Source organism: Hymenobacter sp. DG25B (assembly GCF_000801315.1).
In the GTDB taxonomy this organism is placed as follows: Bacteria; Bacteroidota; Bacteroidia; order Cytophagales; family Hymenobacteraceae; genus Hymenobacter.
The window spans coordinates 1,665,206-1,722,876 of sequence record NZ_CP010054.1 but is presented as its reverse complement, the minus strand read 5'-3'; the positions used below and the strand labels follow the sequence as shown (position 1 = coordinate 1,722,876).

At 58.2% G+C, this 57,671-nt stretch carries 49 protein-coding genes, 1 tRNA gene and 1 pseudogene (2 of these 51 running past the window's edge); 40 read left to right on the top strand and 11 right to left on the bottom strand.

Annotated elements, in window-relative coordinates; translation table 11 throughout:
• The 11 genes from PK28_RS07385 to PK28_RS07335 all read left to right on the top strand — a co-directional run.
• Window positions 1–1,688, top strand: the 3' portion of a protein-coding gene (locus PK28_RS07385) for a D-alanine--D-alanine ligase family protein (RefSeq protein ID WP_044512949.1). 1,084 nt of this gene lie to the left of the window's left edge; 1,688 of the gene's 2,772 nt are visible here — the last part of the coding sequence; its start codon lies beyond the left edge, outside the window; it ends in the stop codon at window positions 1,686–1,688.
• A gap of 213 nt (window positions 1,689–1,901) precedes the next feature.
• On the top strand, window positions 1,902–2,687 hold the full coding sequence (locus tag PK28_RS07380; protein WP_044512947.1) for a PASTA domain-containing protein: 786 nt from the start codon (window positions 1,902–1,904) through the stop codon (window positions 2,685–2,687).
• A gap of 462 nt (window positions 2,688–3,149) precedes the next feature.
• Window positions 3,150–4,964 (top strand): T9SS type A sorting domain-containing protein, encoded by a 1,815-nt coding sequence (locus PK28_RS07375; protein ID WP_044512945.1) that lies wholly within the window; start codon window positions 3,150–3,152, stop codon window positions 4,962–4,964.
• A gap of 78 nt (window positions 4,965–5,042) precedes the next feature.
• On the top strand, window positions 5,043–5,345 hold the full coding sequence (locus PK28_RS07370; RefSeq protein ID WP_044512942.1) for a rhodanese-like domain-containing protein: 303 nt from the start codon (window positions 5,043–5,045) through the stop codon (window positions 5,343–5,345).
• Between the two features lie 203 nt (window positions 5,346–5,548).
• Window positions 5,549–6,004 carry a MarR family winged helix-turn-helix transcriptional regulator gene (locus PK28_RS07365; protein WP_044512940.1) on the top strand — a complete coding sequence of 152 codons (456 nt, stop codon included), beginning with the start codon at window positions 5,549–5,551 and terminating at the stop codon, window positions 6,002–6,004.
• Between the two features lie 29 nt (window positions 6,005–6,033).
• Complete coding sequence (locus PK28_RS07360) at window positions 6,034–6,468, top strand: organic hydroperoxide resistance protein (protein ID WP_044512938.1); 435 nt, start codon at window positions 6,034–6,036, stop codon at window positions 6,466–6,468.
• A gap of 95 nt (window positions 6,469–6,563) precedes the next feature.
• Entirely contained in the window at window positions 6,564–7,556 is a 993-nt protein-coding gene (locus tag PK28_RS07355; protein WP_044512935.1) for an NADP-dependent oxidoreductase, read from the top strand.
• A gap of 206 nt (window positions 7,557–7,762) precedes the next feature.
• On the top strand, window positions 7,763–8,920 hold the full coding sequence (locus tag PK28_RS07350; RefSeq protein ID WP_044512933.1) for an iron-containing alcohol dehydrogenase: 1,158 nt from the start codon (window positions 7,763–7,765) through the stop codon (window positions 8,918–8,920).
• 4 nt (window positions 8,921–8,924) lie between these two features.
• Window positions 8,925–9,233 (top strand): putative quinol monooxygenase, encoded by a 309-nt coding sequence (locus PK28_RS07345; RefSeq protein WP_052430537.1) that lies wholly within the window; start codon window positions 8,925–8,927, stop codon window positions 9,231–9,233.
• 57 nt (window positions 9,234–9,290) lie between these two features.
• Window positions 9,291–9,971: a type 1 glutamine amidotransferase domain-containing protein gene (locus PK28_RS07340; protein ID WP_044512930.1), complete on the top strand. Its 681-nt coding sequence runs from the start codon at window positions 9,291–9,293 to the stop codon at window positions 9,969–9,971.
• 198 nt (window positions 9,972–10,169) lie between these two features.
• On the top strand, window positions 10,170–10,568 hold the full coding sequence (locus tag PK28_RS07335) for a hypothetical protein (protein WP_044512928.1): 399 nt from the start codon (window positions 10,170–10,172) through the stop codon (window positions 10,566–10,568).
• On the opposite strand, the gene PK28_RS07330 is transcribed toward PK28_RS07335, so the two are convergent.
• The 8 genes from PK28_RS07330 to PK28_RS07295 form a co-directional block, all read right to left on the bottom strand.
• Window positions 10,565–12,484, bottom strand: a complete 1,920-nt coding sequence (locus PK28_RS07330; protein ID WP_044512926.1) for a RecQ family ATP-dependent DNA helicase — start codon at window positions 12,482–12,484, stop codon at window positions 10,565–10,567. The two genes, PK28_RS07335 and PK28_RS07330, sit on opposite strands and share 4 nt — an antisense overlap.
• Window positions 12,485–12,729: 245 nt before the next feature.
• Window positions 12,730–15,288, bottom strand: a complete 2,559-nt coding sequence (locus tag PK28_RS07325; protein WP_044512923.1) for a cation-translocating P-type ATPase — start codon at window positions 15,286–15,288, stop codon at window positions 12,730–12,732.
• A gap of 147 nt (window positions 15,289–15,435) precedes the next feature.
• Window positions 15,436–16,230, bottom strand: coding sequence for a hypothetical protein (locus PK28_RS07320; RefSeq protein WP_044512920.1), 795 nt, complete (start codon window positions 16,228–16,230; stop codon window positions 15,436–15,438).
• Between the two features lie 286 nt (window positions 16,231–16,516).
• Window positions 16,517–17,170 (bottom strand): ABC transporter ATP-binding protein, encoded by a 654-nt coding sequence (locus PK28_RS07315; protein ID WP_082017007.1) that lies wholly within the window; start codon window positions 17,168–17,170, stop codon window positions 16,517–16,519.
• Window positions 17,171–17,444: 274 nt separating this feature from the next.
• The gene (locus PK28_RS07310) at window positions 17,445–18,572 is read right to left on the bottom strand and encodes an MBOAT family O-acyltransferase (protein ID WP_044512915.1); all 1,128 of its coding nucleotides are present in this window, start codon (window positions 18,570–18,572) and stop codon (window positions 17,445–17,447) included.
• Window positions 18,573–18,582: 10 nt separating this feature from the next.
• Window positions 18,583–19,551, bottom strand: coding sequence for a hypothetical protein (locus PK28_RS07305; protein ID WP_156126289.1), 969 nt, complete (start codon window positions 19,549–19,551; stop codon window positions 18,583–18,585).
• A complete protein-coding gene (locus PK28_RS07300; protein WP_044512909.1) occupies window positions 19,523–21,388 on the bottom strand; it encodes an AMP-binding protein in 1,866 nt (621 codons plus the stop codon). Before PK28_RS07300 ends, PK28_RS07305 begins: the two co-directional genes overlap by 29 nt.
• 92 nt (window positions 21,389–21,480) lie before the next feature.
• On the bottom strand, window positions 21,481–24,354 hold the full coding sequence (locus tag PK28_RS07295) for an AMP-binding protein (protein WP_044512907.1): 2,874 nt from the start codon (window positions 24,352–24,354) through the stop codon (window positions 21,481–21,483).
• A gap of 421 nt (window positions 24,355–24,775) precedes the next feature.
• Between PK28_RS07295 and sucC the strand changes: the two genes are divergently transcribed.
• Entirely contained in the window at window positions 24,776–25,981 is a 1,206-nt protein-coding gene (gene sucC, locus PK28_RS07290) for an ADP-forming succinate--CoA ligase subunit beta (protein ID WP_044512904.1), read from the top strand.
• A 67-nt stretch (window positions 25,982–26,048) separates the two neighbouring features.
• On the opposite strand, the gene PK28_RS07285 is transcribed toward sucC, so the two are convergent.
• A complete protein-coding gene (locus PK28_RS07285) occupies window positions 26,049–26,495 on the bottom strand; it encodes an organic hydroperoxide resistance protein (protein ID WP_044512901.1) in 447 nt (148 codons plus the stop codon).
• A gap of 166 nt (window positions 26,496–26,661) precedes the next feature.
• Here PK28_RS07285 and PK28_RS07280 point away from each other — a divergent pair.
• The 15 genes and pseudogenes from PK28_RS07280 to PK28_RS18935 all read left to right on the top strand — a co-directional run bounded on the left by PK28_RS07280 (window position 26,662) and on the right by PK28_RS18935 (window position 45,895).
• Window positions 26,662–26,736, top strand: a tRNA-Arg gene (locus tag PK28_RS07280).
• A 286-nt stretch (window positions 26,737–27,022) separates the two neighbouring features.
• Entirely contained in the window at window positions 27,023–27,646 is a 624-nt protein-coding gene (locus PK28_RS07275) for a TetR/AcrR family transcriptional regulator (RefSeq protein WP_044512899.1), read from the top strand.
• Between the two features lie 58 nt (window positions 27,647–27,704).
• A complete protein-coding gene (locus PK28_RS07270; protein ID WP_044512896.1) occupies window positions 27,705–28,673 on the top strand; it encodes an HlyD family secretion protein in 969 nt (322 codons plus the stop codon).
• Window positions 28,674–28,723: 50 nt separating this feature from the next.
• Window positions 28,724–29,668, top strand: coding sequence for an ABC transporter ATP-binding protein (locus tag PK28_RS07265; RefSeq protein WP_044512894.1), 945 nt, complete (start codon window positions 28,724–28,726; stop codon window positions 29,666–29,668).
• Window positions 29,649–30,398 carry an ABC transporter ATP-binding protein gene (locus PK28_RS07260; RefSeq protein WP_082017006.1) on the top strand — a complete coding sequence of 250 codons (750 nt, stop codon included), beginning with the start codon at window positions 29,649–29,651 and terminating at the stop codon, window positions 30,396–30,398. Before PK28_RS07265 ends, PK28_RS07260 begins: the two co-directional genes overlap by 20 nt.
• Before the next feature lie 15 nt (window positions 30,399–30,413).
• Window positions 30,414–31,523, top strand: a complete 1,110-nt coding sequence (locus tag PK28_RS07255) for an ABC transporter permease (protein WP_044512892.1) — start codon at window positions 30,414–30,416, stop codon at window positions 31,521–31,523.
• Entirely contained in the window at window positions 31,520–32,638 is a 1,119-nt protein-coding gene (locus tag PK28_RS07250) for an ABC transporter permease (protein WP_044512889.1), read from the top strand. The genes PK28_RS07255 and PK28_RS07250 overlap by 4 nt, the downstream gene beginning before the upstream one ends.
• A 78-nt stretch (window positions 32,639–32,716) precedes the next feature.
• Complete coding sequence (locus PK28_RS07245; RefSeq protein ID WP_048825719.1) at window positions 32,717–35,548, top strand: substrate-binding domain-containing protein; 2,832 nt, start codon at window positions 32,717–32,719, stop codon at window positions 35,546–35,548.
• 180 nt (window positions 35,549–35,728) lie between these two features.
• Window positions 35,729–36,628: a carbohydrate kinase family protein gene (locus PK28_RS07240; protein WP_231576234.1), complete on the top strand. Its 900-nt coding sequence runs from the start codon at window positions 35,729–35,731 to the stop codon at window positions 36,626–36,628.
• 97 nt (window positions 36,629–36,725) lie between these two features.
• Window positions 36,726–39,944 (top strand): SusC/RagA family TonB-linked outer membrane protein, encoded by a 3,219-nt coding sequence (locus PK28_RS07235; RefSeq protein ID WP_048825717.1) that lies wholly within the window; start codon window positions 36,726–36,728, stop codon window positions 39,942–39,944.
• A 12-nt stretch (window positions 39,945–39,956) separates the two neighbouring features.
• Complete coding sequence (locus PK28_RS07230; RefSeq protein ID WP_044512884.1) at window positions 39,957–41,414, top strand: RagB/SusD family nutrient uptake outer membrane protein; 1,458 nt, start codon at window positions 39,957–39,959, stop codon at window positions 41,412–41,414.
• 167 nt (window positions 41,415–41,581) lie between these two features.
• Window positions 41,582–43,026 (top strand): annotated as a pseudogene (locus PK28_RS07225) (glycoside hydrolase family 30 protein).
• A gap of 27 nt (window positions 43,027–43,053) precedes the next feature.
• Window positions 43,054–44,571, top strand: a complete 1,518-nt coding sequence (locus PK28_RS07220; RefSeq protein ID WP_044516519.1) for a glycoside hydrolase family 30 protein — start codon at window positions 43,054–43,056, stop codon at window positions 44,569–44,571.
• 21 nt (window positions 44,572–44,592) lie between these two features.
• Complete coding sequence (locus PK28_RS07215) at window positions 44,593–45,372, top strand: SGNH/GDSL hydrolase family protein (protein ID WP_044512881.1); 780 nt, start codon at window positions 44,593–44,595, stop codon at window positions 45,370–45,372.
• A gap of 112 nt (window positions 45,373–45,484) precedes the next feature.
• Window positions 45,485–45,895 carry a hypothetical protein gene (locus PK28_RS18935; protein ID WP_048825716.1) on the top strand — a complete coding sequence of 137 codons (411 nt, stop codon included), beginning with the start codon at window positions 45,485–45,487 and terminating at the stop codon, window positions 45,893–45,895.
• An 8-nt stretch (window positions 45,896–45,903) separates the two neighbouring features.
• On the opposite strand, the gene PK28_RS07205 is transcribed toward PK28_RS18935, so the two are convergent.
• Window positions 45,904–46,356 carry a hypothetical protein gene (locus tag PK28_RS07205; RefSeq protein WP_052430535.1) on the bottom strand — a complete coding sequence of 151 codons (453 nt, stop codon included), beginning with the start codon at window positions 46,354–46,356 and terminating at the stop codon, window positions 45,904–45,906.
• Window positions 46,357–46,580: 224 nt separating this feature from the next.
• Between PK28_RS07205 and PK28_RS07200 the strand changes: the two genes are divergently transcribed.
• Entirely contained in the window at window positions 46,581–47,357 is a 777-nt protein-coding gene (locus PK28_RS07200) for a fasciclin domain-containing protein (protein ID WP_082017005.1), read from the top strand.
• 73 nt (window positions 47,358–47,430) lie between these two features.
• On the opposite strand, the gene PK28_RS07195 is transcribed toward PK28_RS07200, so the two are convergent.
• On the bottom strand, window positions 47,431–47,721 hold the full coding sequence (locus PK28_RS07195; RefSeq protein ID WP_044512878.1) for a GNAT family N-acetyltransferase: 291 nt from the start codon (window positions 47,719–47,721) through the stop codon (window positions 47,431–47,433).
• Between the two features lie 168 nt (window positions 47,722–47,889).
• Between PK28_RS07195 and PK28_RS07190 the strand changes: the two genes are divergently transcribed.
• The 12 genes from PK28_RS07190 to PK28_RS07140 form a co-directional block, all read left to right on the top strand.
• Complete coding sequence (locus PK28_RS07190) at window positions 47,890–48,351, top strand: hypothetical protein (protein ID WP_044512876.1); 462 nt, start codon at window positions 47,890–47,892, stop codon at window positions 48,349–48,351.
• A gap of 25 nt (window positions 48,352–48,376) precedes the next feature.
• Window positions 48,377–48,634, top strand: coding sequence for a hypothetical protein (locus tag PK28_RS07185; RefSeq protein ID WP_044512874.1), 258 nt, complete (start codon window positions 48,377–48,379; stop codon window positions 48,632–48,634).
• Between the two features lie 141 nt (window positions 48,635–48,775).
• Window positions 48,776–49,126, top strand: coding sequence for an ArsR/SmtB family transcription factor (locus PK28_RS07180; RefSeq protein ID WP_044512871.1), 351 nt, complete (start codon window positions 48,776–48,778; stop codon window positions 49,124–49,126).
• A gap of 65 nt (window positions 49,127–49,191) precedes the next feature.
• Window positions 49,192–49,758: an ArsI/CadI family heavy metal resistance metalloenzyme gene (locus PK28_RS07175; RefSeq protein ID WP_048825714.1), complete on the top strand. Its 567-nt coding sequence runs from the start codon at window positions 49,192–49,194 to the stop codon at window positions 49,756–49,758.
• A gap of 83 nt (window positions 49,759–49,841) precedes the next feature.
• Window positions 49,842–50,366: a GNAT family N-acetyltransferase gene (locus tag PK28_RS07170; protein WP_044512869.1), complete on the top strand. Its 525-nt coding sequence runs from the start codon at window positions 49,842–49,844 to the stop codon at window positions 50,364–50,366.
• Between the two features lie 32 nt (window positions 50,367–50,398).
• Window positions 50,399–50,797, top strand: a complete 399-nt coding sequence (locus tag PK28_RS07165) for a DUF2255 family protein (RefSeq protein ID WP_044512866.1) — start codon at window positions 50,399–50,401, stop codon at window positions 50,795–50,797.
• 45 nt (window positions 50,798–50,842) lie between these two features.
• Window positions 50,843–51,949, top strand: a complete 1,107-nt coding sequence (arsB, locus tag PK28_RS07160) for an ACR3 family arsenite efflux transporter (protein ID WP_044512864.1) — start codon at window positions 50,843–50,845, stop codon at window positions 51,947–51,949.
• 25 nt (window positions 51,950–51,974) lie between these two features.
• Window positions 51,975–52,184 carry a GDCCVxC domain-containing (seleno)protein gene (locus tag PK28_RS20890; protein ID WP_071885101.1) on the top strand — a complete coding sequence of 70 codons (210 nt, stop codon included), beginning with the start codon at window positions 51,975–51,977 and terminating at the stop codon, window positions 52,182–52,184.
• 23 nt (window positions 52,185–52,207) lie between these two features.
• Entirely contained in the window at window positions 52,208–52,648 is a 441-nt protein-coding gene (locus tag PK28_RS07155) for an arsenate reductase ArsC (protein WP_044512862.1), read from the top strand.
• Between the two features lie 58 nt (window positions 52,649–52,706).
• Window positions 52,707–53,525, top strand: coding sequence for a universal stress protein (locus PK28_RS07150; RefSeq protein ID WP_044512859.1), 819 nt, complete (start codon window positions 52,707–52,709; stop codon window positions 53,523–53,525).
• A gap of 799 nt (window positions 53,526–54,324) precedes the next feature.
• A complete protein-coding gene (locus PK28_RS07145; protein ID WP_044512855.1) occupies window positions 54,325–56,967 on the top strand; it encodes a T9SS type A sorting domain-containing protein in 2,643 nt (880 codons plus the stop codon).
• A gap of 609 nt (window positions 56,968–57,576) precedes the next feature.
• On the top strand, window positions 57,577–57,671 hold the beginning of the coding sequence (locus PK28_RS07140; RefSeq protein ID WP_044512853.1) for a T9SS type A sorting domain-containing protein. The gene runs 1,603 nt beyond the window's last position; 95 of the gene's 1,698 nt are visible here — the first part of the coding sequence; its start codon is at window positions 57,577–57,579; its stop codon lies beyond the right edge, outside the window.

The following is a 57,671-nucleotide window of genomic DNA, read 5'->3' as shown; positions in this document are numbered from 1 at the left end:
TCGATTTACCGGAAGACGAAATTCAGCGCATCCGGGAAGCCTGTGAGGAGATGTTCCGCACGTTCGGCTTCCAGGTGTACGCGCGGCTGGATGGGTTTATCAGTTCCCAGTTACCAGTTGCCGGTTCCCAGATTTCAGGTGAAGAAACTGGCAACTCGCAACCGGCAACTGAAAACTCCATTTTCCTCAACGACCCGAACACCACGTCGGGCATGTTGCCGGCCTCGTTCTTCTTCCACCAGGCGGCGGAAATCGGGCTCAATCCTTCGCAGTTTCTGACCTATCTGATTCGCACTTCTCTGGCAGCACGCCGCCGGGCGGGTATGCGGCCCGTACAGCTGCAGCGCCTGCTGCGTGGGCTGGATGCGGCCGTAGCTGCCCGCGGGCACGAGGAGCGTCAGCGCATTAAAGTGGCCGTCATTATGGGCGGCTATTCTTCGGAGCGCCACATTTCGGTGGAAAGCGGCCGCAACATCTACGAGAAGCTCAGCTCCTCTATTAAGTATGAGCCGGTGCCCGTATTCCTGACCGGCAACAACCAGGATTTCCGCCTGTACGTGCTGCCTATCAACGTCATGCTGAAGGACAACGCCGACGACATCAAGGAGAAAGTGGAGCACATGGAGGCGGGCCACAGCCTGCACCCTATTCTGGAGCGCATCCGCCGCGAAGCAGAAGCCATTACCAGCACCTATGCCGGTCAGCCTACCGCGCAGCCGCGCCGGGTATCGTTTGAGGAACTGGCCAAGATGGTAGATGAGGTGTTTATTGCCCTGCACGGTCGTCCCGGCGAGGACGGTGCTTTGCAGCAGCAACTGGAAAAGTTCGGCCTGCCCTACAACGGCTCGGGCGTGGGCAGCAGCAGTATCACCATCAATAAGTTTGAAACCAACCGCCGCCTGCGCGAAGCCGGCATGCGTGTGGCCGAGCACCGCATGGCCAACCGCCTGGAATGGCAGGCCGATGCCGAGGGCTTCTACCGCTCCCTGGAAACGCAGTTTCCCTACCCCTTCATTGCCAAGCCCGCCGACGACGGCTGCTCTTCGGCGGTGAAAAAAGTAAAGAACCGCCCTGAGCTGGAGGCTTTCACCCGCCTCATCTTCCGGGAGCAGGAAGACCTGATGATACCCGATGCCGAAACGCTGCACTTAGGCTTCAAGGAGGAATTCCCCCGCAAGGACGCCTTCTTGGTAGAAACCTTGATTGAGCGCGACGGCGCGGCTCACTTCCTCGAAATTACGGGCGGTCTGCTCACCCACTGGCGCTCCGATGGGCAGCTGGACATTGAGGTTTTTGAGGCTTCCGAAGCGCTGGCTACCGGTGAGGTATTGAGCCTGGAGGAGAAGTTCCTGGCCGGCGAAGGCCAGAACATCACCCCGGCCCGCTACGCCGCCGATGCCATTGAGCGCCAGCGCATTTCCGACGAGGTGAAGGAAGAGCTACGCCGCGTGGCCGAAATCCTGAACATTCAGGGCTACGCCCGCATCGACGCGTTTGTGCGGGTGCGCGACAACGGCGCAGTGGAGGTCATCATCATCGAGGTAAACTCCCTGCCCGGCATGACGCCCGCCACCTGCATCTTCCATCAAACCGCGCTGGCCGGCTACACGCCCTACGATTTCATCGACCAGATTCTGGAGTTCGGCAAAGAGCGCACCCGTAAAGAAAAGCTGGCGGTGAACAGCTAAGAACTAGTTCCCCTCCTTTTTTCAAGGAGGGGTTAGGGGTGGTCAGCTAAAGCTAGATATTGATGATCGTGCACCGATTGGTCAACCACCCCTAGCCCCTCCTCAGCTGAGGAGGGGAACTAGCTTCTAATTTTTAGCTTTTTTAGCTTCTAACTTCGGCCAGCTATTTTCGCCTCTCTACTCCTAACTTCCTGCTCCTAGCTCCTGTAAATAATGTCCTTTTTCAAATCAGATACGCCGCTTGATGTGCTGAAGCATTTGCTGGCTATGGCAGCGGTGGTAGCCATCATGGTACTCGGGTTTTTCTACGTGTATCTGCCCATGACCACCAACCACGGCGAAACCATTGTAGTACCTAAAATCACGGGGATGCAGCAGACCGATCTGGAGGATTATCTGGATGAGCGCAACCTGCTTTTCTTCGTGGACGACAGCAGCTACAACCCCGGCACCCGCCCCGGCACCGTGCTCACCCAGGACCCCGCCCCGGGCGAAAAGGTGAAGGAAGACCGCAAAATCTACATCTCCGTGTCGATGAAAAATCCGCCGGTGATTAAGATGCCCCGCCTCACGGATGGCTCGGTGAAAAACGCCCAGATGATTCTGAAAAGCTACGACCTGGTAGTAGGCCAGATTCAGCTGGTGCCCGACCTGGCCCAGAACGCCGTGCTGAAACAGCTGGTGAACGGTAAAGAAATTGCGCCCGGCGCCCCCATTGCCAAAGGCACCAAAGTAGACCTGGTAGTTGGCGACGGCCAGGGCAACCAGGAATTCCCGGTACCCAACGTAGTAAATATGCCCGCCGACGAAGCCGCTACCCTACTGGCCGGCCAGGGCCTGCAGGTAGGCGAAATCTTCTACCAGGCCGCCGAAGAAGGCCAGGAAGATGGCAATGTGGTGAAACAGCGCCCCGTTTCCTCGCCCGGCGCCACCATCCGCACCGGCCAGCTGGTGGATTTGTGGGTAGCTGGTCAGGCGCCCCTAAAGCCTGTTGAGTAAGTTATTACTAGAAGGATCAAAAGGCCCGTTGCGCAAGCAGTGGGCCTTTTTTATTGATAATTGGTCATTTTTAACATCTCTAAATACCTATTCGCCCGTCATGCTAAGCTTGGAGAAGCCGCTCGCCTCTCTACCTGTCATCCTGAGCTTGCGAAGGACCTTATCAAGCTAGAACGACCATCGTAACAACGACTCGTTCAGTTGGGAGAAGGTCCTTCGCAAGCTCAGGATGACAGGCAGGGTAGTATAGCATTGCAACGGCAGCACGCGGGATGCCTCGGTTCCTGGCTTGCTGCGCCACATTCTCGGAATGACGTTCATAGGTATCACCCTTTGTTTCCATACTAACCTATCAATATTTCCTACCCGCAAACGTTGTTCCGCAACGCGCTGTACCTCTACCCGCCTGGCTTACGTAACTTGCCCCTGATGATGCGTTCCAGCTTTCTCCTCTGTTTGCTTTTGACGTGGGCCACGCAGCTGCGGGCGCAAAACGTACAGCCGCTTTCCGCTGACCCAGGCCGGGCGTCACCGGTTGGCAACGCTTCCCATTCAGCGGCCCGGGGCACCAGTATAGCATTACCCTTTTTCGATGATTTTGCCCAGCAGCCCGAAGGCACGCCTAATGCCGAGCATTGGGAACCGCGCGGTGGAACATTAGTGAATAACCGGTTTCCGGTGGCGCCGCCCTCCCGCAACGTTGTCACGTTTGATGGCCTGAAAGCAAATGGCCAGCCCTACGGCAGCTCTTCCTTTTACAGTGATACCGATACGCTCACCTCGTTGCCCATTGACTTAAGTGGGCTTACCGCTGGCTCCAACGTGTATCTGAGCTTTTTCTGGCAGGCGGGCAGTATTGTAGGCTCGCCGTCGGCGGCCAGCTCTACGCGGCAGGTGGCTTTCACCCTGGAATTTCTGAACGACGCTGGCCAGTGGCAGTCCATCTGGAGCCAGCGCAGCACGGGCCGCCGCACCGATTTTGCCCAGGAAATTGTGGCCGTAACCGAGCCGCAATACCTGCACGCCAACTTCCGCTTCCGCTTTCACAGTATCGGCAACCAGGCCAACACCCGCGACGCCTGGAGCCTGGATTACCTGAAGCTGGACCGCAACCGCTCCGCCGCCGACACCACCTACCGCGACATTGCCACCAGCGCCCCGCTCACTTCCTTGCTAAAGCGCTACGCCAGCATGCCCGCCGTGCAGCTGGCGGCCGCGCCCACCCCCGCCGATGAGCTGAACGACCAGACCGGCACCACCATCAACAACTTCGACATTGGCCCTGCCCCTACGCCCATTACCTGGCGCGGCACGGCCCAGAACCTGCCCAGGGGTCCGGAGCTGCAGTTCCTTACCGGCAACCGCTCCATTGATGCCAGCGCCCGGCAGGTGCCCATTATGGGCGACGTACGCACCGTGGCCGCGTCCCTACTCACGGGCGGGCCGCAGCGCATCCGGCACCGCATTTTGCTGGGCACCAACGAAACCGACTCGCGCATCCAGCCCAACGACTCCATTTCCCGTGTAACGGAGCTCTCCGACTATTATGCCTACGATGATGGCACGGCCGAAGCAGCCGTCAGCCTGCCGGCCCTGACGGGCGGAGCCTCCACCTTTTTCGCCTACCGCATCGACCTGAACCAGCCCGACCAGGTGCGCAGCGTACGCTTGTACCCGGTGCTGCCCAATGCCGCCGGCCGGGCCATTACGCTCTCCGTTTGGGCCGATGAAAACGGGAAGCCCGCCGAAAAACCCTTGGCTTCCGTTCCGTACACCGTCCCCGCTACGGCCCCGGCGGGCGGGTTTCTGGATGTTCCCTTTTCGCAGCCAGTGGGGGTAAGCGGCACGTTTTACGTGGGCTACGGGCAGGCTTCCCTGGGGCAGTTTGTGCAGTTTGGGCTGGATTTAAACAGCTCACCGCCCGCCAATTACTTCTTCTATCAGGTCCGGAACGAGTGGTCGGCGGTGACGGACTTTTCCGGGGCCCTGATGCTACGCCCCGTGATGACGGGTACGGTAACGGCCGCCACGCCTTCCCGGGCTGCGGCCCTGCTTACGCTCTATCCTAATCCCTCTACCGGCATAGTACAGGTGAAAGGTCGCTATACGCACGCCACCGTGCTGGATGCGCTGGGCCGCACCGTGTGGCAGCAAACCGGCCTGGCCCAGGGCCAGCCTGCGCTGGACTTATCCAGGCTGCCGGCCGGGGTGTACTTCATGCGGCTGGCCCTGCCCGATGGCAGCCTGGCCACCAAGCGGCTGGTGCTGACGCGCTAGCTGTTTGCAACTTCTTGTAGCTTTGTAGGGCGTTGCCGGCGCAACTTCTCCTCCCTTTTCCACCTTTCTCTTTTACTCATGCCCGATATCACCCCCGCTGAACTGAAACAACGCCAGGCCGAAGGCACCGCTCCCATCATCATTGACGTGCGCGAAACCTGGGAAAATGAGGAAGGCCACATTGAAGGCAGCCGCAACATTCCCATGGGCGAGCTGCCCGGCAAGCTGGATGAGCTGGAAGGCCTGAAAAACCAGGAAGTGGTAGTACATTGCAAAGGCGGCGGCCGCTCGGCTTCGGCCAAGGCCTATCTCACCCAGCAAGGCTTTACCAACGTGCGCAACCTGCTCGGCGGCTTTCAGGCGTATCAGCAGGCCCAATAAAGTAGCCTTTGTTTTACAGGGAACTACCTAGCCTGCGTACGTTTTCTTTCCCTTGATTTGTAGTGGCACAGCATTCCGGCCGGGGTGCTGTGCTTTTTTATGGCAAATATTTCACCTGATAATCAGACCCTTATGTCTTTCTGAAAATATTTCAATTGCACACAATCAAACATTAGACAACCTAAGCGGCTTTATACCCCACAATGAGCAACTCTGACCCTACCCCTACGCCTGATCCTTCCTGGCTGAAGCTGGAAAACCAACTGTGTTTTCCGCTGTATGCCGTTTCCCGCATGCTAACCAAAGCCTACCAACCCCTGCTGCAGGAGTTGGACCTCACCTATCCGCAATACCTGGTGCTGCTGCTGCTCTGGGAGCATGAGCAGCTGACGGTGAAAGCTCTGGGCGATAATCTACTGCTGGACTCGGGCACGCTGACGCCTTTGCTGAAGCGCATGGAGCAAAAGCAATGGATAAGCCGCCACCGCGACCCGCAGGATGAGCGCTCCGTGATTATCAGCCTGTTGCCGGCCGGCCGCACCCTGCAGAATAGCGCCTGCCGCATTCCCGAAAAGATGCTGGAGAAACTGCATCTCTCGCCTGCCGAGGTAGACAACTTGCGTCAGCAGTTGAATACGCTTCTGGCGCGCCTTACTTAAGAATCCTTCTTTCCTTAAACTTTCCTTTGATGAAACTCGAGAAAAAACTTTTCACGGCCCAGGCCAAAGCCAAAGGTGGCCGGGATGGCCACGTTTCTTCTAATGATGAAGTGCTGAACATTGCCCTGAGCACGCCCAAAGCTATGGGTGGCCCCGGCAAAACCGGCGCTACCAACCCCGAGCAGCTGTTTGCGGCCGGTTATGCGGCTTGCTTTGAAGGTGCCCTGGGCGTAGCTGCCCGCCAGGCCGGCGTACGGCTGGAAGGCGTTACCGTAGAAGGCCTCATCGGTTTTGGCCAGGCCGAGGATGGCGGCTACGGCATCTCCGCCGACCTGCACGTGAACATTCCCGGGCTGGCACAATCCCAGGCGGAAGAGTTGGTAGAAGCCGCGCATCAGATTTGCCCCTACTCCCGCGCTACCCGCGGCAACATTGAGGTAAACCTGCACACTACCACTAACTAGTCTGGCCGAAACAAAAGAGCCCGCGGAGGTCAGAATTTTCTGGTTTCTGCGGGCTCTCGCTTTCGTATTACCTCATTCCTGCAACGCATTATCCTATGAAAACCATACTGCTGGCCAGTCGCCCACAGGGCGCGCCTACCCTCGCTAATTTTCGATTTGAAGAACAGGAAATTCCGCAGCCCCAGGCCGGGCAGGTGCTCCTGAAAATGCGCTACGCCTCCGTAGACCCCTATATGCGGGGCCGTATGAGCGACGCCAAGTCCTACGTGGCCCCGTTTGAAGTAGGGCAGCCCATTAATGGGGGCGTAGTGGCCGAAGTGGTGGAAAGCCATAACGAGCAGCTGCCCGTAGGCAGCATAGTAGTAGGCAACCTGCCCTGGCAGGAATACTGCGTGTCCGGCGGGCAGGGCCTCACGCGGGTGCCTGCCAATCAGGCGCCGTTGAGCTACTATCTGGGTTTGCTGGGCATGACGGGCCTCACGGCTTATTTCGGGCTGCTGGATATCTGCCAGCCCAAGCCCGGCGAAACGGTAGTAGTGTCCGGGGCAGCCGGCGCCGTAGGCATGGTGGTGGGCCAGCTGGCTAAAATTAAAGGCGCCCGCGTTATCGGCACAGCCGGCTCCGATGAGAAAGTGGCCGAATTGAAGAAGCTGGGGTTTGATGAAGCCATCAACTACAAAACCACCCCGGACATAGCCCAAGCTCTGGCCGCGGCCGCCCCAAGGGGCGTAGACTGCTACTTTGATAACGTGGGCGGCGCCATTACCGATGCCGTGTACGACCTGCTGAACAAGCACGCCCGCATTGCCCTGTGCGGCCAGATTTCGATGTATAACGCCACTTCGGTGCCCATGGGCCCGCGCCCGGAGCCCAAGCTTCTGAAAACCAGCGCCCTGCTAAAGGGTTTTATAGTGAGCGACTACCTGGAGCGCTGGCCCGAGGGCATTCAGCACCTGGCCGAGTGGTATCAGCAAGGCAAGCTGCAGGCCGAAGAAACCATTACCGAAGGCTTCGACCAGCTGCCGGCCGCATTTCTGGGCTTATTCCAGGGCGAAAACACCGGCAAGGCCATTGTGAAAGTCGCTTAACAAAGTAGCGCGAAAAAGTAGCGCGAAGCTCCGGCTTCGCGCACGAGCAACGCGAGTAACAGGCGTATGCTCACCGCGTAGGAACTCGCTTCGCTCGTACGCGAAGCCGGAGCTTCGCGCTACTCTCACTGCCAGGTATTTTCTACCACTCGGTGCGTTACTCCGCGAAGCCGGAGCTTCGCGCTACATACATTTAATACGAATCCATGAAAAACTTCCAGTTCTATAACCCCGTCCGCATTTTGTTTGGCAAAGGCCAGATTGCCAGTGTGGCCCAGCAGGTGCCCGCCGGCGCCAAAGTGCTTATCACTTATGGTGGAGGCAGCATCAAGCAAAACGGCGTTTACGAGCAGGTGACAGCCGCGCTGCAGGGCTTTGATACCGTGGAGTTTGGCGGCATTGAAGCCAACCCGCACTACGAAACCCTGATGCAGGCCGTGGAGCTGGCTCGCACGGAAAAGGTGGACTTTATTCTGGCCGTTGGGGGTGGCTCCGTGGTAGATGGCACCAAGTTTATTGCCGCCGCCGTGCCATTTCAGGGCGAAGACCCGTGGGATATTCTCAGCAAGCGCGCCAAGGTAACCAGCGCCCTGCCCTTTGGCGCAGTGCTCACGCTGCCCGCTACGGGCTCAGAAATGAATTCCGGCTCTGTTGTTACCCGCGTATCGACCAAAGAAAAGCTGGCGTTCAGCTCGCCGCTCACCTTCCCCAAATTCTCCATCCTCGACCCCGAAACCTGCTTCACGCTGCCCAAGCGCCAGATTGCCAATGGCATTGCGGATGCGTTTACGCACGTGCTGGAGCAGTACCTCACCTACCCCGTCAACACGCCCCTGCAGGACCGGCAGGCCGAAGCGGTGCTGCTCACGCTGATTGAGGAAGCGCCCAAAGTGCTCGAAAACCCACGGGGCTACGATGCCATGGCCAACTTTATGTGGGCCGCCACCAATGCCCTGAACGGCACCCTGGCGGCCGGCGTGGTTACCGACTGGAGCACGCACTACGTGGCCCACGAGTTGACCGCCCTGCACGGCATCGACCATGCCCGCACCCTGGCCATTGTGCTGCCCGCCATGCTGCGCTACCGCCGTGCCGGCAAGCTGCAGAAGCTGGTGCAATACGGTCAGCGCGTCTGGAACATTACCGCGGGTACCGATGAGGAGCGCGCCGAAGCCGCCGTTCAGGCCACCGTACGCTTTTTTGAATCCCTGGAAATCAAAACCCGCCTTTCCGATTATGAAGTGGGCGAGGAAACCATTAGGCACATTGTGCAGCGCTTCACGGAGCGCGGCGTGAAAAACCTGGGCGAGCGGGCCGATGTGCAGATTGCCGACGTAGAGCAGATTCTCACCCTCAGCCTGTAAACCCATGCCCAAGCCAGAAGATATTTATTGCGTAGCCGCCGAATGGCTGGTGCAGCCGGGCCAGGCCGAAACGGTGCGGCGCCTGCTGAAGGAAGCTGCGGCAGCCGTACGGCAGCATGAGCCGGGTAACCTGGTCTACACGGCGCATCAGTCGGCTGAGGAGCCGGAGCGCTTCTTTATTTACGAGCAGTACGTGGACCAAAACGCGCAGCTAACGCACCGGGCCGCGCCACATTTTCAGGACCTGGTACTAGGACAGATTGTGCCCTTGCTGGCAGAGCGCAAAACCACGTTTTACCGCCTGCTGCTGTAAGGGCTCAGTGCCCTATTTTTCATCCCACACTTTTCTATCACTTAAATACAAGCCACCATGAACATACTAATGGTATTGACCTCCCACGACCAGCTGGGAAATACGGGCCACAAAACCGGCTTCTGGCTGGAAGAATTTGCCGCGCCCTATTACGTGTTCAAAGATGCCGGCGCCACCCTCACGCTGGCCTCACCGGCCGGCGGCCAGCCCCCGCTGGACCCCAAAAGCGACGACCCCAGCGCCCAGACCGAAGCCACGGAGCGCTTCAAAAAAGACTCCGAAGCGCAAAAAGCCCTGGCCAGCACCGTGAAGCTCGACAGCGTGTCGGCAGCTGATTTTGACGCCGTGTTCTACCCCGGCGGCCACGGCCCGCTGTGGGATTTGGCCGAAGACAAAAAGTCGATTGAGCTGATTGAAACGATGTACGCCGCCGGTAAGCCCGTTGCGGCCGTATGCCACGCTCCCGGCGTGCTGCGCCACGTGAAAGCCCCCGATGGCAGCTCCATTGTGAAAGGCAAATCAGTGGCCGGCTTCACCAATACCGAGGAAGAAGCGGTGCAGCTGACTAACGTAGTGCCTTTCCTGGTGGAAGATATGCTGAAGCAGAACGGCGGCAACTACTCCAAAGGCGCCGACTGGCAGCCCTACATCGTAACCGCCGGCAACCTGATTACTGGCCAGAACCCGGCCTCCTCCGAGCCCGCCGCCAAAGAGCTGCTGAAGCAGCTGGCGAAGTAGGTTTAATCTTTTCTAATAAAATGCCGCCCCGGCTGTTCCTGCTACAGGAGTAACCGGGGCGGCATTTTGGTGTTAGATTCGTAAGTGCAATAACACTCTATAACTAGTGTATACCTTCTGATGCCCAGACGCAGGATCTTGAATGGATTTCCCCATAATCTAGCTCAACTGTATTTCTATTCGCCCGTTGGTAGTGACTTGGCTGATTTATTATACCATACAGCTCGGAAACATAATATCTCCGAAATCACGCTGAATGTCTTGACCGGGCAAATAGAACCGGTTGCCCTTCAAACGGCACCATTTGAATCCAACTTAATAAGGATCAAAACATTACTAGATACACGTTTGCAAGACCTTGGATTTAACTCGGGGTTTATTAAGGAAGTTAAATTTAGGATTGAGGTTCCAGCCAACAAACTCCTTTTGTTCTGCTGGCCTTCTATGCAAGACCTTATAGGGCGCAGCTATGAAACAAAACGCATGGCCATAAATGTGTATGCAACGCATATGAATGAGGTGTATCCTAAACCAGAGCTGCCTCATTTCTCTTTGTGGAAAGCAATAAAGTACCTTTTTCAGCAGAATTATTCTTAACCCAGCCTTCCATCCGGCGCGTATTTCAGCTCGCCTCGCTCCACCAGTTCCCGCAGCAACTCCGTTACGGCCGGAGCCTGCCCAGGCACGAAATGCGCCAGCACTTCCCGTGGGGTTTGCGGGGTGGTGCGGAGCAGCTTTAGCAGCTGCTCCCGCAGCGCGGGTGTGGGCGCGGCGTCCTGTCTGGCTTTCTTTTTGGCGAGGCAGAAGTCGCACACGCCGCAGGCCGGCGCATCCAGCTCACCAAAATATTCCAGCAACAATTGCTGACGGCAGCGCCCGCCGGCCGTGTAGCGAATGACGGACTCCGTTTTGTGTACCGCCAGCTCCTGCGCCTGCAGCAGGCGCTTCTGGTCCAGGGGGAGCTTATCGGCATCAAAGCGCGGGGTGGTAAACAGCGCCTGCGGCGACTCGTGCTTGGGCTGGTACTGAATGATGCCCGACCGGTGCAGAAACAATAGCATCTTGCGCACATCCACCACGCTTAGCTTCAGGTGCTGGGCCAGGCTGTTTTCCGAAATCCGCTGGAAGCCTGCGAACAGCTCGCCCCCATTAAAGCGCAGCAGACTCTTAATCAGCTGGTCGTGCTGCTGGTTGGCTACCTGGAAGCGGTACAGGTCGGTGTGGTTGATGGGGATGTGCACGCGGGCGGGGTTGTTCACGGCCTCGTTCAGCTGCACGAAGCCCTCCCGGGCCAGCGTGCGCAGGCTATTATGCGCATCCAGGGCCTTGAGGCGGTAGGTTTCGGCGAACTGCTGCAGGTCAAAATCGAAGGCTACCAGCTCGCCGCCACCTACGGCAGTGCGGGAAAAATTGGCCAGGGCCTGGTACACGCGGCGCACCACATCCAGCGGCGGGTAGGCCTGCCGGGTGCGGCGGCGCAGCTCGTCGGCATCGTTGGGGCCGGAGAGTAGCACGGCAAAAGCGTACTTTTCGTCGCGACCCGCGCGGCCGGCTTCCTGGTAGTAGGCCTCCAGGTTGTCGGGCGCATCCAGGTGCACCACCAGGCGCACATCGGGCTTATCGATGCCCATCCCGAAGGCATTGGTGGCCACGATGCAGCGCGTTTTGTTGCCCATCCAGTCCTGCTGGGTGCGGGTGCGCTGCTCGGCGGGCAGGCCGGCGTGGTAGGCGGCCGCAACTACGTTGTGCTGTTGGAGAAAAGCAGCCGTATCCTCGGTCTGGCGGCGTGTGCGGGCATACACAATGCTGGTTTTTTCGGCCCCTACCCCACGCACTACTTCCAGCAGCCGCTTGAGTTTATCTTCCGTGCTCAAAACCGAATACGAGAGATTAGGTCGGGCAAAGCTCTGCTGAAACAACCGATGCGTGGCCCCGAAATGCAGCTTTTCTACTATATCCTGCCGCACCTGCTCGGTGGCGGTGGCCGTGAGGGCAATGCAGGGCACGCCGGGCAGCAGCTCGCGCAGCTCCGCAATTTTCAGGTAGGGCGGGCGAAAATCGTAGCCCCATTGGGAAAGGCAGTGGGCTTCGTCTACGGCCAGTAGGCTTACTTTCATCTTGCCCACGCGGGCCCGGAACATATCGGTCAGCAGGCGCTCGGGACTCACGTACAGGAACTTCACCGGGCCATACACGCAGTTGTCCAGCGTCTGGTCGATTTCGGTGTGGGTCATGCCGGAGAAAACGGCCTCGGCCTTGATGCCACGCTTGCGCAGGTTTTCCACCTGGTCCTTCATCAGGGCAATGAGCGGCGAAACTACCAGGCACAAGCCCGGCCGGGCCAGCGCCGGCACCTGAAAGCAGATACTTTTGCCGCCGCCCGTGGGCAGCAAAGCCAGCGTATCCTGCCCCGCCAGCACCGAGCGGATAATATCCTCCTGCAGCGGCCGGAACTGCGTGTGCCCCCACGTCTGGCGCAATACATGCAGAATGTCGTCGGTGGGGTGCGGCATAGACCACGAAGGTAACACCGATTGCACGGCGGCTCAAATGCTGGGAGTGTCATGTCGAGGGAAGTCGAGACATCTCGCGTGCTGATGTTGTAATAGTAATTGTCATCCTGAGCTTTGCGAAGGACCTTCTCACGCAAGCACAAGTCGTTGTTCCGATTGTCGTTCTGCCGTGAGAAGGTCCTTCGCAAAGCTCAGGATGACAGGCGAAGCAGTAGAGATGCTTCGCCTGCGCTCAGCATGACGCTCTATTTTGATGCTGTTCTTTCAATTGCAGCCGCTCGCCTATACCGCACCGCCTTATACACCTCAAACCAGCCCACGCTAACCAGCGCCACGGCCGCGCAGATGGCTAGCTGTATGAGGGAAAGGGGCTGCAGCTGAAACAGATGCTGCATAGGCGCAAAGGTGAGGCACAGAGCCAGCAGCGCCAGCGTGATACCCAGCGCCAGGGGCACCAGCGGGTTGGGGTAGCGTAGGGTGGTGAGCACGGTAAGGTGGCGGGAGCGGCTGACCAGCGTTAGCACCACGTTGGCCAGCACCAGCGTAGTGAAGACCAGGGTGCGCGTCAGGATTTCGGAATGGGCTACCTGCAGGGAGTAGAAGTACACACCCAGCACGCCGGCCGCCGCCACACTCCCCTGCACCAGGCTCAGGCCCAGCTCCCGAAACGAGAGAAACGTATCCGAAGCCGGGCGGGGTTTTTCGTGCATGGTGCCGGCTTCCATGGGCTCGTTCTCAAACACAATAGAGCAGGTGGGCCCCATCAGAAGCTCCAGGAAAATTACGTGCACCGGCCCGAACAGCGCCGGGTATTTCCAGGCCAGCAGGGAAGGTACCAGCACCGTGAGAATAAGCGGAATATGAATGGAAATGATGTACTGCACCGCCTTTTTGAGGTTGTCGTAAATACGGCGCCCAAACCCTATGGCCGTTACCATGCGGCTCAGGTCGTCATCCAGCAACACCAGGGAGGCTGCCTGCCGGGCCAGCTCGGTGCCGCGGTGGCCCATGGCAATGCCAATGTGGGCGGCTTTCAGCGCGGGGCCGTCGTTCACTCCATCGCCGGTCATGGCGGTTACTTCGCCGTTGGCTTTCAGGGCGTTGATGACGCGCAGCTTGGCTTCCGGGAACATGCGGGCGTACAGGCCTACCTCCTGCACCCGCTGGTTTAAGGCAGCTTCGTCCAGGGCCATGATTTCGGCGCCGGTGAGCACGGGCGCGGGGTGGCGGAAACCGATTTGGCGGGCAATGGCGGCGGCCGTCACGGCATTGTCGCCGGTAATGATTTTCACCTCGATGCCGGCTTGGTAGAACTGTTCCAGCACCTGTGGAATATTCGCCTTGGGCGGGTCGCTGAAGCCCACCAGGCCCGCAAACTGCCAGTTAAAATCCTGCTGCCGTTCCGGATATTCAGTACTGGTCCACTCGCTCCAGGCCACGCCTAATACTCGCAGACCCACGGATGTGAGGGATTCCAGTGCCTGTTGGGCGGCCTGCTGCTCGGCTGCGGAAAGATGACTAAGCGCCATAATACCTTCGGGCGCCCCTTTGCAAGCAATTATCCGGCGGCCATCGGCAGCGGCGAAAACGTGCGTCATCATGGGCGGGTGCCCACCCAGCGGGTACTCGTGCACCAGCTGAAACCGGGGCCGCTCATCAACCGAAGAAAACTGCGCATACGCCTCGTGCAGGGCCCTTTCCATGGGGTCGAAGGGCTGCGGCTCGCTGGCCCACATGGCCGTGGCCAACAGGCGGGCCTGAGCAGGAGCCAGCACCAGCTCCGGCCGTATTTCCCAGGGCACAGTATCATCCGGGCAGTAGGCGCGGGTAAGCGTCATACGGTTTTGGGTGAGGGTGCCGGTTTTATCCACCCCTATAACGGTGGCCGAGCCCAGCGCTTCTACGGTTTGCGGCTGCTTGGTCAAGATTCCCTGCTTCATCAGGCGCCAGGCGCCCAGGGCCATGAAAGTGGAAAGGGCCACCGGTATTTCTTCCGGCAGCACCGCCATGGCCAGCGCCAGCCCATGGAGCAGCCCGTGCACCAAACTGCCCGATTCCCACCAGTTATACCCGAACACCAGCACAAACGCCACAATGCCCACCAGCGCCATGCGGCGCACAAACACGGCAATTTGCCGCTGCAGGGGCGTTTGTTCCGGTTTCACCGCCTGCATCAGGCCCCCAATTTTGCCCAGCCGGGTCTGGCTGCCCACGGCCGTGACGCGGGCCCACACGGCCCCGCTGGTGAGCGTGGAGCCCAGGTACACGGCCTGCGCACCATCGGCCACCTTGTCTACCGGCAAAGATTCCCCGGTCAGGAAAGATTCATCGGCCTGCGCGTCGTGGGCCTCCAGCAGCAGGCCATCGGCCACCACCTGCTCCCCTTCTGATACCAGGAGCACATCCCCTACTACCACGTCTTCGGCCGGCACATCTAACTGCTCACCCGCGCGGCGCACGTGGGCCAGGGGCTGCGAGAGCTGCTGCAGAGCGCGCAGAGCCTTGTCGCTGCGGGCTTCCTGGTAGAGCGAAATGCCCGCCACCAGCACAATGGCCCCCAGCATAGTAAAGCCCTCCTGGTAGCTGCCAATGACCATATACACCCCCGCCGTAACCACCAGCAGCACAAACATGGGCTCCGTAACCACGCCCCGCAGAATCTGCCAGGTGCGGTTACCGGCGTTGTCCGTGAGCTTATTGGGGCCGAAGCGCTGACGCTGCTGTTCTACCTCAGCGGGCGTGAGGCCGGGCGGCAGGGTTGCGGGCGTGGCATCAAGGATGGCCGTTTCGGATGCAGTAGCCATGCAGCAGGGTTGGTGGGCGTTTTTTAAAGTTGGTGAAAAGACGGAGTAAAACCGATGACCTTTGTCATTCAACCGCAATCAGAAAGGCACAAAAAAGCCCGACGCTGAAACAGCATCGGGCTTTCGATATAAGAAGCTACTGGAAGCTTACGCAGCGGCCGTTTCGCCGTTTTCACGGTCTTCAATGGCTTTTTTCAGCTTGGCAATGGCCTGTACGGCCCGCTCTTCATCCAGACGGTTGATGTTCAGGAGCATTTTGGTTTTCTCCTGACGCGTAATCACCGGATGGTTCAGCAGACGGATGATTTCCTCCTTCTGCGCAGCAGTAGCATAGGCTACGGCAGGAGCAGGTTCCGCAACGGGGGCTACAGGCTCAGCGGGCACGGCTTTCATGGCCGTGGGGGCGGCCGGAGCTGGCGCAGCGGAGGGGGCCGGAGCGGCTTTCACCTCGGGCGTGTTGCCGTGGTACTCCATTTCCTCCGCTGGGGTAGGCTCATAGCCGGCGGCGCGGATAATCCAGGCCAGAATGTTCCGGTAAGCCTTACCGATGGCGCGCGTTTGCGCCATGCTCATGATGGCAAACTCCTGGTAAAACTTCTTGCCCTGCTCTTTATTGGAGCAGATGGCAAAGCCAGCCCCTACCGTATGCCCGGAGCGCAGATCAAACAGCGTTACCTTGGCCTGATATTTAATTTCTGACTCAGTCGAGACATTGATGACGTGGTCAACGATGGGCACAATGCCCAGGCGCGAGCCGGCATACTGCCAGCCTTCCACGTTCACGAACTCCTTGCCCTGCACCGAAGTGGTGAGCTTGTTGTCCTTGATGAACTTGGCCAAGTCCGTGGCCAAGTGCAGCGTTTCGTCGGAGCGTGCAATATCGTAGCTCTCGACTTTCATCTTCCGAGCTGGCTCTTTGGTGTTCTTGGTTACTTCGTTCATGATGTCTTCCCTTTAATACGTTTTGTTGTTCTAGTGTATAACCCATCGGGCACCTGATAAGTGCAAAATACAGACCGTTTTTTAGTAAATTTTCCCGTTGATTATCAGTAAGTTACAAATTATTTTTCAAGCGACTTAGCCAACGAGGTTAGTTAAACTCTTCTTCTTTCCGGCCGGTGCCGCAAACGCACGAAAAAACGGGCCTTACTGCGCCGATAACCTGTTGGTTTCTACGCAATAAGACCCGTTGCTGTTTCTGGCACACCCGGGGGTGCGGCGGCAGAGGTTATTCGGAAATGTACCCGTCTTTCATGGTGATGGTGCGGTCGGCCATGGCGGCCAGCTGGTCGTTGTGCGTCACGATGACGAACGTCTGGCCCAGCTCCTTGCGCAGCAGGAAGAAAATCTGGTGCAGCTCCTGGGCGTTCTGGGAGTCCAGGTTGCCGGAGGGCTCATCGGCGAAGATGATTTCCGGGGAGTTGATGAGGGCGCGGGCCACGGCGGTGCGCTGCTGCTCGCCGCCGCTCATTTCGGAGGGCTTGTGGTCGGCGCGGCGCTCCAGGTTCAGCATGCCAAGTAATTCGCGGGCCCGCACGCGGGTTTCCTTCTCGGAGCGGCCGGCCAGATAAGCCGGCAGGCACACATTTTCCAGGGCCGTGAACTCGGGCAGCAGGTTATGAAACTGGAAGATGAAGCCAATGTGGCGGTTGCGGAACCGGGCCAGGCTGGAGCGGCCCAGCGCACTTACGTTTTCGCCATCAAACAGCACCTCGCCGGAATCCGGCGTATCTAGGGTGCCCAGAATGTGCAGCAGCGTGCTTTTGCCCGCGCCCGATGACCCCACTATCGACACGATTTCTGACTTCTTGATGGTCAGGTCGATGCCCTTGAGCACTTCCAGCGTGTTGTAACTCTTGCGGATGTTAATGGCTTGCAGCAAAGCGGGGTAATGAGAAATGAGCGAGGTTAAGAAGCAAATCTACGCAATGTCAGGCGTAGCATTCGATTCTGAGCTGCGAAAGGTTGCGGCATGCCCTTTTCCTGCGTCTGCCACGAATATTGACACAATGCTTTACCAGTGCGCGTAACGAAATTGCCCACTCGGCAAAAAGGCATAATACAGCACCATAAGTGCCAAAAACACATACCAAAAAGCGGTGAGAGTACCGGCAACGCGCCCAGGCAGGTAACGGGATAAGATGGAATACATGGGTTTAGCTCAGCAAACGGTAAAAGGTATGGGCCACAGCCTGCCAGGATGGCTCGCGGATAATCACGCAACTAAAGCAGTAGAAATGCAGGGTGAGAAAAACGCCCAGCCATACGGGCAGCACCGGGACAACATTCGGCCGCTTTTCCGCAAACTTTTGATACTGGTGCCAGAACAGAATGCCCAGTCCCTGCAAAGCGCCCCACACCAGATACCGCCCCGACCACTCATGCCAGAGCCCCAGCACCAGCATGGAGGCCGCAATGGCCAGCATGGGCCGGCGGGTCAGGCTCAGCAACGGAGAAAATACGTAGTCGCGGCACCACTGAGAAAGGGAAATATGGTAGCGCTTCCAGAAGTCATTTAGATTGGGAGCCAGAAAGGGCGCGGCAAAATTTTCCCCGGTTCGGAAGCCCAGCAGCAAGCTTAACCCAATAGCTATATCCGAATACCCGGCAAACTGCACGTAGGCGTTGCCGGCAAACCGCAGGATGCCCAGATACGTAGCCAGCGCCGGATGTTGCGGCTCCAAAGCCGTAAGCAGGTGCCCCAGCTTGTTGGTGAGCAGCGCATTGCCCAGTACCACCACCTTCACATAGCCATACAACACCCGCTCCAGCCCTACCGATGCCAGCGCGGCATCCCAGCGGCGGCGGCGTACATCCCGCAGAAAATCGGGGAAGCGGTTGATGGGGCCTACCAGCATGGTAGGCAGAAAGAATAGGTAGCGCAAATAATCGGCCCAGGTGTGGCGTGGCAGGGTTTGCTTATAACGCTCAATAGCGTAGTGAATTTGCCGGAAGGTATAGTAGGACAAGCCCAGCGGCACCCCCACCTGTGTCCACCAACCCGCCTGCGTCGGCCACTCTGATTTAAATACCATCCAGACAGCCACCGCCTGCCCGATGGCCAGTAAAACTGCTCCCGTAGGGCGTAGCCAGGAGCTTTTAAATACCCAATAGCTGGCTGCCGCCGTCAGCAGCAGCATCAGCGCGGATATGGGAGCTACATACAGAAGAAATGCCGCTGTCAGCAGGCTAACGGCACTTATCTGCCAGCGTTCCGGCAACAGCCAAGCGGCCGGCACTAACAGTAACAGGCTAAAAAACACGATAGTATGGAGGACAAGCATGTCGTGCTGGTTAGCGGGCAGTCAAGAGAGTAGGATTTGTTTCCTGGCGCAGCTTTTTGGCCAGCCAGGTAGAGTATAGGGCGCGGCCCTGGAAATTCATGTGTGCTTTATCGTAGAAATACCGGAAGTGATAAGGGCCGGGCTCATGCCAGTAGCTGGCCTGGTAGGCCCGCTGGTATTGCGCAATGCGGTAGCGTAGCGAATCCCCATTACGACCACTATAAATAGCTTTTTCCAAAGGAGCCGGCCGGGGAAAATGCAGCAACACTATGCGTACGCCCTGCCCTCTTAGTATCCGCAATGCCTGATGCACAGGATGCCGGGGAGCAAAAGGGCGGACTTTCCGCTGTCGTATTTCGGCTACGAATTCGGTTAGATGCGTTGTATCCCACGGAGTAGTAGGCGCTGGCATATCCACATCCTGCATAGCAAGACCGGGCCGATTCACATCGATAACCTCGTGCGTGAGCCCAAGTCTTTGCTTACTCCGGTTAACCAGCTGATAGGAGTAACGAGCTACATTCTTCAGCAGGAAGGAATCCGGCGACAGTTCGGACCAATCTTTCAGGTCATACAGCAGCAGGTTTTCCTCAATGCAGAGAATGTCCGGCGGATACTCCTGCAAATACTTTAAAATGGGGGCACGGTCGGTAAACGACTCCAGATTAGCACTGATGCGGAACAGACGAACCACCCGGCAGCGGCCGTTCGTCTTTCGGGTGAAATACGCCGAGGGCATCACGCCATTGCCGGTAAGCGAGCTACCCAGAATAACTACCCGCGTCACACTATCCGTCCGGTCCTGCCACTCTCGTTGTAACAGCTGCCGCGCACCGGCCACCACCTCCTGGTGGTAGGTAGAAACGGAGTGCACAAATCCCCATCCATATACAGTCCCAAAGCTCAGGAGCATACCCAGTGCCACTGACCATACCCAGATGGGGGCAGGCTCAGCGGGTGGCGAGTTTCTTGCGCGCAACGTCTTCAGCGGTTTGTAAACTATTCATTACCATAATCTCTGCCGTGGAAAACTCCGTTCCCAGTGCCTTTTCCAGCCGAACGATGAAATCCAGGTGGGCCATGGAGTCCCAGCCGGCCATGCTGCGCGAGTTGGCCTCGGGGCGAAGCTGCTCCATAGGCACTTTAAAGGCATGCGATGCTGCCTCGCGCACCAGCGAGCGGAAATCGGGGCCATTAGCGGTGGCTTGCGCAACGTGCGTTGCCAGCCGCTCCTGCACTACTTTCAGCTGCACTTTTCCAGACAACCCTTTGGGCAACTCATCCAATGAATGAATTACGGTAGGTACTTTCTTCTCTTCCAGCCGCTCGCGGCAGTAGCTGGTCAGCTCTACCTCAGTAGCCGTAGTTCCTTCTTTGAAAACCACGCAGCTAATTAGCTTTTCCCCGAATACCTCATCGGCCACGCCAAAGCTGACAGCTTCGGCCACAGCGGGGTGCGTGTTCAGAACCTCCGTTATTTCCTCGGGGTGAATGTTGACTCCACCCGAAACAATAATGTTTTTCTTACGACCTGTAATGCGGTAATAACCATCGGTGCTGCGCATGGCTATGTCGCCGGAGCGGAGCCAGCCATCCGGCATCAGTACTTCTGCGGTAGCGGTGGGATTATTGAGGTAAGCCAGCATGACATTTTCGCCGCGCAGCAGCAGTTCCCCCTCGGTTTCATCTCCTACTTCCTCATCAAACTCATTCACTATGCGGGCCTCCATGTCCACGGGCTTGCCCACGGTGCCAATGCGGTAGCTTTCGTCACCAGGGCCGCAGAACAGGCCACCGGCCACGGTTTCCGTGAGACCATACACGTTCACCAGACGCACGCCGAAGCGCACAGCAAAAGCGCCCCACAGGGCTTCTTCCAGATGCGAGGAAACGGAAATGATAAAGCGAAAATCCGGGGTACGGAAGCTGTCCTCGTAGCCATCTGAAAAGCGCTGAATGAGCGCCAGCATAGCTGGCACGGCTATTAGATGCGTTACCCGGTACTTGTAAATGGCATCCAGTAGAGCGCCAATATTGCTCAGGTCGAAGCGCAGTGGCCGGATGCAGACGGCCGCGTTATAACCCGCCAGAATTGGCCCTTGGATAATACCATCGGCGTGGTAGAGCAGGAGGATGTTCATCAGACGCGTATCGGCATCAAACCCGTACACGTTTGTCAGTGTCTGCAAATGGCTGAACAGGTTGCGGTGCGTAATCTGCACCCCTTTTGTATCGGAAGTAGTGCCCGAGGTGAACAGCACATAGGCTACCGTATCGGGACTGATGGCAGTGGGCAGTGGGGCGGGCTTTTCCTGTGCCAGCAGGGCCGGATATGTCTGGCTTGCTCCTGCCGATGACTGGGTGCGGCCCAGTAGCTTCCGAAAAAGCTGCCCTTTAGGAGCTTCCTCCAGCCGCACCGGAAGTACTTTATACTGCTTTGCATCGATTTGCTGCCGCTGCAAAAAGGCCTCATCGGCAATGAACGCCACTGGCTCAGCCGTGCGGATAATAGCACGGGCCCGATCGGGCTTCACTTCCGGGTCCAGTAGAATAGCGCTGAGGCCATAGCGCAGCATCGCCCAGAAAATAAAGGCGGTTTCCACTTCATCCTCCACCGAAACCACTACCCGGTCGCCTTCCTGAAGCCCAAGCCGGGCAAAGACCCCAGCCAGCTGCCCAATGCGCTCCGTGAGCTGACGATACGTGATACGACGATTGCCCAGATCTAGAAACGCGGCGTTCTGGCGGGCGGGCTCACTGAAGCGAGCTACGGTTTGGACGACATCGGCCCAACGGGTTGCAGTAAGAGTAGACATCAAAATACAGTGCAGATGAAACAGTAATAACTAGCAAGTGACATGGAGCCCGCCCAGCCGGCATGCTGTCAGCCTGAGCGGCGGCTTTTTAATCAGCGAAGTAACTCCAGTAGTTGGGTTTTAAGCACTTTCCCATTGGAGGAATAAGGCAGCGCATCCAGTACCTGCACCACAGATGGCACTTTGTGCTCCCCTACCCGAGCCGTGAGATGCGCCAGAAGCTGAGGTATTATCAGGGCAGCATCGTGGCCGGGGCCCAGCGTTACAAAGGCAGCCAGGCGTTCCGTGTCATGGCGCTGAAAGGCACACACAGCGGCCTGGTGCACGGCGGCATGGGCCAGCAGATGCGTTTCAATTTCGGAGGGATACACGACTTCGCTTAAAGCATTCTTGATAAGCTCCGTGCGACGGCCGCGCAATGTTACGCTGCCATCGGAGTTGGCCACGGCTATGTCGCCGGTGTATAGCCAGCCGTCCCGCACCGGCGAAGGAGTAGCGCTGCCGGGACCATAGTACGGGCCCTGCATCAGGTTATCACTGTAGATACGCAGCTCCCCTTCCTGCCCTGGATCCACCTGCTGGCCCTGATCATCCACGATCTGCGCCAGGCAACCTACGGGCCAGCCAATGGTATCGGCGGTGGGTTGCGCCTGCTCGGGGCGCTCGGCCAGGCATATGCCGGTAGTCTCGGTGAGGCCGTAATAGTTAACGATAGGGAGGTTAAACGCCTGCTGGAAGTCGGTGCGCAGCGTAGGCGTCAGCTGGCTGCCGGTGCTCATCACCAGGCGCAGGCTCCGCAGTTCCGTCCCAATGCGGCGCCCCAGCTGCACCCATTGCCGCAGCAGCGCCGGGCTAGCGGCTAGCAACGTGGCCTGGGAGGTTACTACTGCTTCCGCAAGCATGGCGGCGTGTTGTTTCTGAGCAACGGTTGGGATAATGACGCTGGCGCCTACTTCCAGCGGGGCTAAGGCCGCGTTGCGTAGGCCGCTCATAGCATCAGCGTCGCCCACGGCCAGAAAACGGTCGGTGGTTTCCCACCCGAAGGTTTCCGTTACCAGCCGGGCACTGCGGTATAACTGCCCGTGCGTGAGCGGCACTCCTTTCGGCAGCCCGGTAGAGCCTGAGGTAAATAAAATGGCCGCAACATCTGTAGGAGTAATGGTCGGTGGAGTAGGTTCCTCTGTTTCGGGCTCTTCCTCCAGGCTCAGCCAGTCAGAAAACCACCGGGCGTTCGGCGGCAGCTCACTGCTCTCGTCCGTGTCTACCACCAGCTTGGGCACTTCTACAGGCTCATAATCCGCTTGCTTTTCAGCTACCACTAACAGAAGCTTTGGCGAAACTGACTCCAGTATGGTTTGAGCGGTGGCAGCAGGTAGCGTCATGCTCAGGGGTACTACTACAGCGCCTTCCAGCCAACAAGCCCAACTCAGCAACAAAACCTCCGCATGTAGCGGCGCATGTATGGCCACCGCATCGCCCGCAGAAATCCTGCTACGGCGCAAGGCCTGCCGAATGTCCGTTACAATGGCATCGGCCTCTGCGTAGCTGAAGCTACTTCCATCTTCCAGGGCCGTGAGCAGCGTGGCTTCTCCGTAGTGCTGCTGGGCCCGCGCCCACAGCCGGGGAATGGTGTGCTCCTGATTGGGGGCCTGAAATTCCTGAAAAGCCAGAAAATGCTGCAGCCGGTGGCTTTGGGCGCTGATGGGCACTAACTGGATGATATCCAGGGCGCTAAGCTCCCGCAGCAGCGGCCGTAGCTCTTCCACAGAGCGCCCCAGCTGCTTGGCTATTTCGGCGGCGGTGTATTGCCGGGCGGCCCAATAAAGCACGCTGCGCGCCTCTGCCGACAGTTGGTAGCCGTGGGCACTTGCCAAATGTTGCTGATATACCGGGTGCCGCTCTAATAAGTGGCCCACGGCGCCACCAAACCGCTCGGCGCGGTATTCCACCCGGCCTGTTAGCGGGTTAATGTGCAGCAGGAAATTGATCAGGAGCCGGCAACTGGCCCATGTGGATTCTTCCACTGCCTGGCAGGGCTCCAGCATTGGCTGCTTTTCCATCCATGTGTCCGGTAGTAAAGCAACCAGGCCGTTATAGTCGGGGGAGGCAGGATTTGGTTTTGGTGCCGGGGTATTGGAGTCACCGTGTTCGTTGAAGTAAAACAACTCAGGCTCAGAATACACCAGCGCCTGGCGGTTGGTTTGCCGGGCCAGGGGCTCCAGGAATTGCATATACTGCTGGCCATGCAGCAGGCGGCCGCCACGCTCAAAGTAAGGATCCGGCTCGTTATTGGCGAGGTGCACATGCGGAAAGAGCAGGCCACCATCGGGCGCAACCACCCGCATCAGCTCCCGCAGCACCCGGGCCTGCTCGAAGCGGTGCAGCACATCCATACCTATGACCAGGCGCACGCTGTGGTCGTTGAGGGGCAGTGGCTTGTTCAGCTCCTGGAAAAGCAGCTGCACGTTGGCCGGGGCCTGCGTGCCGGTTAGCCAGTATGCATAGCCTTTATAGCCTAACACGTCCCGGTCACCGTCCCACACCGTGAGAATAGTCTGCTCCGGGAACAGGCCCGCCAGCCAGGAGGTATTCCACCCCGACCGGTCCCAGAGATTCAGAATAACGTCGCCGGAGCGGAGTTGCCGGCGCAGCATATGCACGAACGGTAGCAGCGCCCGGGTGGCCTCATTAAAGGGCTGAAAGCATACATAGGCATCATACACCGGGCGCCGCCCTTTTCGCCGCACAAACTCATCGTAGGCCGGCAGGCGCTGGCGCAGGGTTTCCTCTGTGGCCCGTGCTTTGGGTTCCATCAGTTCCGGCAAAGGCCAGTCCAGCTGGTCGCCCAGGATCATATTCTGCACGATTGGCAAGCCGAAAGCGCCGCTGGGGTGGGCCAGCCAGCCCGTTGCCTGCTCCGACGAATAGAGGGGATGAAAGGTATACGCTGTAAGCCCGGGAATCATACATAAGGGGATTTAGAATGATATAATTATTGGCCGCATTGCCTTTCAGCCAGCGGAGCGTAGTAGCATGAAGCTATTATATATTTCCACAATAATAATAATTATTGTCACTATTCAAATATAAATATTGAAGCTTGTTAACACTTTATGCTGATCAGCTGAAGAGGGCTGTAAAAGCCGGGCTTTCCTCCTGCCGCCGCTTTTGTGCGGTGTTACTGGAGCGCCGCCTGCCCTGCCGAAAAATATCCCGGGGGCTTTTGGCATCGAAATCAGGGAAAAGGAATACTACCACGGCACTATCCTGGGCGAAGCGGGCGGCGTGAAATCGTACGGATGATATATCCAATTTCCCCCTCCGCTGATAATTCCCTACTTTCGCCCCCGCAAATCCCACCCGAATCTTCCTTCAAACCGACCCTCTATGAACATCCACGAGTATCAGGGTAAAGAAATCCTCAAGCGCTATGGCGTGCGCGTGCAGGAAGGCTACACCGCCGACACCCCCGAAGAAGCGGTAGCCGCCGCCCAGAAGCTGACCGCGGAAACCGGAACCGGCTGGCACGTTATCAAAGCTCAGATTCACGCCGGTGGCCGTGGCAAAGGAGGCGGAGTGAAGCTCGCCAAAAACCTGGAGCAGGTGAAGGAAATTGCCGGCCAGATCATTGGCATGCAGCTGGTGACCAAGCAAACCGGCGCCGAAGGCCGCAAGGTGCACAAAGTACTGGTTGCCCAGGACGTGTACTACCCCGGTGCTTCTGAGCCCAAAGAATACTACATGAGCGTGCTGCTGGACCGCGCTACCGGCAAAAACGTCATCATCTATACCACCGAAGGCGGGATGGACATTGAGGAGGTAGCCGAAGCGCACCCCGAGAAAATCCACCGCGAGCATATTGACCCCCGCGTGGGTCTGCAGGCTTTTCAGGCTCGCAAAATTGCCTTCAACCTGGGCCTCGAAGGCGAAGCCCACAAGGAGATGGTGAAGTTTGTACAGGCGCTGTACAAGGCTTACGACGACACTGACTCGGCTATGTTCGAAATCAACCCTGTGTTGAAAACTTCGGACAACAAGATTCTGGCCGTGGACGCCAAAGTAACCCTCGACGAAAACGCCCTCTACCGTCACAAGGACTTCGCCGCCCTGCGCGACCTGAACGAAGAGGACCCGCTGGAGGTAGAAGCCTCGAACTCGAACCTGAACTATGTGAAGCTGGACGGCAACGTGGGCTGCATGGTGAATGGCGCGGGCCTGGCCATGGCTACCATGGACATCATTAAGCTGAGCGGCGGCGAGCCGGCCAACTTCCTCGACGTAGGGGGTGGAGCCAACGCCCAGACCGTTGAAGCTGGCTTCCGCATCATCCTGAAGGACCCGAACGTGAAAGCCATCCTCATCAACATCTTCGGTGGCATTGTGCGCTGCGACCGGGTGGCTAATGGTGTGGTAGAAGCCTACAAGAACATCGGCGACATTAAAGTCCCCATCATCGTACGTCTGCAGGGCACCAACGCTGAAGAAGGCGCGCGCATCATTGATGAGTCGGGTCTGAAAGTGTACTCGGCTGTATTGCTGAAAGATGCGGCTCAGAAAGTGAAAGAAGTACTGGCCGAGCAGGGCCTCGCCTAAGCCGCCACTTGGTTAAATAAAAAAGCCCCCACCGGAGTCCGGCGGGGGCTTTTTTATGATGTGCTTGTTAGGCCTTTTCCTTTACGGCGGCCGGCTCGCCATCTACTTTCAGCTCTACTTCCATGTTGCCCCGGGTGCCTACCGAGTAAGGGCATATCTCATGGGCTTTGGTCACCAGCTCCGAGGCGCGCTCATGGCTCATACCCTTCAGGCTTACATCCAGCACGGCGCTCAGACCGTAGCCTTCGCCTTCCTGAAAAAGCGTTACGGAGCATTGCACGGTACTGGCAGGGTCCAGCCGCTCGCCTTCCTTCTGCGCGATAACCAGCAGGGCCTGCTGAAAGCAGGAGGAATAACCGGCCGCAAACAGCTGCTCGGGGTTGGTAGCGCCCTTCTTCCCGCCCAGTACAGATGGTACCGACATTTCCATATTGATAACGCCATCCTGGGAGTGCACCTGGCCGCTGCGGCCGCCGGTAGCCGTTGACTCGGCCGTATACAGATTCTTTTTCATAGAAACAGGGTTGATTAGAATGGGTAGATATGTAGGCTTAACCTGCTACCAGTCATTTAGGTTACCCTATTTTCCGCTTCCGGCTGCTGATAGAATCTGTAGTCAGACCCACGCAGTTGCTTGTAGGACGGTATTTTTCTGTTAGTTTTGCCGCCCCTACCCGCCCGGTCGCGTAGTACAACGGATAGTATAGGAGTCTCCGAAGCTCTTGATCCAGGTTCGATTCCTGGCGCGACCACCATAAATGCCCTCTACACTGCGTAGAGGGCATTTTTATTGGGGTTTAGGACGAACAAAGCGCTTTAGGCAATGCCCTTTGACTTAAGCTGATGCCAGCCTCGTTTAATCCCCCCTTTTTTTACGGAGTATGTTCATAAGACACGCTGGTGAGATACCAGAAAGTAAGGCAGAAATTTGTTTTAAACAAGCGTTTAAAACAAGATGATAAAGATTCTATTTTCTGCTATATTTAGATACTGTTGGCCTTATCCTCTAGAAATCTAACCATTACCCAGCTTCCTCAGCCCATGAAAAACGCCGCTGCCCCGATGGATACCAGCACGGAAGAGCGCATTAAAGTGGCGGCGCGCAAGGTGTTTCTGCGCAAAGGCTACGCCGCCACCCGGGTGCGCGACATTGCCGAGGAGGCAGGCATTAACCTGGCCCTGCTCAACTACTACTTCCGCAGCAAAGAAAAGCTGTTTGATCTGGTGATGCTGGAAAAGCTGCAGCAGTTTGCCGGCTCCCTGCACCAGATTATGCTCCATGAAACTACCACGCTGCAGGAAAAGGTGGAGCAGATTTCGGCCTTCTACATTGACCTGCTGCTGGCCCAGCCGGAGCTGCCCTTGTTCATTTTCAGCGAGTTGAAAGCCAACCCGCAGAAGCTTTCCGAAACCATGGGCGCCAAAAAGGTGCTGCTGCAGTCGCGGTTTGCGGTACAGCTGCGGGAAGAGCTGGGCACACACCAAAATCAGACTCATCCCCTTCAGCTGCTGATGAGCCTGCTGGGCATGGCGGTGTTTCCTTTTATTGCGCGACCGGTATTTCAGCTGGTGAGTGAGCAGGACAACGCCCACTTTGCGGCCCTGATGCAGGAGCGGAAGCGCCTGCTCCCGCTATGGTTTGATGCCCTCCTGAAAACGAGCTGAAGCTTTTTTAACCACTCGTTAAACAAGTTTTTAAAATAGGCTTTCAAGCCTTCCCTCCATGAAAAACTTAGTAATGCTGCTGGGCTGGGCAGTTTGGGTGGCGTTGGGTCTGACCGTTATTTCCTGCCAGGAAAAAGGGCCTGATTTCGATGCTTCCGGCAATTTCGAAGCGGATGAAGTTATCGTATCAGCCCAGCAGACTGGCCAGATTCTGGCATTTACCGTGCAGGAAGGCGACGTGCTGCCAGCCGGCACCACCGTGGGGCAGATTGACGTAACCACCGCGCGGCTCCAGCAGGAGCAAACACAGGCTTCCATGGAGGCCTTGCGCGAGCAAACCAGCAGCGCCGCCCCGCAGGTGGAGCTAACGCGCCGCCAGCTTGCCGTGCAGCAGGCCCAGCTAAAGCAGCTGTACCGGGAGCGCACCCGCACGCAGGGCCTGGTGCGGGCCGATGTATGGCCCCGCAAGCAGCTGGACGATATAAATGCCCAGATTACGCAGGCCGAGCGGCAGCTGGCCGTTACGCGCCAGCAGATACAGGTGGCCGAGAGCAACACGGCCACGCAAAACCGCGCCGTGCTCAGCCACCGGGCGGCCCTGTCTAAAACGGAGGCGCAGTTTGAAGAGCAGGTGCGCAAAGGCCGGATTATGAACCCCGTTACCGGCACAGTGCTCACCAAATACGCTTTTGCCGGCGAAATGGCAACCATTGGCAAGCCCCTGTACCGCATTGCCAACACCGATACGCTCACGCTGCGCGCCTACATCACGGGCACCCAGCTGCCTCAGGTGAAGCTGGGGCAACCCGTTACGGTGCGAATTGATAATGGCAAGGACCAGTTCAAAACCTATCCGGGCACGATAACCTGGATTTCCAGCAAGGCAGAGTTCACGCCCAAAACCATTCAGACCAAGGATGAGCGGGCCAATCTGGTGTACGCCCTGAACGTGCGCGTGAAGAATGACGGCTACCTCAAGATTGGCATGTACGGGGAGGTGCTGCTGAAGAAATCAGCCGAAGAATAACCCAGCCAAAAAGCCGCCTAAGAAAGCGGAAACCCACTTAACCGCCACCCATGGTCACGCTGCAGAACATCACAAAAACCTACGAAAAAGGTACGGTGCGGGCCGTGGAGGACGTGTCGTTTGCGGTGCAGCCGGGGGAGTTGTTTGGGCTGATTGGGCCCGATGGAGCCGGCAAAACCAGCCTGTTTCGGATTCTGACCACGCTGCTGCTGGCGGACTCCGGCACGGCCACTGTGGATGGCCACGACGTGCGCCGCGACTACCGGGCCATCCGCAACACGGTGGGTTACATGCCGGGTAAATTCTCCCTCTATCAGGATCTGACGGTGGAGGAAAACCTGACCTTTTTCGCCACGCTGTTCGATACCACCATTGCAACCAACTATGGCCTGATTAAAGATATTTACGAGCAGATTGAGCCGTTTAAAAACCGGCGCGCGGGCAAGCTTTCCGGGGGCATGAAGCAGAAGCTGGCCTTGTGCTGCGCCCTCATTCACCGGCCCACCGTGCTGTTTCTGGATGAGCCCACCACCGGCGTGGATGCCGTATCGCGCAAGGAATTCTGGGAGATGCTGGGGCGGCTCCGGCAGCAGGGCATCACCATTCTGGTTTCCACGCCCTACATGGATGAAGCCACGCGCTGTGAGCGAATTGCGCTGATGCAGGCCGGCCACCTTCTTTCCGTAGATACGCCCGATAATATTATTAAAGCCTACCCCGGCCCGCTCTACGCGGTGAAGGCCACCGCCACCCACCGCCTGTTGCAGGATTTGCGGGCCTCGGCGCTGGTGCGCAGCAGCTATGCGTTTGGCGAGTACGTGCACGTAACGTTCCGGCAGGAGAAGCCCGACAACGAGGCCGCCCTCCACCGCTACCTGCTGGCTAAACAGCACACCAACCTCGAAATCAAACCCATTATGCCCACTATCGAAGACCGGTTTATTGACCTGATGACTACCCACCCCGCCAGCTCCAATGGAACCGCAGCCCGCTAACGTCATTTCCTGCCGCGAGCTGACCAAACAGTTCGGCGACTTTGTGGCCGTGGACCGGATTACGTTTGACGTGGCGGCGGGCGAGATTTTTGGGTTTCTGGGGGCCAACGGCGCCGGCAAAACTACCGCCATGCGCATGCTCTGCGGCCTCTCCTACCCCACGGCGGGCCAGGCTACGGTGGCGGGCTTTGATGTGTACCGGCAGCAGGAAAAAATAAAGCAGAACATTGGCTACATGAGCCAGAAATTCTCGCTTTATGAGGACCTTACCATCCTGGAAAACATTGAGTTTTTTGGCGGTATCTATGGCTTATCCAATCAGCAGCTGAAGGCCAAAAGCGAGGCGCTGATTACTACTCTGGGCTTGGAGCGGGAAGCCCGAAAGCTGGTAGGCAGTCTGCCGCTGGGCTGGAAGCAGAAGCTGGCCTTTTCGGTAGCCATTCTGCACGACCCGAAAATCGTGTTTCTGGATGAGCCCACCGGCGGCGTGGACCCGGTAACCCGCCGCCAGTTCTGGGACCTGATTTACGAAGCTGCCGACCGGGGCCTCACCATTTTCGTGACCACCCACTACATGGATGAGGCCGAGTACTGCCACCGCGTCTCCATTATGGTAGACGGCCGCGTGGAAGCCCTGGACTCGCCCACCAACCTGAAGCAGCGCTACCACGCCACTACCATGGACGACGTGTTTTACCAGCTGGCCCGCGGCGCCCAGCGGAGCGAGTAACCCCACGGTTTTCCCATGAAACAGCTGCTCGTTTTTATCCGCAAGGAGTTCTACCACGTCTTCCGCGACCGGCGCACGTTGCTGCTGCTTTTTGGGCTGCCCACAGCGCAGATTCTGCTTTTTGGCTTTGCCTTGAGCAGTGAGGTAAAGAACATCAAGCTGGCCGTGGTGGATTTCGCCCATGATCCGGCTTCGCAACAGATTACCAGCAGGCTGCGGGCCAGCCCCTACTTCCAAGTGCAGGAGCTGGCGCTGAGCTACGCGGAAATGGAAACGGCTTTCCGGCAAAGCCGCATCAAAGCCGCGCTGGTATTTCCGGCCCATTTCCAGGCCGATTTGCTGCACACCGGCCGCAACCAGCTGCAAATAGTGGCCGACGCCTCGGACCCCAATACGGCCATTACCATTACCCACTACCTCACCAGTATGGTAGGCGAGTATCAGCAGGAGCTAAACCAGGCGGCCGGGGCGCTGCCCTACCAGATTGTGCCCCAAACACGTATGCTGTACAACCCCGACCTGAACGGCTCGCTCAACTTTGTGCCGGGCGTGCTGGCCCTGGTGCTCATGATTGTGTGCACTACGCTTACCTCCGTGGCCATTGTGCGCGAAAAGGAGCTGGGCACCATGGAGGTGCTGCTGGTGTCGCCGTTCCGGCCGCTGCTGGTGCTCATTGCCAAGGCCGTGCCCTATTTGGTGCTGTCCCTGCTCGATTTCACCCTGATTCTGCTGCTGTCGGTGTACGTGCTGAAGGTGCCCATTCAGGGGAGTCTGGCGCTGCTGTACCTGGTCAGCACGGTGTTTATTGTGGCGTGCCTGGCTTTGGGGCTGCTGATTTCCAATGTTACCAGCTCGCAGCGCGTGGCCATGCTGCTTTCCATGATGGGCATGATGCTGCCCACGCTGCTGTTCACGGGCTTCCTGTTTCCGCTGGAAAACCTGCCTGGCCCGCTGCGCCTCATTCCCAACTTCATACCCTCGCACTGGTACTACCTCATCGTGAAGGCCGTGATGCTGAAGGGGCTGGGAGTGGCGGCAGTTTGGCGGGAAACGCTGACTTTGCTGGGCATGGCGGCGGTGCTGCTGGCCATTAGTCTGCGCAACTTTAAGATTCGGCTGGCATGAGAATTCTGCTCTTTCTGCTGCGCAAGGAGTTCCGGCAGATTTTCCGCGACAAAAGCATCCTGGCCATGATTTTCTTCATGCCCACCATGCAGCTCATCATTCTGCCGCAGGCCGCCAACTACGATGTGAAAAACATCAACCTGGCCATCGTCGATAACGACCACAGCAGCTACTCGCGCCAGCTCATTTCCAAAATCGGCTCGTCGGGCTACTTCCGGCTGGTGGGGCCCAGCCGCTCCTACCGGCAGGGCCTGCAGCTGGTGGAGGAAAGCAAGGCCGACATTGTGCTGGAAATTCCGCCCCACTTCGAGCGCAGCCTCGTGCGCGAAGGCAGTGAGCAGCTTTTTCTGGCCGTAGATGCCATCAACGGCACCCGCGCCAGCCTGGGCGGCGCCTACCTCACCCGCATCATTGCCGACTTCAACCAGGCCGTGCGCCTGGAGTGGCAGGGCAGCACCCCGCCTGCATCCGCCGCGCTTATCGACGTGACGACCATCAACTGGTACAATCCGCTGGCGGAGTACCACGTGTTTATGGTGCCGGCCATTCTGGTGCTGCTGCTCACGCTGGTGGGTGGGTTTCTCACAGCCCTGAACATTGTGCGCGAGAAGGAAATCGGCACCATTGAGCAGATTAACGTGTCGCCCATTAAGAAGTGGCAGTTCATTCTGGGCAAGCTGATTCCGTTCTGGGTGCTGGGTATGCTGGTATTCACTATTGGGCTGGGGGTGGCCCGGGGCCTCTACGGCATTGTGCCGGTGGGCAGCCTGGTGGCGCTCTACGTCTTCGCGGCCGTGTATATGGTGGCCGTGCTGGGCTTTGGCCTGCTGATTTCGACGTACAGCGACAACCAGCTGCAGGCCATGTTCGTGGCCTTTTTCTTCATTATGATTTTCATTCTGATGAGCGGCCTGTTCACGTCCATCGACAGCATGCCCGACTGGGCCCGCTACATTGCCTACTTCAACCCCGTCACGCACTTTATTGAGGTAATGCGGATGATAGTATTGAAAGGCAGCGGCCTGCAGGACGTAGCTCCCCAGCTGGGCTACGAAGCCCTTTTTGCCGTGGTGCTGAATGGCTGGGCCATTCTGAACTACCGCAAAACCACCTGAGGCCACCCACACCGCCATGCACGCCCCGGCCCGGTACCCCAGCTGGCTACTCTGCAAAGTATCCGATATATTTGGTTAGTGTTATTCCCCTACGTCCTGCTTATTCCCCTTTTCCAGCGGTTTTGCCGCGCTCTTGCCCTGCTGCTGGGGTTGCTGCTGTTGCTGCCGGGCTGCAGCCAGCCCGCTAAAAAGCCTGCCTACCGCATCGGGTTTTCCCAATGCAGCACGGCCGGGCCCTGGCGGCAGGATATGCTGGCCGGTATGGAGCGGGAGCTGAGCTTCCACCCCGAAGTGGAGCTGCGCATGCTGGACGCGCACGACAATAGCCAGCGCCAGCAGCAGGAAATCCGGGAATTGCTGCGCGGCGGCATTGATCTGCTGATTGTTTCGCCCTACGAATCGGGCCCGGTGACGCCGGCCGTGGAAGAGGCATTTAACCAGGGAGTGCCGGTGGTGCTGCTGGACCGCCGCACGGCCTCGCCCCGCTATACCGCCTACGTGGGCGGCGACAACCTGGAAGTGGGCCAGACAGCCGCCCGCTATGCCGCCCGCCTGCTCAACCAGCGCGGCCAGGTGGTAGAAGTGCTGGGCACGCCCGGTTCTTCGGCTACTTCTGAGCGGCACCAGGGTTTTGTGCAGGCGCTGGCGGCCTACCCCAACATGCCGCTGATAGGCCAGGTTACCGGCAACTGGCAGGAAAAAACCCTGAAACCGGCGCTGACCAAACTGCTGCAGGCGCACCCGGAAGTGTCGCTCATTTTTGCTCACAATGATGCCATGGGGCGCGGCGCCCACGAGGTTTGCGAGCAGCTGGGCATTGCCAAAAGGGTAAAAGTGATTGGGGTCGATGGCATGTCAGGCCCCGGCGAAGGCATTGACCTGGTGCAGCGCGGCGTGCTGGATGCCTCTGTGTTGTATTCGCCGGGCGGCGAGGAAGCTATTCGCACGGCCCTGAAAATCCTGAACAAGCAACCGTTCAAGCGGGAAAACACGCTGGGCACCATCGTCATCGACTCCACCAACGTGCGAACGATGCAGCAGCAGACCGATAAAATGGTGAGTCAGCAGCGGGATATTGAGCGGCAGCAGAACCTGCTGCGCACCCTGCGCGCCACGTTTTCCAGCCAGCAAACCGTGCTCTACAGCCTGGCGGCGGCCCTGCTGGTTGCGGCGGCGCTGGGTGCGTTGGCCTGGCAGTCGGCCCGCAAGAACCGGCAGATTAACCGCCAGCTGGCTGCGCAGAATGCCGAAATTGATGCCATCAACCATCAGCTCATTAGCCAGAACGAAGAAATCAGCAGCCAGCGCAACCAGCTGGAGGCCATGGCAGAAAAGGCCCGCACCGATACGGAGGCCAAGCTGCGCTTTTTCACCAACTTCTCCCACGAGCTGCGCACCCCGCTTACGCTCATTCTGGGGCCGGTGGAAGAGCTGCTCACCCACGGCCCCAACCTGAACTCGGCCCAGCGCCACGACCTGGGCCTGGTGCGCCGCAACACCCAGCGCCTGCTGCAGCTGGTGAATCAGCTGCTGGATTTCCGGAAAATTGAAGTGGGCAAGATGGCCGTGCGCGCTACGGAGGGCAACCTGGTAGCTTTTGTGCGGGAGATTGTGGATGCCTTTGAGAAACCCGCCCGCCTGCGCGGGGTAAACCTGCGCTTTCTGGCCGCCGAGCCCGTGCTAACTGGCTGGTTCGATGGCAACATTCTGGATAAGGTGTTTTTCAACCTGCTCAGCAACGCGCTGAAATTCACCCCGGATAATGGGCAGATTACTATCAGCCTGCAGGCCGTGGAAGCAGGGCGCGCGCTGCAGGTAAGCGTGGAGGACACCGGGCGGGGCATTCCGGAGCAGGAGAAGGCCCACATTTTTGAATGGTTTTACCAGGGCGACCAGGGAGCCGTGGCGAAAGGCTCGGGTATGGGCCTGGCGCTGGCTCAGGGGCTCACGCGCCTGCATCAGGGCCAACTCACGTTCAGCAGTCAGCCGGGCCAGGGCAGCACGTTTTTGGTTACGCTGCCCCGCGAGCTGCCAGAGGCGCTACGCTCGGCCACCCCTGCCGAGCCCGTGGTGCTTGCCCTGGACGAGCCCGAAATAATGCCGGCCGAAACGCCCGCCGATGCGCCCCCCGGTGCAGATCGGGAAACACTGGTTTTGGTGATTGAGGATAATGCCGAGGTCAACGACTTTCTGGCCCGCAAGCTGCAGACCGATTTCCGGGTGCAGACCGCCACTGATGGCCACACCGGCTTCCGGATGGCCACCGACCTGATTCCGGACCTGATTGTGTGCGACGTGATGATGCCCGGCCTGAGCGGCTTGGAGGTGGTGGCTAAGCTTAAGGCCGACTGGCGCACCTCGCATATCCCGGTGATTCTACTCACGGCCCGCAATGCCCCCGAGCAGCAGGTGGAAGGTGTGCAGGCCGGCGCTGACCTCTATCTGACCAAGCCCTTCCACCCTACCTTCCTGCTGGAGAGTGTGCGCACCCTGCTGGCCAACCGAACCCGCCAGCGCGAGCATTACCGGCGCGAGTTGTCCGTGGATACGACCACCGTGGCGGGGGCTAACCCGGACCAGAAATTCCTGGCCGACCTCACCGCCATTATAGAAGCTAACCTCACCCGCTCCGACCTGAGCGTGGAACATGTGGCCCATAGCCTGGGCATTTCGCGCATGCAGCTCTACCGCAAAGTGAAAGCGCTGCTCGGCACTGGCGTCACGGACTTCATCCAAAGCATCCGCCTGACCAAGGCCCGCGAGTTGCTGCTCGATGACACACTCACCGTTACCGATGTGGCTTATGAGCTGGGCTTCTCCTCGCCTTCCTACTTCTCCACCAGCTTTAAAGCGCGCTACCAGATTTCTCCTTCCGAGTTCCGGACCCTGCACATCATTCCCAAACACTGAAACATTCTCAAAAGTGATGTTATAAAATTGAAACCGAGCCGGTAACAGGCTCGGTTTTTTTGATTATATAGTACTGTAATTCAAATACATATATTTATTCAGCTCTTGAACGGATTTTGAAAGAAATGAGCAATTGGTAAGCCGGCGGGTAGTGGATATTTGTTGCCAACCACTACCGCAATGCTTACGCCGCTCCCCATCGTATGCTTCGGAGAAATGCTCTGGGATATGCTGCCTACCGGCAAGCAGCCCGGTGGCGCGCCCTTCAATGTTGCCGTGCATATGCACCAGCTGGGTGTGCCCGTACAGCTCATCAGCCGGGTAGGCGACGACGAGCTGGGTGCCGAGCTGCTGGCTTTCAGCGCCCGCAAAGGCCTCGATAATCACCTGGTGCAGCGCAGCGCTACTCACCTCACAAGCGTGGTGAAAGCCAACATAAATCAGCGCCAGGAGGTATCGTTCAAAATTCTGAAGTCGGTGGCCTGGGACTATATCCAGCACACCGACGAGCTGCGCACGGCCGTGGCCAACTCCCACGGGCTGGTGTTTGGCTCCTTGGCCGCCCGCAGCCTGACTACCCGCGAAACCCTGTACCGCCTGCTGCAGGTGGCGCCTTTCAAGGTGTTTGATGTGAATTTGCGCCCGCCGCACTACTCGCGTGAGGTGGTGAAATACCTGCTCCGCCAGGCCGACTTAGTGAAGCTGAATGAGCCGGAGCTTACCGAAATTATGAGTTGGCTGGGCCAGCCATCTACTGATCTGGCCACGGCCCTGCCCTGGTTGGTCGGGCGCTTCGGCCTGCAGGCTGTGTGTGTTACGCGCGGGGCCGCCGGTGCCGCCCTCTGGACCGATAACCAGCTGTTTACCTGCCCTGGCTTTCTGGTGCCCGTGCAGGATACCATTGGCTGCGGCGACGCTTTTCTGGCGGCGCTGCTGGCCGGCCGGCTGACGAGCCTGCCGCCGGCCACTTACCTGCGCCGGGCCTGCGCAGCCGGTGCGCTGGTAGCCATGCACCAGGGAGCCATGCCGCCCCTCTCCCCCGCCGATATCGATGCCCTTACTTCTTCCACTCTTACCTGACGCCTGTATGTCCGCCCCCGGCAACGGCTAGTTGGCTGCCCAACCATCCGTTCCTTCTCCCACAACTTTTCTTCTCCCCTTACTTAACCCCATTCCCATGCCGTTTCCTGTACCATTTCCCCACGGCTCCTGGCCCCTTACCAAGCGGCTGCTGACGCCTGCTTTAAGTGGCCTGTTATTCACCAGCATAGCGCTGGCGCCTTTTGGGGCCGAAGCCCGCGCCACCGTTGCGGCCGCGTATTCGCCCACTTATCTGGAAGCGCTGCGCAACCCGGCCGTAGCCGGCGGCACCGTTACGGGCCGCATTGTTGACGCCACAGGCTCGGCCCTGCCCGGCGTTACGGTAGTAGTAGCCGGCACTTCGCTGGGCAGCTCTACTGATACCAATGGGTTCTTTACCATTGCCAACGTACCGGCCGGCGCCCAAACGCTGGTTATTTCCTCCATTGGCTATACCACGGTGCGAATTCCGGTTTCTGTGGTAGAAGGGCAGTCCACGGAAGTACCAAGCACTACCCTGGCGGAGAATACGCAGGCCCTGAGCGAAGTAGTGGTAGTGGGCTACGGCACCCAGACCCGCAAAGAGCTGACCACGGCCGTTTCGTCGGTAGGTGCGCAGCAGATTGAGCGCCAGACGGTAGCCGGTTTCGACCAGGCCCTGCAGGGCCAGACGCCGGGTGTGCAGGTAACCTCGCCCAGCGGCGCGCCGGGTGCCGGCATCAACGTGCGCATCCGCGGCAACTCCTCGGTTAGCCTGAACAACAACCCGCTGTATGTTATTGACGGGGTGCCCATTCTGCCGACCTACGACCGGGAGCTGGGCGGCTTGAACAACCAGCCCCCTAACCCGCTGAACGCCCTTAACCCCGCCGACATCGAAAGCATTGACGTGCTGAAAGACGGGGCCGCCGCCGCCATTTACGGGGTGCGCGCCTCCAACGGCGTGGTAGTAATTACCACCAAGAAAGGCAAAGCCGGCAAGGGCCAGGTGGGCTTTAGCGCCTACTACGGCCAGCAGCAGCTGCGCAAGAAAATTGACGTGCTGGATGCCCGCCAGTTTGCGGAGTATTACAACGAAGCCCGCGTGAATGCCGGCCAGGCACCAGCCTTTACCGACCTGAACACTCTGCCCGCCAACACCGACTGGCAGGACGAGGTATACCGCACGGCCGCCATTCAGAACTACCAGCTCAACATGAGCGGCGGCTCCGATAAAACCCGCTACTACCTCTCGGGTGGGTACTTTAAGCAGGACGGTATTTTCCGCAACTCCGGCTTCGACCGCTACAGCGTGCGCCTGAACCTGGACCAGGATGTGAGCACCCGCTTCCGGGTGGGTACCAACCTGAATCTGAGCCGCACCAACAACAACGGCGCCGTGCGCTCTGAGCGCGGCATCGGCAACGGCGGCACCGTAATGGGCGCCCTGGCGCAGATTCCCACGGTGCCCGTGTACAACCCCGATGGCACCTACGGCACCAACCCCTACCGCAACTTCGACAACCCAGTAGGCAACCTGCAGGAAACGAACAACAAGGCGGTTATCTACCAGGGCATCGGTAACGTGTTCGGCGAGCTGGACCTGCTGCCTAACCTGCGCCTGCGCTCTTCATTGGGTATTGATTTCCGCTCGCAGCTCGAAAACGAGTACATCACCCGCGAGTATCCCGGCAACCGGCAAACGGCCAACCCCGACCCCGCCACGCTGGGCCAGGCCCGCACCGGCACCGTGCAGCAGACCATCTGGCTGAACGAAAACACGCTGACCTATAACCCTTCCCTGGGCGAGAAGCACAACCTGACGCTGCTGGCCGGCCAGTCGGTGCAGGAGTCTAACCGGTTTACGTCCAACGCCCGCGCCACGGGCTTCCCCTCTAATGCCGTACCGTACCTGTACGCCGGCACGGCCAACCGCTCGGTGAGCAGCTATGAGTCGGAATGGGGCCTGTTCAGCGTGTTTGGCCGCGCTATCTACAACTTTGAGGACCGGTACCTGGCCACCTTCAGCCTGCGCGCCGACGGTTCCAGCCGCTTTGCGCCCAACAAGCGCTTCGGCTACTTCCCGGCCATGGCCCTGGGCTGGCGCGTGACCAAGGAAAGCTTCTTCCCGCAGGTAGATGCTATTTCTGAGCTGAAGCTGCGCGCCAGCTACGGCGAGAACGGCAACCAGGAAATCGGCGACTATGCCCGTTACAGCACCTACGGCTCGGGCTTCGGCTACCAGGGCGCGGGCAGCATCTCGGGCGGCATTGCACCCGAGCGTATTGGGAATAATGATGTGAGCTGGGAGCGTACCAAGCAAACCAACCTGGGTTTAGACCTGGGCCTGCTGCAGGACCGCCTCACCTTGAATGCCGACGTGTACCGCAAGCGCAGCACCGACCTGCTGTTTGAAGTGCCGCTGCCACTGAGCTCCGGGGCGCAAACGCTGTCCATCATCCAGAACCTGGGCGAGGTAGACAATAAAGGCGTGGAGCTGGGTTTATCGACTATAAACGTGAAGGCTGAGGGCGGCTTTGGGTGGACTACCAACCTGAACTTCACGCTGAACCGCAGCGAAGTAAGAAACATTGGCACCGTGCGTAATGAGCAGGGCGAGGAAAGCAACCGCGAAATCATTGGCGACTACAGCATTGTGCGCGCTGGCTTGCCGCTGGGTTCTTTCTACGGCCTGAAGGTGGATGGCATTTTCCAGACGGATGCGGAAGCGCAGGCCCTGGATGGCAATGCCCACGCCGGCGACATCCGCTTTAAGGACCTGAACGGCGACGGCCAGATCAACGGCCTAGACCGTACGGTTATCGGCAATGCCAACCCCAAATCCATTGCCGGGGTTACCAACACCTTCACCTACAAAGGGCTGGAGCTGAGCGCCTTCTTCCAGGGCTCTTTCGGCAACGACATCTACAACGAAACCCGCCGCACCACGGAGGGCATGGATGAGGCCCTGAACCAGACCACCCGCGTGCTGAACCGCTGGACGCCCACCAACACCAATACCGATGTGCCGCGCGCCATTCTGGGCGACCCCGCCAAGAACAACCGGGTTTCCGACCGCTTCATCGAAGATGGCTCCTACGTGCGCCTCAAAAACCTGACGCTGGCCTATGGCCTGCCCATGAGCGTGCTGCAGAAAACCGGCATCAGCGGCATTCGCGTGTATGTAACCGGCCAGAACCTGATTACCTGGACCGACTACTCCGGCTACGACCCCGAGGTGAGTGCCGACCCCTTCTCCAGCACCGGCTTTGGCCGCGACCTGGGCGTGTATCCGCAGGCGCGCACCTACACCGTAGGCCTGAACGCTACCTTTTAACTGACCCCATCCATGAAAAAAATACTGATTCCCATTCTGGCCGGGGTACTGCTGACCGCCGGTTGCAACGTGCTGGATAAAGAGCCTTTGCCCAGCATCACCTCCGCCAACTTCTTCAAGAATACCGATGACGCCGAGGCCGGCCTGACCGCCGCCTACGACGCCCTGCAGCAGGAAGGCACCTACGGCCTGGACCTGATTGCGGTTGGCGAAATGCCCTCGGACAACGCCACCAGCACCAACGGTGACGTAACCGACCTGGACCGCTTTACCTGGGCCCCCACCACCAAGCAGGTGCGCACGGTGTACACGGCGGCCTACATTGGCATCAACCGCGCCAATGCGGTGCTGAAGTATGTGCCGGCCATTACCATGCCCGAGGAGCGCAAAAATGAGATTCTGGGCGAGGCCCGCTTCCTGCGCGCCCTGCACTACTTTAACCTGGTGCGCTTGTACGGCGGCGTGCCGCTGCGCCTGGAGCCCACCGAAACCGGTGACCCGGCCGTGCTGAACCTTAGCCGCTCTACCCCGGACCAGGTGTATCAGCAGATTGTAGCTGACCTGACCGAAGCCGCCAACCTGGCCCCCACGGGCGATGCTACTGACCGCAGCCGCGCCACCAAAGGCTCGGCCAATGGGCTGCTGGCCCGCGTGCAGCTCACGCAGCGCAACTGGTCAGCGGCCGCGGCGGCCGCTGATAAGGTAGTAAGCAGTGGCCTTTATAGCCTGGCCTCTACCCCCAAGAGCCTGTACCCGGCGGAGAACAAGCCGGAATCAGTGTTTGAGGTGCAGTTTGCGGGTTCCGATGACGGGGGCAACATCTTCCCCGATGTGGCCCTGCCCGCGCCGCCCGCTACGTATTCGTTTCCCAAGTTCAACATCCCTACTGCGGAGCTGATTCAGGCCGCCGATACGGTGAAGGACCTGCGCTGGAAGTTTGTGGGCGTAGTGCCCGGCGGCCGCGACCATGTGAGCTACATTGATGGGGGCAAAGGCACCGGCAACGACGATGGCCCCTTCGTGTACAAGTGGCCCGGCAACCCCAACGGCTTCAACTCCCCCGATAACACCTACGTGCTGCGCCTGGCCGACGTGCTGCTGATGCAGGCCGAAGCCGCCAACGAGCAGGGCGACATTGCCGGTGCGCTGGGGCCGCTGAACAAGGTGCGGGAGCGCGCCGGCCTGACGGCTCTTACAGTCGCCTCGCCGCAGGCTGCCACCGAAGCCACGCTGCGCACGGAAATAGATTTGCAGCGCCGCCTGGAGCTGGCCTTTGAGGGCGAGCGGTGGTTTGATTTGCTGCGCTATGCCCGCCACGAAATGGCCCAGCCCAGCGTGAACCACCCGGTAGATGCCCTCAACCTGATTGAGGAAAAGCTGGCCCGCCGCGACGAGAACTACCTGCTGCTGCCCATTCCGCAGCAGGAAACCAACAACAACCCCAACATTCAGCAGAACCCGGGTTACTAAAAGTGCGGGCGGCACTATCACGCCGCCCGCCTGATTTCCGCTGCCGGGACTTTCTGCACCCCGGCGGCGCGAAGCCGGGGCCGGTTTCGGGTAAGGGAAAGATGAAACCGGCCCTTGCGCTTTGCTTTTTACACCGGCATTTTCGCCTCTGATTTTTTTGATCTGGTATGCTTTCTTCTTTTCGATCTTCTTTACCATTCGCCTTGCTGGTTAGCCTGGCGCTGAGCTCCGGCTGCCAGCGGCCGCCGCAGCCGGGCTCCACTACCGGTACGCCCGTGGCCATTCCGGCCGGCACGGCTGCTTTCTGGCTTACCAATGCGGATAAATCGGTGCTGTTCCAGGCCCAGACGCCGCTGGTAGCCAGCACTAGCCAGGCCACCGGCGCTGTTATTGAGGTAGATGACAGCCAGACGTTTCAGACCATTGATGGCTTTGGCTACTGCCTCACGGGGGCAGCGCCCAGCTGCTGCACGCCATGGCGCCGGCCGCCCGCGCGGCCCTGCTGCAGGAGCTGTTCGGCACCGAGGGCAACCACATCGGCGTAAGCTATCTGCGCCTGAGCATTGGGGCTTCTGACCTCGATGCCCAGGTTTTCAGCTACGACGACCTGCCCGCGGGCCAGACGGACCCCACGCTCAGCAAGTTCAGCCTGGCCCCCGACCGCGAGCATCTGATTCCGGTGCTCAAGGAAATTCTGGCCATCAACCCCACCATCAAGCTGCTTGGCTCGCCCTGGTCGCCGCCGCCGTGGATGAAAACCAATGGCAACTCCAAGGGCGGCTCTTTGAAGCCCGAGTTTTATGATGCCTACGCCCGGTATTTCGTGAAATACATTCAGGGAATGCAGGCCGAGGGCATTCGGATAGATGCCATTACCATTCAGAATGAGCCCCTGCACCCGGGCAACAACCCCAGCCTGCTGATGCTGCCGGAGCAGCAGGGCGAGTTTGTGAAAAAGCACCTCGGCCCCACCTTTAAAGCTGAAAAGCTCGACACGAAAATCATTATCTACGACCACAACGCCGACCGCCCCGACTACCCTATTTCCATCCTGAACGACCCCGAAGCCAAGCAGTATATCGATGGCTCGGCGTTTCACCTGTACGCCGGCCCCATTGAGGCGCTGAGCAAAGTACACACTGCCCACCCCGATAAAAACGTATATTTCACGGAGCAGTGGATTGGCGCCCCCGGCAACTTCCCCGGCGACCTGAACTGGCACGTGAAAACCCTGATTGTGGGTGCCACGCGCAACTGGTCCCGCACCGTACTGGAGTGGAACCTGGCCGCCGACCCCCAGCAGAACCCGCACACGCCCGGCGGCTGCACCGAGTGCCTGGGCGCCGTGACGCTCTCCGGCGACCAGGTGACGCGCAACCCGGCGTACTACATTATTGCCCACGCGTCTAAATTTGCCCGGCCGGGCTCTGTGCGGGTTGCCTCTACAGCCTCCGTAACGCTGCCCAACGTAGCCTTTAAAACTCCGGCAGGCCAAAAGGTGTTGGTGGTGCTGAATGATAGCCAGTCCGCCCAGTTTTTCACCATTCGCCACAGCGGGCAGCAATTTACCTCCAGCCTCAAACCCGGGGCCGCAGGTACCTATGTGTGGTAAAATCCTCTTGTGCAGATCTATTTTTTTATGACGAACAAGCTCCTTTCTCTTCTGCTGCTCTCGGCCTCCATCGGCCTCAGCCCTGCCCTGGCACAGAAAACCAGTAAGCCTACTACCCCAAAACCCGCCACCCAGAAAACCAGCAAAGCGGCCGGTAAGGTCAGCGCGTTTTCCGTGGCGGGCAAAAAAGCCCAGGTGTTTACCACGGCCGCAAACACCGAGCTGCGCCTTTCCGCCGCCGGCGACCTGGCCTTTCAGCCGGCCCCGCAGCCGCTGGAAACCCAGCTGTGCGTGTTCGTAGACCCCCAGCACACTTTCCAGACGATGCTGGGTATTGGAGCCGCCATGACGGATGCCTCGGCCGAAACCTTTGCCAAACTGCCCAAAGCGGCCCAGCAGGAGTTTATGCAGGCCTACTTCAGCCCTACCAAGGGCATTGGCTACACCCTGGCCCGCACGCCCATCAACAGCACCGATTTTTCCAGCGGCAGCTATACCTACATAGCCGATAAGGATACTGAGCTGAAAACCTTCAGCGTGAAGCACGATGAGCAGTTCCGGATTCCCTTCATCAAGCAGGCCATGGCCGCGGCCGGTGGCAAGCTTACGATGTACGTGAGCCCCTGGAGCCCGCCCGCCTGGATGAAGGATAATAACGATATGCTGCACGGCGGCAAGCTGCTGCCCCAGTACCGCCAGCCCTGGGCCAACTACTACATCAAGTTCATTAAGGAGTACGAAAAGCAGGGCATTCCCATCTGGGGCCTCACGGTGCAGAACGAAACCATGGCCAAGCAGATCTGGGAGTCCTGCCTGTACACGGCTGAGGAAGAGCGCGACTTTATTAAGGAATACCTGGGGCCAACGCTGCACAAAGCAGGCATGAAGGACAAGAAGCTCATTGCCTGGGACCACAACCGCGACCTAGTATACCAGCGCGCCAGCACTATTCTGGATGACCCCAAAGCGGCTCAGTACGTGTGGGGCATTGGCTACCACTGGTACGAAACCTGGACCGGCGCCGGCATGAACTTCGAGAACCTGCGCCGGGTGCACGAAACCTTCCCCAACACCAACCTGATTTTCACAGAAGGCTGCGTGGAGAAGTTTAGCCTGGACCAGGTGAACGACTGGCGCCTGGGCGAGAAGTACGGCATGTCGATGATTAACGACTTCAACAGCGGCACCGTGGGCTGGACGGACTGGAATATTCTGCTGGATGAGAAGGGCGGCCCCAACCACGTGGGCAACTTCTGCTTTGCGCCCATTCATGGCGATACGCGCAGCGGCAAGCTACTGTACACCAACAGCTACTATTACATCGGGCACTTCTCCCGGTTCATCCGGCCCGGCGCTAAGCGCATCATCAGCTCCAGCAGCCGCGACGTACTCAGCACCACCGCCTACCGCAACCCCGATGGCAGCGTGGCCGTGGTGGTAATGAACGGCACTGATACCAAACAGGATTTCCAGCTGCGGCTGCAGGGCCAGGCCGCCTCGGCCGTGAGTTTGCCGCACTCCATCCAGACGTTTGTAATTCAGTAAGTCAATCGAAATCTTCATGCCATGAAAGCAGTCCTCCCGTCTGGTTTTGCGAACCGCATGTTGCTGGCGGGCGGGCTGCTGGCCGGGGCATTGCTGGGGGCCATGCCGGCCTTTGCCCAGCAACCCGCCCAGGATGAATGGCACCGCCAGGAAGAAGACCGGCTGCACAACGACTGGGCCTTTCTGAAACGCTATGCGGCCGCCAATCAGCAGCTGCCCGCCCCTATCCCCGGTGTGCCCCGCGTGGTGCTGCTGGGCAACTCTATTACGGAAGGCTGGCCAACCGCCGATTCGGCCTTTTTCGCCCGCCGCCAGCCTTACGAGTTCATTGGGCGCGGCATTGGCGGCCAGACCTCGGGGCAAATGCTGCTGCGCTTCCGGCAGGACGTGGTAGCCCTGCGCCCGGCCGTGGTAGTTATTCTGGCGGGCACCAACGACGTAGCCGAAAACCGCGGCCCCTACAGCCCAACGTCCACCATGGACAACATTATGTCGATGGTGGAGCTGGCCCGGGCTCAGGGTATTCGGGTAGTGCTGTGCTCCGTGCCGCCCGCCTATGATTTCCCCTGGCGGCCCAACCTGCAGCCAGCGCCCAAAATTGTGGCCCTGAATCAGTTGATAGAAGCCTACGCCACCAAAAACCGCCTGGTGTACCTGAACTACCACACCGCCCTGGCTGATGAGCGCCAGGGGCTGAAGCAGGAATATGGCCAGGATGGCGTGCACCCCACGCTACCCGGCTACCGGGTAATGGAGCCGCTCCTGCAGCAGGCCATAGCGGCTGCTTTAAAACGCAAATAGCTCTCTGACCCGGATTTTTCTTCCGTCAGTTCTACACTTTCTTGATTCGGCAATAGATAAAAATAGTCAGCCGCCGTAAAGGGCACTGACTATTTTTTGTTGATCTGTTGCCATGATGGTTAGTCGACCCACGCGTATCTATTTTGAAAACCTGGTAGGAAGTCTGCTGGAACACCCTGATGGCTACGCTATAGTACAGTACAACGCGGGCAAGCGCACCCTCAGCGACCTGCAGGCCTTTCTGACCCATGCCAGCCAGTTGCTGCACACCCGCAACTGGAACCGCCTGCTGGCCGATCAAACGGCCATGGCGCCGTTCACGGACGAAGAAAGGGACTGGGTAAAAAAATACTGGCTGGCCCGCAACGACCGGCCCATGTTTGGGGCCATTGTGCTGCCGGAAGATGTATTTGCCCGCTTATCGGTTAATAATCTGGTGAGTGAAGCCGAGTCGGCGGCCTTAACCTACCGCGTGTTTGATAACACGATTGATGCGGCCGCCTGGCTGCATACGCAGGCCTAGCGCCCTGCCTACAGGCGGCTTTGCACCATGCGGTACCACTTCTGCTCGCCGGCCTGGGTTTCTTCAAACATCTTATTGTAGGCAGCAGCTTTATCGGCCGTAAACATTTTCTGGAGCAGGTGCTCGATGTCATAGTCCTGGCCGGGCATCACGGGGTCCATGATGAAAACATACTCATAGGTGCCGTCTTTTTCCGGCCGCCCGGAGTACAGCACGCGGGTATGCCGGAATATCTGCTGCTCCGCCAGCGGCAGCTTTTTGGCCGCCGGCCAGAACACCTCATTCACAAACCGTTCAAACTGAGTCCGCTTATCGGGCTTCACCGAGTTTACGATAACCCACACGGAGTCGCCGGGGGCGGCCGGCGTGCGGGGTTCCTGCTGTTGCTGGGCCACCGCCGCAGAGGTCAGAAACAGGCTCAGAAGCAGGACAAAGGGCAGGGTTTTTAGAGAATAAGGCATAGCTCAACTATAAAGGGGTGAGAAAAGGGTACTGTAAATCAGTGCCCCTAATATTATATCATTTTATTGATAATTATTATTACTTTTAACAAAAATCCTATAAAAAACAGCTTCCTGCCGGTCAGAAGCGGGCATAGAATGTAGCCGCAATTCTATAAATCCGGTTCTCAGGGCAGGGCCGTATAGCGGTAGTTAGTGTCTCACTCAACCTTTTTCTAAAAGCCATGATCAAGCAACTGTTTTCTACCTGCGCTCTGGCGCTTGCCTTAAGCGTGTGCACGGCCCCCGTAGTGCGGGCCCAGACGGAAACCAAGTCGGACAATGAAAAGACGAAGACCAAAGAGGGGGATGCCATGATGAAGACCAAAGTGCAGGACGACGGCAAAACCAAGATGAAAGGCAAGTCGGGCAAGGGCGACAAAATGAAGTCGAAGGCCAAGCCCATGGATGGCTCTATGGGCGGTACCACCGGCGGCATGGAAATGGGCAGCCCCGCCATGGGCACCGGCATGGATAATGCTACCTCCGGCAACGCGGCCGGCGTGATGGTGGGCGGTGCCATGATGATGCCCAATAAGGACATTGTGATGAATGCCTCCGCCTCCAATGAGCACTCCACGCTGGTAGCGGCCGTGAAAGCCGCCGACCTGGTTTCCACGCTGCAGGGCCCCGGCCCATTCACCGTATTTGCCCCCACCAACGCCGCTTTTGATAAGCTGCCCGCCGGCACCGTAAATACCTTGCTTATGCCCGCCAACAAAGAAAAGCTGAGCACCATTCTCACCTACCACGTAGTGCCCGGCCGCCTGATGGCCGCCGACCTGAAAGACGGGCAGGTACTGACCACCGTAGAAGGCGAAACCCTGACCGTGCACCGCAACGGGGATATGGTCATGATTCATGATGCCAAAGGCGGCATGGCCAACGTCACCATCCCGAACGTGGTTTCCAGCAATGGCGTGACCCACGTAGTGGATACCGTGCTGATGCCGACTCGCTAAGCCTGACTGCAAGACATAAAAAAGCCCGCGGCGCTCTGCTGCCGCGGGCTTTTTTATGTCTTTTGATGGAGGATTACGCCAATATATCGGCGTACTCCTCGTGGTGTTTGTGCAGGTAGGCCTGCATAAAAGAGCAGCTGGCCGTTACGCGCAGCTGGTTGGCCCGCGCGTACTGCAGGGCTTCCTGAGCCAGGCAGTCGGCTATTTTCTGGCCCCGCAGCTCTTCATCCACAAAGGTGTGGGTAAAGTCGATGACCTGCGCGGCGGGCAGGCTGTAGGCCAGTTCGGCGTTGCAGCCATTTACCAGGGCAGTGAATTCCTGGTCTTCCTGGTTGTGCTGAATTGGAGGGTTGGGGTGCGGCATAAGCGTAAAATAAAGGCATGGGGCGGCCGGGAAAGCGCCGCTCCGGGTTATACGCCTGGTTCGGGATTTTGGCGAAGCGTAGCCACAAGCCCGCCGGTTTACGTATGGCTTAAGCAAGGGCGCTTGCCGCCCTGTGTTTGTCCATCTCTACTCCAAGTTTGTATTCCCATGCACATCAACCCCAACGACGGCAGCAACGACAATCCGGACGAGTTCAGCGAATTCCGCAAGGACCGCCAGCCCGATAATATTCGTAAAGGAACCAATGCGCCGGAGCAGTCTACTACCGGCGTAGCCGGCCAGAGCGCCACCGTACCCAATACCTCCGCCACCACGCCCACCTACGGCGAGTTTGGCGCCCCTGAGCAGGCATTGCCGGCTGAGGGCGTACCCGGCGGCGTAGCTGCCCCCTCTACCCCGGCGCCGGAGCAGCGCGGCAGCGCCCCGCAAAACCTGGCTACCGGTGAGGTGAAAGCCGCGCACAACGCAGAAAGCGCGGAGCGCCGCGAGTCCTACAAAGAGGACGACCCGCGCTACGGCAGCGGCACCCGCAACTGGGAAACCCGGGAGCCCGCCAACCGCAGCAATGGCTCCGAGGACGAGCCCAGTCGCCTGGACCAGAACGTGTAATTAATTCTCTCTCCTCCCTATTCCCATGGCCACATCCAAGAACACCGCCGCCGACGATGCCGCCGGCAAAGGTAAAATGACACCCGAGCAGCAGCGCCACCACGACGAGCTGTATAACTACAAGCGCGACGAGGAAGGCACCCTGGACACTTCCGATATGCTGGACGCCGCCACTTCCGGCCAGCCCGATACCCCCACCACCGGCCCCGACCCGGAGGAAAGCCAGGTAGACGAGCTGCGCGACCCGGGCTTCAACAACCCCATCGACGACAACAACCGATAAACCCGAATTTTTCGTTTCCAAAAACCCGCTCTGTGCTATACAAAGCGGGTTTTTTGTTTTTACCGTAATATTTATTTTATCGAATACTTGACATTGGCTTTCCTTATGACGTATGTTTACGTCATACTTCACAAGCCACCCATGACCTACGCCAAACTCACCGGATTTACTGAAGGCCAGCAGCAGCTGGCCCGCCTGGCCAAGGCCCTGGCGCACCCGGCGCGGGTAGCCATTATCGAGCTGCTGGCCGCCCGCCAAACCTGTATTTCCGGCGACATTGCCGCCGAGCTTCCGCTTAGCCGCACCACCGTTTCCCAGCATCTGCAGGAGCTGAAAGCCGTGGGCCTGATTAAGGGCGACATTGATGGCCTGACGGTGTGCTACTGCCTGAATACCGAGCTGTTTCAGGAAGTGCAGCAGCAGTTTGCCGCCTTTTTCCAGGTAGCGGCCTCCCCTGCTGCTGCCTGCTCCCCCACCGGCTGCGCCTGCTGATTTCCAGCCGCTTTCTTCCCTCCTTTTCCCTTCTTTCTTCCATCCCCTCGCTACCCTTTCTGACTATGAAAACTACCCCTTTCCCCCGCATGCACGTGTCGTTGTACGTTTCCAACCTCACGGCCACCGTCAACTTCTACACGGCTTTCTTTGGGCAGCCCGCCACCAAGATTAAGCCGGGCTACGCCAAGTATATACTGGAGCAGCCTTCCCTCATCATCTCCTTCGTAGAAAACCCCCAGCGGGTGCAGAGCCACTTCGGGCACCTGGGCTTTCAGGTAGAAACCGTGGCAGAGCTGGAGCACCGCCTGGCCGTGGCCCGCGAGGCTGGCCTGGTAAACCGCGAAGAAGTAGGCACCAGCTGCTGCTACGCCAAGCAGGATAAATTTTGGGTAAACGACCCCGACGGCGTGGAGTGGGAAGTGTACTACTTCCACGAAGACGCCGAGTTTAACGACCCACGCTACCAGGCCGAGTACGACCAGGCCAGCGAAAGCACACAGTGCTGCATTGCGCCCGCGGCAAAGCAGGCCGTTGCGGAGGAAGTGCTGACCACTGCGCCCATGGCCTTTACCATCACGCCCGAGCCCGTGGCCGCCAGCGCCTGCTCCACCAGCTGCGGCTGCGCCTAACATTTGGTTTGCTGCTGATGATTTTCCGATAAGGTCGCGGGCGTTTTTCAAGCGCCCGCGGCTTTAGTTTCTCTTCTATCCTTATGCTGATCAAATCCCTTATCGAAGCGCACTGGCCGGCTGGCCAGGCTATTTACCAGGCTGGCATGGATACCGGCAATGCCACCTTTACCACCCAGGCGCCCGCCTGGGCCGATTGGGATGCCGGCCACCTGCAGCATAGCCGCCTGGCAGCCTTGTTCGATGATGGGCAGGTGCTGGCCTGGGCGGCGCTGTCGCCGGTATCAGGCAGGTGCGTGTATGGGGGCGTGGCTGAGGTTAGCATTTATGTGGCCGATGAAGCCCGCGGGCAAGGGGTGGGCCGTCAGCTGCTGCGCGCACTCATCCAGGAATCGGAGAAAAACGGCATCTGGACGCTACAGGCGGGCATTTTTCGGGAGAACAACGCCAGCCTGCGCCTGCACGAGTCGGTGGGGTTCCGGACAGTGGGCTACCGGGAGCGGATTGGCCAGCTGCACGGCGTGTGGCGGGATACGGTGCTCATGGAACGGCGCAGCCAGGTGGTGGGAGTTGCTGCTTCTGCTTTAGCTGCTTCGCAGAGTGAATAAACCAACAACCGACGTTGCTCGCTGCTCCTCCCATGTCTGCTACTGATACCCTCGATTACATTCGTCAGCATAACCTGATCGGCATTCGGGCCGGGCAGGACCGAGCTACTTTCCTCTCTATCTGGATGGTGGTGGTAAACAACCGGATTTTTACCCGCTCCTGGGGACTGGCCGAGAAAAGCTGGTTTAACACGTTTCTGGAAAACCCGACCGGGGCCATTCGCTGCGGCGAGGAGGTGGTCCCCGTGCGGGCCGTAGTACCACCTGATTTAGCCCACCTAAACGAGCGGATTAGCCAGGCTTACCTGGCCAAGTACGATGCCGGCGCCAACTCCCCCTACGCCCAGGGTATTACCCAACCCCAGCACGTGGCCCGCACCCTGGAGCTGGTAGTGCTTCCTGCGGCCTCCCCGGCTTCTTCGGTTAACTGATTTTTTTCTTTCCCTGCTGCTGGTATACCAGCCTGTTCTATTTACATGACGCCGCCTCTTTCTCCCACTCCTGCCCCGGCCGTATTGGCCCGCAAAAAGCTTTCCGGCCTGGACCGGGGCCTCACGCTCTGGATATTCCTGGCTATGGCCCTGGGCGTGGCGCTGGGTTATTTTGTGCCGGGCGTGGAGCGCGTCGTCAATTACTTTTCCGTGGGCACGGTGAATGTGCCCCTGGCCCTCGGGCTTATCCTGATGATGTACCCACCCCTGGCCAAGGTGAAATATGAGCAGCTGCCGCGCGTATTCCGGAATACGCGCATCATTGGCCTTTCCCTTTTTCTGAACTGGATTGTAGGGCCGCTGCTCATGTTTTTCCTGGCCATCTGGCTGCTGCCCGATAAGCCGGAATACATGATGGGTCTGATTCTGATTGGTATTGCGCGCTGCATTGCCATGGTGCTGGTGTGGAATGATCTGGCTGATGGCTCGCGCGAATATGCCGCCGGGCTGGTGGCCTTGAATTCTATTTTTCAGGTGCTCTTTTACAGTGTATTGGCCTGGCTCTTTATCACGGTGCTGCCCCCGTATTTTGGGCTAAAGGGCTACGCGGTAAATATCGGTATCTGGGATATTGCGCAGAGCGTGCTGGTGTACCTGGGCATTCCTTTTGCGGCAGGCTTTCTGTCCCGCTCCATTTTGCGCGCCGCTAAGGGAGATGCCTGGTACGAAACGGTGTTTATTCCGGCCATCAGCCCCATTACGCTTATTGCGCTGCTGGCCACCATTGTGGTGATGTTCAGTTTGAAAGGCCAGCTGATTGTGCAGATCCCGTTGGATGTGCTGCGCATTGCGCTGCCGCTGGGCCTGTACTTTGGCATTATGTTCCTGCTGAGCTTTGGTGCGGGCAAGTGGCTGGGCGCCGGCTACGCCGAGAATACCAGCATTGCCTTTACAGCTACCGGCAACAACTTTGAACTGGCCATTGCCGTGGCTATTGGCGTATTTGGTCTGAACTCGGGGCAGGCATTTGCCGGCGTGGTAGGCCCCCTGATTGAGGTACCCGCTCTTATTGCGCTGGTGAATGTGGCCTTCTGGCTGCGCCGCCGCTGGTACGGCTCAGCATCAGCAGCCCCCGGAAGCACTACCTCGTAGTGTATGGCATTAACTTCTACTGGCTATGAATGCGCTGATTACTTCCGCTGTCATTACCTGCCCCGTGTGCGGCTACCAGGAGGCAGAAGAAATGCCGACCGACGCGTGTCAGTATTTCTATGAATGCACGCACTGCCATACGGTGCTGAAGCCCCGGGCCGGAGACTGTTGCGTTTTCTGTTCGTACGGCACCGTGCCATGCCCACCCAGGCAAGCCGGTAGCTGCTGCGGCTAACATATTTCCTCTAGTTGTTATTTATGGCTGATCCTAAAAACATTCTGGTGCTGTGCACCGGCAACTCCTGCCGCAGCCAGCTGCTGCATGGCTACCTGCAACAGCTACTGGGGGTGCGGGCTCATGTGTACTCGGCCGGTGTAGAAACCCACGGACTGAACCCACGCGCCGTGCAGGTAATGCACGAAGATGGTATTGACATCAGCCACCACACCAGCCACCACGTGGAGAAGTACACCCATATCCCGTTTGATTATGTTATAACCGTCTGCGACCACGCCCGGGAGGTTTGCCCGGTGTTTCCCGCATCAGCCAAACAGTTGCACCATAACTTCCCGGACCCTGCCAAAGCCACCGGCACGGAGGAAGAGATTCTGCAGCAGTTCCGCGCCGTGCGCAACCAGGTGAAGGCCTACGCGCAGGCATTTGCAGATGAACATTTTCCCCACCTGATACAGGATTAGCCATTCCCACGTATACTGCAGCATATTCCGCAACTCCTCTATTCCTTACTGCAGCACTATGGCCTCCCCCCTGCTGGTACTCACCGACTTCTCTCCCGCCGCCGACCACGCCCTAACCTATGCTAACGCGCTGGCCGAAAAACTGGAAACGTCTATTGTGCTCCTGCATGTGCGGCGCACTTCCCTCCTGGACCCCGACCTGCTGACCGGCAAAATTACCCACCTGAGCGAAGGCGAAGTGGCCACCGCGCTGGCCGAGCGCACCAGCCACCTGAGCGTTCCGGCCGTGGTAGAGGTAACGACTGACCAGGTAGCCCAGGCCGTAACGGAAGCCACCGAACGCCTGCTCCCCAGTTTACTGATTGTAGGTAAGCCCGACACGGAAGCTACCCCCGATGAGCTGGTAACTACTACCTCGCTGGAGCTGATTCATGCCGCTACCTGCCCCATGCTGGTGGTGCCGGTGATGTCTGCCGTAGCCAGCCCGCCGGCCCACATTACGCTGGCGGTGGATGGCCAGGGGTTTGCCCTGAGCGCCGAATCGGCGAATATTCCGCACCTGCTGCACGAGTTAGGGGCGCCCTTAACCGTGGTGCACGTAGCCACGCCTGAAGAAACCGAATCGGCGCAGCTTTCCCTGGACTCCGTGCAGCGCAGTGGCCTGGCCATGGAGCTGGAGCAGCCCCAGGCGCAGGTGGTCCGCCACTCCGATCTGGCCGAGGGCATTCAGGAAGCCGTGCTGCTCACCCAGGCCGATTTGCTGGTACTCATTGCGCGGCGACACAGTCTGTTGGGTGAGCTTTTCCATCACAGCATTACGGCGCAAGTGGTACGCCACAGCATTGTGCCGGTGCTGGTACTGCCCAGTGAGGATTAATTACGTATGATTCTGCTCTGAGACGACAGCCCCGCCGAACAGGCGGGGCTTTTTTATTGCTTCTGATGCCTTAAAACAGGGTTTTCTGCGCCTGGCTATAAGAGCAGGCGACCATTAAATAGTGCCAGCAATGGCCCCTCTTTGAATTAGTTTTTTCATATATAAAAATGATTAAATATTATTATCAAGATTATTTTGATATCGGATTAATTAGTGATTAAATTGACTTATTCAGATGCAGATAATCTTTAAGGCCTGCCTATTTTTCCTCGGCCGGGGTATGGGTGGGTGACTAAGCCTGAGTGCCCACCGTGCGTAACCAGTTGCAAATACGGTTCCCTTCTCTCCTGTTAATCCAGGCTTCCACTCGCTGATTATTTAGTGCTCTTCTTTTCTGGAAAGCCCCCATTTCCGGGTTTGCACACTGCCTGCAACAGTGTGCCTGCTACCCCTACGTCTGAACAGTTATCCTTTAGCCCATTCTAAATTTCTACTCAGCGCTACGGCTCATTCCCTGAATGTAGCTGGCGCTACCTGCCTCCACACCTATTCTCTGTAGCAGCCGGTCTAGGTTACCCGCTACTACCCACACTGCTTCTTAACGTCCGGGTTGAACTCACATTTTGTGGGCTCCTGGCGAGCTGTTGTCTACAGCGCCGCGTGCTTGGTGATTTTTTCAGTACTGAATCTGACCTATGCAACTATGTACTCCACTTCTGACACACCTATTTACTACACTACCTCTCACTATACACCTTGTGAGAAGGCACTCATTCGCCAAAAGACAACTTGGTTCTTAATGGCAAACTGGCACCGCTTTCTGCTGGTAGCAGTTGGTTTACTGCTGCTCAGCGTTTCGGGGCAGGCACAAAAAACCAAGGAGACATTTGGCTCCTCCTTCTCCCAATATGCCAATGAGCCGAATAAAGAGCAATGGATAAACGGGGCTTTGATTCCTAACAACTCCCAGTACTATGAAGGCACCAGCACGCTGCAGCGCCTGGTGCTGGTCAATATCCCCGCCAACCCAGCCCCTCCTGCCGGGCAAACAGCTAATTATCACCTCCTGGAGTTTCGGGTGCTGGCCACCAAAGGCGGAGTCAATGCCTATGACTTCGTCACGGGCTTTGATCAGGCGCTGAAGGACTACAACAACATTACCGGTGGGCAGATCAAGAGCGGCACGTTTGACCCCACCAGTGCCAGTGACCGGCTGGCCCTTGTTACGGCCGCCGGCATTCCCAACCCGGCCACGGCCAGCATGATCAGTAGTTTGTTTACCAGTGGCGTGAAGGCTGTGGCCGCCGCACCCGCCTCGCAGTATACTACCTCGCCTATTTCCACGGTGGTGGCCGCTTATGATAACACAACGTATCCGGGCTTCAGCTCCGCGGTGGTCAAGCGCGGCGTGCAGCTCTACGGCGAGGCCGGCACCTCCATTTCCGGCGCCACTATGGAGTTTGGTGGCTACTCTGCTCCTGACCTCTCCGGTGACTCCTATGGTATCTACCGCCTTTCCTGGACTTCTGCCTCCAAGAAAATTCTGATTCTGGCGGGCGGGCACCTGGCCACGGGCGATAATGGCTCGCCCTATTCGGCCCTGTGGGTAGGCGCGGATAAAGGCGCTTCCGATATCAGTGGCGGCCCCTACCACTTCAAGCTGGAAAAACTGGATGGGGCCAGCCTGGGTAACCAAGACAATCAGATTCAGTCCGGCGCTATCACCGTGTTTCAGTCTGATTGCGGTATTACTAAATATGAGGCTGCCTGCGTGGGTGATGTCTTAGAGTATACAGCCAGCACCAGCGCTACCGGCGCGCATTATGCCTGGACGTTAACCGGGGACGGAGAATTCCTCAACAGTAGTAATCAGGTGGTTACTAATCCTGGCGATGTTGCAACTGTGAGAGTACGGGCAAAGAGCGGGAGCACGGGCACATTCAACGTTAAAGTTGATATTAGTGCTACAGGATATATAGGCAGCAGTTGCAACGATGATGTAACTGTAAACCCACTGCCCACTATCACAGCGCCTGCCATTGGGGCCATCTGCGCCGGTACCACCAGCGCTTCGCTCTCTTATACGGGCGTAACCGGGGGGGCTAACCAGTACAAAATTATCTGGACTTCGGGGCTCACCAGCATGACTGATTATGCCTCTCTGCCTAGCAGCCCCATTACTATCTCAGGGACAGGCAGTTTGGCTGCCGGCACCTACTCAGGCATTATTTACGTCAAGAACAGCACGACCGGCTGTATCAGTACGGGCGCTAGTGTTTCACTGGCAGTCAATTCTAACCCCACTATCACAGCGCCTGCCATTGGGGCCATCTGCGCCGGTACCACCAGCGCTTCGCTCTCCTATACCGGCGTGACCGGGGGGGCTGATCAATATAAAATTACTTGGACTTCGGGGCTCACTAGTATGAGTAGCTACGTGGCTCTGCCTACTTCCAGCCCCATTACTATTTCAGGGACAGGCAGTTTGGTCGCTGGCACCTATTCAGGCATTATTTACGTCAAGAACAGCACGACTGGCTGTGAAAGCGCAGGTGCTGCTATTTCCTTGGTAGTGAATGCCAACCCCACTGCCAGTGCGGGAGATGCTCCTGCCGCCCAATGCCTGGATGAAGCTGGAAACACTTTCCAACTAGATGGTAGCGGCACCAACGGCACCTTCAAATGGACTGTTCAGAGTAAGTCAGACGCTGCAATGGGTGTTGAGTTCTCGGATGATGCTATTGCCAAGCCTACTGTAACAGTAACTGGTGGAGTATACGGGACTGTTACCTTGCGCCTGACGGTAACCAGTAACGCCACACCTTCCTGTGGTTCTCAATACAGTGACGTTACAGTAACGATAAACGACCTCCCCTCTCCGCCTGATGTCACGTATAATGCCCCGGCCTGTAACTCTGCTTTCTTTAGCGTAACGGTAAACAGCCCTGAAGTAGGCACTTATATTCTCAGCCGGACCGGCTATGATGATATAAAAATTGTAAGTGATGGGACCAATGAAGTCTTGTTTGAAAATTTGGCGGCTGGTTCTGGGTACAGCGTAGTATATGAGAATTCCAGCAAGTGCGTTTCAGGAGCTAATAACTGTGGAGGGGCTGGCTTGATTGGAAAGTCAAGTAGTTCATCCTTACAAACAACGGACAAGGCGACCCCAATGCAGCGCAGCATCCGCACCGAGGCCTACCCCAACCCCACAGGCCGGGATGCTACCATCAACTTCTCGGTTCCGCGCAGCGGGCACGTAAAAGTGGATGTATATAACGCCCTGGGCCGCTACGTTACAACTCTGTTTGATGGGGAAGCCAAAGGCGGTGAAAGCCACTCCGTAGTACTGAAAGGCGCCCAACTCCCTACCGGCACCTACTACTATAAAGTTACAACCGACGGTAAGACGAAGACCAACCGGATTAGCCTGGTGAAATAAGACCTGTAGACTGTGGATATGACTACAAAAGACCCGTCCAGTTTGGGCGGGTCTTTTTGGTAGGCTGACAGGTAGCTTTTAGCGAGGTTTATAACATATATTTACATATATATAAAAAAGTCTAAATATTATTATCAGCTAATTAGATTATGCATTTATTTATGATTAAATTATACTATTACAAAACAAGGTTCTTCAAGCCCCCTCTGCAGCTGCGGCCTGAGGGAAAGACCTGCCAATAAGACCAGGTGTCCACCGTGCGTGTAGAATTTGTGATGACGGAATCCCCTTATTCAAATGGCTAACAGCCCTACCATCTGAGCTATTCCCGCGCCCACTGCTGACGGTAATGTGGCTCCTGCTTGTGCTACTCTGCCCATTCTCCTTTCTCGCTTTCCACCCTTTCTATCGATCAGCCAACTCCTGATTGAAAAGGTGTCTGGAGCCCCCTTCCTGTCTGGCATAAGCCGGTTTAGGCTACCCGTTTCTGCCCACTTCCTTCCCTCGTCCAGGTCGCCCGTACGTGCTGCGGGAGACTTTTGGTGCGCTGCTTTTCGCAGCAACAAACGCTCGTTGAATTATCAGTAATGTATCCTGAAATGCGCAACCATGAGCTCTACTTCTCACACACCCATTGCTACAGTAAGCACCGAAATAATTCCTTTAAAAACCAGCAGCTCCAAAACCTGGCGGTACCTATTGCT

Excerpts from the sequence above, each read along its gene's own strand:
- PK28_RS07255 (WP_044512892.1), top strand. The coding sequence starts at position 30,414 with ATGAAACAGCTGCTCGTTTTTATCCGCAAGGAGTTCTACCACGTCTTC.
- PK28_RS07285 (WP_044512901.1), bottom strand. The coding sequence starts at position 26,495 with ATGAAAAAGAATCTGTATACGGCCGAGTCAACGGCTACCGGCGGCCGC.
- PK28_RS07250 (WP_044512889.1), top strand. The coding sequence starts at position 31,520 with ATGAGAATTCTGCTCTTTCTGCTGCGCAAGGAGTTCCGGCAGATTTTC.
- PK28_RS07155 (WP_044512862.1), top strand. The coding sequence starts at position 52,208 with ATGGCTGATCCTAAAAACATTCTGGTGCTGTGCACCGGCAACTCCTGC.
- PK28_RS07145 (WP_044512855.1), top strand. The coding sequence starts at position 54,325 with ATGGCAAACTGGCACCGCTTTCTGCTGGTAGCAGTTGGTTTACTGCTG.
- PK28_RS07330 (WP_044512926.1), bottom strand. The coding sequence starts at position 12,484 with ATGCCGCACCCCACCGACGACATTCTGCATGTATTGCGCCAGACGTGG.
- PK28_RS07380 (WP_044512947.1), top strand. The coding sequence starts at position 1,902 with ATGTCCTTTTTCAAATCAGATACGCCGCTTGATGTGCTGAAGCATTTG.
- PK28_RS07270 (WP_044512896.1), top strand. The coding sequence starts at position 27,705 with ATGAAAAACTTAGTAATGCTGCTGGGCTGGGCAGTTTGGGTGGCGTTG.
- PK28_RS07320 (WP_044512920.1), bottom strand. The coding sequence starts at position 16,230 with ATGAACGAAGTAACCAAGAACACCAAAGAGCCAGCTCGGAAGATGAAA.
- PK28_RS07355 (WP_044512935.1), top strand. The coding sequence starts at position 6,564 with ATGAAAACCATACTGCTGGCCAGTCGCCCACAGGGCGCGCCTACCCTC.
- PK28_RS07300 (WP_044512909.1), bottom strand. The coding sequence starts at position 21,388 with ATGTCTACTCTTACTGCAACCCGTTGGGCCGATGTCGTCCAAACCGTA.
- PK28_RS07185 (WP_044512874.1), top strand. The coding sequence starts at position 48,377 with ATGGCCACATCCAAGAACACCGCCGCCGACGATGCCGCCGGCAAAGGT.
- PK28_RS07365 (WP_044512940.1), top strand. The coding sequence starts at position 5,549 with ATGAGCAACTCTGACCCTACCCCTACGCCTGATCCTTCCTGGCTGAAG.
- PK28_RS07175 (WP_048825714.1), top strand. The coding sequence starts at position 49,192 with ATGAAAACTACCCCTTTCCCCCGCATGCACGTGTCGTTGTACGTTTCC.
- sucC (WP_044512904.1), top strand. The coding sequence starts at position 24,776 with ATGAACATCCACGAGTATCAGGGTAAAGAAATCCTCAAGCGCTATGGC.
- PK28_RS07200 (WP_082017005.1), top strand. The coding sequence starts at position 46,581 with ATGATCAAGCAACTGTTTTCTACCTGCGCTCTGGCGCTTGCCTTAAGC.
- PK28_RS07170 (WP_044512869.1), top strand. The coding sequence starts at position 49,842 with ATGCTGATCAAATCCCTTATCGAAGCGCACTGGCCGGCTGGCCAGGCT.
- PK28_RS18935 (WP_048825716.1), top strand. The coding sequence starts at position 45,485 with ATGATGGTTAGTCGACCCACGCGTATCTATTTTGAAAACCTGGTAGGA.
- PK28_RS07295 (WP_044512907.1), bottom strand. The coding sequence starts at position 24,354 with ATGATTCCCGGGCTTACAGCGTATACCTTTCATCCCCTCTATTCGTCG.
- PK28_RS07370 (WP_044512942.1), top strand. The coding sequence starts at position 5,043 with ATGCCCGATATCACCCCCGCTGAACTGAAACAACGCCAGGCCGAAGGC.
- PK28_RS07260 (WP_082017006.1), top strand. The coding sequence starts at position 29,649 with ATGGAACCGCAGCCCGCTAACGTCATTTCCTGCCGCGAGCTGACCAAA.
- arsB (WP_044512864.1), top strand. The coding sequence starts at position 50,843 with ATGACGCCGCCTCTTTCTCCCACTCCTGCCCCGGCCGTATTGGCCCGC.
- PK28_RS07350 (WP_044512933.1), top strand. The coding sequence starts at position 7,763 with ATGAAAAACTTCCAGTTCTATAACCCCGTCCGCATTTTGTTTGGCAAA.
- PK28_RS07220 (WP_044516519.1), top strand. The coding sequence starts at position 43,054 with ATGACGAACAAGCTCCTTTCTCTTCTGCTGCTCTCGGCCTCCATCGGC.
- PK28_RS07235 (WP_048825717.1), top strand. The coding sequence starts at position 36,726 with ATGCCGTTTCCTGTACCATTTCCCCACGGCTCCTGGCCCCTTACCAAG.
- PK28_RS07360 (WP_044512938.1), top strand. The coding sequence starts at position 6,034 with ATGAAACTCGAGAAAAAACTTTTCACGGCCCAGGCCAAAGCCAAAGGT.
- PK28_RS07345 (WP_052430537.1), top strand. The coding sequence starts at position 8,925 with ATGCCCAAGCCAGAAGATATTTATTGCGTAGCCGCCGAATGGCTGGTG.
- PK28_RS07205 (WP_052430535.1), bottom strand. The coding sequence starts at position 46,356 with ATGCCTTATTCTCTAAAAACCCTGCCCTTTGTCCTGCTTCTGAGCCTG.
- PK28_RS07150 (WP_044512859.1), top strand. The coding sequence starts at position 52,707 with ATGGCCTCCCCCCTGCTGGTACTCACCGACTTCTCTCCCGCCGCCGAC.
- PK28_RS07230 (WP_044512884.1), top strand. The coding sequence starts at position 39,957 with ATGAAAAAAATACTGATTCCCATTCTGGCCGGGGTACTGCTGACCGCC.
- PK28_RS07195 (WP_044512878.1), bottom strand. The coding sequence starts at position 47,721 with ATGCCGCACCCCAACCCTCCAATTCAGCACAACCAGGAAGACCAGGAA.
- PK28_RS07265 (WP_044512894.1), top strand. The coding sequence starts at position 28,724 with ATGGTCACGCTGCAGAACATCACAAAAACCTACGAAAAAGGTACGGTG.
- PK28_RS07215 (WP_044512881.1), top strand. The coding sequence starts at position 44,593 with ATGAAAGCAGTCCTCCCGTCTGGTTTTGCGAACCGCATGTTGCTGGCG.
- PK28_RS07275 (WP_044512899.1), top strand. The coding sequence starts at position 27,023 with ATGAAAAACGCCGCTGCCCCGATGGATACCAGCACGGAAGAGCGCATT.
- PK28_RS07325 (WP_044512923.1), bottom strand. The coding sequence starts at position 15,288 with ATGGCTACTGCATCCGAAACGGCCATCCTTGATGCCACGCCCGCAACC.
- PK28_RS07180 (WP_044512871.1), top strand. The coding sequence starts at position 48,776 with ATGACCTACGCCAAACTCACCGGATTTACTGAAGGCCAGCAGCAGCTG.
- PK28_RS20890 (WP_071885101.1), top strand. The coding sequence starts at position 51,975 with ATGAATGCGCTGATTACTTCCGCTGTCATTACCTGCCCCGTGTGCGGC.
- PK28_RS07240 (WP_231576234.1), top strand. The coding sequence starts at position 35,729 with ATGCTTACGCCGCTCCCCATCGTATGCTTCGGAGAAATGCTCTGGGAT.
- PK28_RS07190 (WP_044512876.1), top strand. The coding sequence starts at position 47,890 with ATGCACATCAACCCCAACGACGGCAGCAACGACAATCCGGACGAGTTC.
- PK28_RS07310 (WP_044512915.1), bottom strand. The coding sequence starts at position 18,572 with ATGCTTGTCCTCCATACTATCGTGTTTTTTAGCCTGTTACTGTTAGTG.
- PK28_RS07340 (WP_044512930.1), top strand. The coding sequence starts at position 9,291 with ATGAACATACTAATGGTATTGACCTCCCACGACCAGCTGGGAAATACG.
- PK28_RS07165 (WP_044512866.1), top strand. The coding sequence starts at position 50,399 with ATGTCTGCTACTGATACCCTCGATTACATTCGTCAGCATAACCTGATC.